The 56,522-nt window shown below is 71.9% G+C and carries 47 protein-coding genes and 6 pseudogenes (1 of these 53 running past the window's edge); 22 read left to right on the top strand and 31 right to left on the bottom strand.

The window, feature by feature from the left end:
• The 4 genes from HDC93_RS26530 to HDC93_RS26515 all read left to right on the top strand — a co-directional run.
• Positions 1–1,117, top strand: the 3' portion of a protein-coding gene (locus HDC93_RS26530; RefSeq protein ID WP_185013327.1) for a hemolysin family protein. It extends 188 nt beyond the left edge of the window; the window shows 1,117 of its 1,305 coding nt (coding positions 189–1,305); the start codon falls outside the window, past its left edge; the stop codon is at positions 1,115–1,117.
• Entirely contained in the window at positions 1,114–1,473 is a 360-nt protein-coding gene (locus HDC93_RS26525) for an MmcQ/YjbR family DNA-binding protein (protein WP_185013326.1), read from the top strand. Before HDC93_RS26530 ends, HDC93_RS26525 begins: the two co-directional genes overlap by 4 nt.
• 36 nt (positions 1,474–1,509) lie before the next feature.
• Positions 1,510–1,863 carry a cytidine deaminase gene (locus tag HDC93_RS26520; RefSeq protein WP_030836448.1) on the top strand — a complete coding sequence of 118 codons (354 nt, stop codon included), beginning with the start codon at positions 1,510–1,512 and terminating at the stop codon, positions 1,861–1,863.
• Between the two features lie 171 nt (positions 1,864–2,034).
• Positions 2,035–2,511 carry a hypothetical protein gene (locus tag HDC93_RS26515; protein WP_185013325.1) on the top strand — a complete coding sequence of 159 codons (477 nt, stop codon included), beginning with the start codon at positions 2,035–2,037 and terminating at the stop codon, positions 2,509–2,511.
• A 24-nt stretch (positions 2,512–2,535) separates the two neighbouring features.
• Here the strand turns inward: HDC93_RS26515 and HDC93_RS26510 are convergent, their stop codons facing one another.
• Complete coding sequence (locus HDC93_RS26510; protein ID WP_185013324.1) at positions 2,536–2,874, bottom strand: P-II family nitrogen regulator; 339 nt, start codon at positions 2,872–2,874, stop codon at positions 2,536–2,538.
• Positions 2,871–3,170: pseudogene (locus tag HDC93_RS26505) on the bottom strand (ammonia channel protein); the annotation flags it as partial. The gene HDC93_RS26510 and the pseudogene HDC93_RS26505, both read right to left, overlap by 4 nt.
• A 281-nt stretch (positions 3,171–3,451) precedes the next feature.
• On the opposite strand from HDC93_RS26505, the gene era reads away from it, so the two are divergent.
• On the top strand, positions 3,452–4,414 hold the full coding sequence (era, locus tag HDC93_RS26500) for a GTPase Era (RefSeq protein ID WP_097216527.1): 963 nt from the start codon (positions 3,452–3,454) through the stop codon (positions 4,412–4,414).
• Between the two features lie 163 nt (positions 4,415–4,577).
• Here the strand turns inward: era and HDC93_RS26495 are convergent, their stop codons facing one another.
• The 3 genes from HDC93_RS26495 to HDC93_RS26485 form a co-directional block, all read right to left on the bottom strand.
• The gene (locus tag HDC93_RS26495) at positions 4,578–5,900 is read right to left on the bottom strand and encodes a GH1 family beta-glucosidase (protein ID WP_185013323.1); all 1,323 of its coding nucleotides are present in this window, start codon (positions 5,898–5,900) and stop codon (positions 4,578–4,580) included.
• A gap of 83 nt (positions 5,901–5,983) precedes the next feature.
• Positions 5,984–6,250 carry a protealysin inhibitor emfourin gene (locus HDC93_RS26490; protein WP_185013322.1) on the bottom strand — a complete coding sequence of 89 codons (267 nt, stop codon included), beginning with the start codon at positions 6,248–6,250 and terminating at the stop codon, positions 5,984–5,986.
• A 20-nt stretch (positions 6,251–6,270) separates the two neighbouring features.
• Positions 6,271–7,332 carry a M4 family metallopeptidase gene (locus HDC93_RS26485; RefSeq protein ID WP_185013321.1) on the bottom strand — a complete coding sequence of 354 codons (1,062 nt, stop codon included), beginning with the start codon at positions 7,330–7,332 and terminating at the stop codon, positions 6,271–6,273.
• Between the two features lie 334 nt (positions 7,333–7,666).
• Between HDC93_RS26485 and leuA the strand changes: the two genes are divergently transcribed.
• The 3 genes and pseudogenes from leuA to HDC93_RS26470 form a co-directional block, all read left to right on the top strand.
• Entirely contained in the window at positions 7,667–9,388 is a 1,722-nt protein-coding gene (leuA, locus tag HDC93_RS26480) for a 2-isopropylmalate synthase (RefSeq protein ID WP_185013320.1), read from the top strand.
• A 211-nt stretch (positions 9,389–9,599) separates the two neighbouring features.
• Positions 9,600–10,295 carry a TerB family tellurite resistance protein gene (locus tag HDC93_RS26475; protein ID WP_185013319.1) on the top strand — a complete coding sequence of 232 codons (696 nt, stop codon included), beginning with the start codon at positions 9,600–9,602 and terminating at the stop codon, positions 10,293–10,295.
• A 228-nt stretch (positions 10,296–10,523) separates the two neighbouring features.
• Positions 10,524–10,700, top strand: a pseudogene (locus HDC93_RS26470) (response regulator transcription factor); the annotation flags it as partial.
• Positions 10,701–10,721: 21 nt separating this feature from the next.
• On the opposite strand, the gene HDC93_RS26465 reads toward HDC93_RS26470, so the two are convergent.
• From HDC93_RS26465 to HDC93_RS26445, 5 genes are read right to left on the bottom strand one after another with little or no spacing between them, the layout of a single operon-like run.
• A complete protein-coding gene (locus tag HDC93_RS26465; RefSeq protein ID WP_185013318.1) occupies positions 10,722–11,654 on the bottom strand; it encodes a dihydrodipicolinate synthase family protein in 933 nt (310 codons plus the stop codon).
• Entirely contained in the window at positions 11,651–12,670 is a 1,020-nt protein-coding gene (locus tag HDC93_RS26460) for an ABC transporter ATP-binding protein (RefSeq protein ID WP_185013317.1), read from the bottom strand. Before HDC93_RS26460 ends, HDC93_RS26465 begins: the two co-directional genes overlap by 4 nt.
• Before the next feature lie 22 nt (positions 12,671–12,692).
• Complete coding sequence (locus HDC93_RS26455; protein ID WP_185013316.1) at positions 12,693–14,663, bottom strand: dipeptide/oligopeptide/nickel ABC transporter permease/ATP-binding protein; 1,971 nt, start codon at positions 14,661–14,663, stop codon at positions 12,693–12,695.
• Positions 14,660–15,622 (bottom strand): ABC transporter permease, encoded by a 963-nt coding sequence (locus HDC93_RS26450; RefSeq protein WP_185013315.1) that lies wholly within the window; start codon positions 15,620–15,622, stop codon positions 14,660–14,662. The genes HDC93_RS26455 and HDC93_RS26450 overlap by 4 nt, the downstream gene beginning before the upstream one ends.
• Positions 15,623–15,626: 4 nt before the next feature.
• Positions 15,627–17,255 (bottom strand): ABC transporter substrate-binding protein, encoded by a 1,629-nt coding sequence (locus tag HDC93_RS26445; protein WP_185013314.1) that lies wholly within the window; start codon positions 17,253–17,255, stop codon positions 15,627–15,629.
• 315 nt (positions 17,256–17,570) lie between these two features.
• On the opposite strand from HDC93_RS26445, the gene HDC93_RS26440 reads away from it, so the two are divergent.
• From HDC93_RS26440 to HDC93_RS26420, 5 genes are all read left to right on the top strand, one after another.
• Positions 17,571–18,008: a protein-tyrosine phosphatase family protein gene (locus HDC93_RS26440; protein ID WP_185013313.1), complete on the top strand. Its 438-nt coding sequence runs from the start codon at positions 17,571–17,573 to the stop codon at positions 18,006–18,008.
• A 752-nt stretch (positions 18,009–18,760) separates the two neighbouring features.
• Entirely contained in the window at positions 18,761–18,976 is a 216-nt protein-coding gene (locus HDC93_RS26435; RefSeq protein ID WP_185013312.1) for a hypothetical protein, read from the top strand.
• Positions 18,977–19,002: 26 nt separating this feature from the next.
• Complete coding sequence (gene recO / locus HDC93_RS26430; RefSeq protein ID WP_185013311.1) at positions 19,003–19,749, top strand: DNA repair protein RecO; 747 nt, start codon at positions 19,003–19,005, stop codon at positions 19,747–19,749.
• Positions 19,750–19,806: 57 nt separating this feature from the next.
• Complete coding sequence (locus HDC93_RS26425; protein ID WP_185013310.1) at positions 19,807–20,640, top strand: isoprenyl transferase; 834 nt, start codon at positions 19,807–19,809, stop codon at positions 20,638–20,640.
• Between the two features lie 134 nt (positions 20,641–20,774).
• Positions 20,775–21,497: an MFS transporter gene (locus HDC93_RS26420; RefSeq protein ID WP_185013309.1), complete on the top strand. Its 723-nt coding sequence runs from the start codon at positions 20,775–20,777 to the stop codon at positions 21,495–21,497.
• A 103-nt stretch (positions 21,498–21,600) separates the two neighbouring features.
• Here HDC93_RS26420 and HDC93_RS26415 read toward each other — a convergent pair whose 3' ends face one another.
• From HDC93_RS26415 to HDC93_RS26400, 4 genes are read right to left on the bottom strand one after another with little or no spacing between them, the layout of a single operon-like run.
• Positions 21,601–22,020: a Fur family transcriptional regulator gene (locus HDC93_RS26415; RefSeq protein WP_030836532.1), complete on the bottom strand. Its 420-nt coding sequence runs from the start codon at positions 22,018–22,020 to the stop codon at positions 21,601–21,603.
• A 58-nt stretch (positions 22,021–22,078) separates the two neighbouring features.
• The gene (locus HDC93_RS26410; protein ID WP_185013308.1) at positions 22,079–22,981 is read right to left on the bottom strand and encodes a metal ABC transporter permease; all 903 of its coding nucleotides are present in this window, start codon (positions 22,979–22,981) and stop codon (positions 22,079–22,081) included.
• Positions 22,981–23,748: a metal ABC transporter ATP-binding protein gene (locus HDC93_RS26405; RefSeq protein WP_185013307.1), complete on the bottom strand. Its 768-nt coding sequence runs from the start codon at positions 23,746–23,748 to the stop codon at positions 22,981–22,983. Before HDC93_RS26405 ends, HDC93_RS26410 begins: the two co-directional genes overlap by 1 nt.
• Positions 23,749–23,768: 20 nt before the next feature.
• The gene (locus tag HDC93_RS26400; protein WP_185013306.1) at positions 23,769–24,731 is read right to left on the bottom strand and encodes a metal ABC transporter substrate-binding protein; all 963 of its coding nucleotides are present in this window, start codon (positions 24,729–24,731) and stop codon (positions 23,769–23,771) included.
• 226 nt (positions 24,732–24,957) lie between these two features.
• Here HDC93_RS26400 and HDC93_RS26395 point away from each other — a divergent pair, with 226 nt between their 5' ends.
• Positions 24,958–26,340 carry a glycine--tRNA ligase gene (locus tag HDC93_RS26395; protein WP_185013305.1) on the top strand — a complete coding sequence of 461 codons (1,383 nt, stop codon included), beginning with the start codon at positions 24,958–24,960 and terminating at the stop codon, positions 26,338–26,340.
• Between the two features lie 160 nt (positions 26,341–26,500).
• Here the strand turns inward: HDC93_RS26395 and HDC93_RS26390 are convergent, their stop codons facing one another.
• Positions 26,501–26,716 (bottom strand): hypothetical protein, encoded by a 216-nt coding sequence (locus HDC93_RS26390; RefSeq protein WP_185013304.1) that lies wholly within the window; start codon positions 26,714–26,716, stop codon positions 26,501–26,503.
• 44 nt (positions 26,717–26,760) lie between these two features.
• Between HDC93_RS26390 and HDC93_RS26385 the strand changes: the two are divergent.
• Positions 26,761–27,213: pseudogene (locus HDC93_RS26385) on the top strand (LysE family translocator); the annotation flags it as partial.
• A 75-nt stretch (positions 27,214–27,288) separates the two neighbouring features.
• Here the strand turns inward: HDC93_RS26385 and HDC93_RS26380 are convergent.
• The 3 genes and pseudogenes from HDC93_RS26380 to HDC93_RS26370 form a co-directional block, all read right to left on the bottom strand.
• Positions 27,289–27,495, bottom strand: coding sequence for a hypothetical protein (locus HDC93_RS26380; protein ID WP_185013303.1), 207 nt, complete (start codon positions 27,493–27,495; stop codon positions 27,289–27,291).
• Positions 27,496–27,610: 115 nt separating this feature from the next.
• Positions 27,611–28,237 (bottom strand): annotated as a pseudogene (locus HDC93_RS26375) (MFS transporter); the annotation flags it as partial.
• Between the two features lie 482 nt (positions 28,238–28,719).
• A complete protein-coding gene (locus tag HDC93_RS26370) occupies positions 28,720–30,168 on the bottom strand; it encodes an MFS transporter (RefSeq protein WP_185013302.1) in 1,449 nt (482 codons plus the stop codon).
• A 78-nt stretch (positions 30,169–30,246) separates the two neighbouring features.
• Between HDC93_RS26370 and dusB the strand changes: the two genes are divergently transcribed.
• On the top strand, positions 30,247–31,380 hold the full coding sequence (gene dusB / locus HDC93_RS26365; RefSeq protein WP_185013301.1) for a tRNA dihydrouridine synthase DusB: 1,134 nt from the start codon (positions 30,247–30,249) through the stop codon (positions 31,378–31,380).
• Here dusB and HDC93_RS26360 read toward each other — a convergent pair whose 3' ends face one another.
• The 3 genes from HDC93_RS26360 to HDC93_RS26350 all read right to left on the bottom strand — a co-directional run bounded on the left by HDC93_RS26360 (position 31,381) and on the right by HDC93_RS26350 (position 36,709).
• Positions 31,381–33,210, bottom strand: coding sequence for a sulfatase-like hydrolase/transferase (locus HDC93_RS26360; protein ID WP_185013300.1), 1,830 nt, complete (start codon positions 33,208–33,210; stop codon positions 31,381–31,383).
• 152 nt (positions 33,211–33,362) lie between these two features.
• Positions 33,363–35,300 carry a glycogen debranching N-terminal domain-containing protein gene (locus tag HDC93_RS26355; protein ID WP_185013299.1) on the bottom strand — a complete coding sequence of 646 codons (1,938 nt, stop codon included), beginning with the start codon at positions 35,298–35,300 and terminating at the stop codon, positions 33,363–33,365.
• Positions 35,297–36,709: an MGH1-like glycoside hydrolase domain-containing protein gene (locus HDC93_RS26350; RefSeq protein WP_185013298.1), complete on the bottom strand. Its 1,413-nt coding sequence runs from the start codon at positions 36,707–36,709 to the stop codon at positions 35,297–35,299. The genes HDC93_RS26355 and HDC93_RS26350 overlap by 4 nt, the downstream gene beginning before the upstream one ends.
• 122 nt (positions 36,710–36,831) lie before the next feature.
• Between HDC93_RS26350 and HDC93_RS26345 the strand changes: the two genes are divergently transcribed.
• Together HDC93_RS26345 and ppdK are read left to right on the top strand one after the other, a co-directional pair.
• Positions 36,832–38,058, top strand: coding sequence for an ROK family protein (locus HDC93_RS26345; RefSeq protein WP_185013297.1), 1,227 nt, complete (start codon positions 36,832–36,834; stop codon positions 38,056–38,058).
• Between the two features lie 406 nt (positions 38,059–38,464).
• Positions 38,465–41,212, top strand: a complete 2,748-nt coding sequence (ppdK, locus tag HDC93_RS26340; RefSeq protein ID WP_398765535.1) for a pyruvate, phosphate dikinase — start codon at positions 38,465–38,467, stop codon at positions 41,210–41,212.
• Between the two features lie 154 nt (positions 41,213–41,366).
• Here ppdK and HDC93_RS26335 read toward each other — a convergent pair whose 3' ends face one another.
• The 5 genes from HDC93_RS26335 to HDC93_RS26315 all read right to left on the bottom strand — a co-directional run bounded on the left by HDC93_RS26335 (position 41,367) and on the right by HDC93_RS26315 (position 46,290).
• Positions 41,367–41,879: an NUDIX hydrolase gene (locus HDC93_RS26335; protein WP_221517188.1), complete on the bottom strand. Its 513-nt coding sequence runs from the start codon at positions 41,877–41,879 to the stop codon at positions 41,367–41,369.
• Positions 41,880–41,978: 99 nt separating this feature from the next.
• The gene (locus HDC93_RS26330) at positions 41,979–42,473 is read right to left on the bottom strand and encodes an excalibur calcium-binding domain-containing protein (protein ID WP_185013295.1); all 495 of its coding nucleotides are present in this window, start codon (positions 42,471–42,473) and stop codon (positions 41,979–41,981) included.
• A 109-nt stretch (positions 42,474–42,582) separates the two neighbouring features.
• The gene (locus HDC93_RS26325; protein WP_185013294.1) at positions 42,583–43,740 is read right to left on the bottom strand and encodes an alkaline phosphatase PhoX; all 1,158 of its coding nucleotides are present in this window, start codon (positions 43,738–43,740) and stop codon (positions 42,583–42,585) included.
• Positions 43,741–43,933: 193 nt separating this feature from the next.
• A complete protein-coding gene (locus HDC93_RS26320) occupies positions 43,934–45,421 on the bottom strand; it encodes a HAMP domain-containing sensor histidine kinase (RefSeq protein ID WP_185013293.1) in 1,488 nt (495 codons plus the stop codon).
• The gene (locus HDC93_RS26315; protein ID WP_185013292.1) at positions 45,418–46,290 is read right to left on the bottom strand and encodes a response regulator transcription factor; all 873 of its coding nucleotides are present in this window, start codon (positions 46,288–46,290) and stop codon (positions 45,418–45,420) included. The genes HDC93_RS26320 and HDC93_RS26315 overlap by 4 nt, the downstream gene beginning before the upstream one ends.
• Before the next feature lie 217 nt (positions 46,291–46,507).
• On the opposite strand from HDC93_RS26315, the gene HDC93_RS26310 reads away from it, so the two are divergent.
• Both HDC93_RS26310 and HDC93_RS26305 read left to right on the top strand, forming a co-directional pair.
• Positions 46,508–47,113 carry a carbonic anhydrase gene (locus tag HDC93_RS26310; protein WP_185013291.1) on the top strand — a complete coding sequence of 202 codons (606 nt, stop codon included), beginning with the start codon at positions 46,508–46,510 and terminating at the stop codon, positions 47,111–47,113.
• A gap of 500 nt (positions 47,114–47,613) precedes the next feature.
• Positions 47,614–49,473, top strand: coding sequence for a SulP family inorganic anion transporter (locus tag HDC93_RS26305; protein WP_260419776.1), 1,860 nt, complete (start codon positions 47,614–47,616; stop codon positions 49,471–49,473).
• 223 nt (positions 49,474–49,696) lie between these two features.
• On the opposite strand, the gene nirD is transcribed toward HDC93_RS26305, so the two are convergent.
• Genes nirD through HDC93_RS26290 form a run of 3 tightly spaced genes read right to left on the bottom strand, consistent with a single transcriptional unit; the run spans position 49,697 to position 53,879 of the window.
• The gene (gene nirD / locus HDC93_RS26300; protein ID WP_185013290.1) at positions 49,697–50,047 is read right to left on the bottom strand and encodes a nitrite reductase small subunit NirD; all 351 of its coding nucleotides are present in this window, start codon (positions 50,045–50,047) and stop codon (positions 49,697–49,699) included.
• A complete protein-coding gene (nirB, locus tag HDC93_RS26295; protein ID WP_185013289.1) occupies positions 50,044–52,662 on the bottom strand; it encodes a nitrite reductase large subunit NirB in 2,619 nt (872 codons plus the stop codon). The genes nirD and nirB overlap by 4 nt, the downstream gene beginning before the upstream one ends.
• Positions 52,662–53,879, bottom strand: a complete 1,218-nt coding sequence (locus tag HDC93_RS26290) for an NAD(P)/FAD-dependent oxidoreductase (protein WP_185013288.1) — start codon at positions 53,877–53,879, stop codon at positions 52,662–52,664. Before HDC93_RS26290 ends, nirB begins: the two co-directional genes overlap by 1 nt.
• A 577-nt stretch (positions 53,880–54,456) precedes the next feature.
• On the opposite strand from HDC93_RS26290, the pseudogene HDC93_RS38750 reads away from it, so the two are divergent.
• Positions 54,457–54,645: pseudogene (locus tag HDC93_RS38750) on the top strand (sulfite exporter TauE/SafE family protein); the annotation flags it as partial.
• Positions 54,646–54,662: 17 nt separating this feature from the next.
• Positions 54,663–54,876, top strand: a pseudogene (locus HDC93_RS38745) (winged helix-turn-helix transcriptional regulator); the annotation flags it as partial.
• Here HDC93_RS38745 and HDC93_RS26280 read toward each other — a convergent pair.
• Positions 54,814–55,419, bottom strand: coding sequence for a class F sortase (locus HDC93_RS26280; RefSeq protein ID WP_185013387.1), 606 nt, complete (start codon positions 55,417–55,419; stop codon positions 54,814–54,816). The pseudogene HDC93_RS38745 and the gene HDC93_RS26280 sit on opposite strands and share 63 nt — an antisense overlap.
• 166 nt (positions 55,420–55,585) lie before the next feature.
• Positions 55,586–56,107 (bottom strand): hypothetical protein, encoded by a 522-nt coding sequence (locus HDC93_RS26275; protein WP_185013287.1) that lies wholly within the window; start codon positions 56,105–56,107, stop codon positions 55,586–55,588.
• Positions 56,108–56,522 lie beyond the last annotated feature (415 nt).

Raw genomic sequence — 56,522 nt, 5'->3', positions numbered from 1 at the left:
CCTGGTCCGCGTCGCCTGCGAGATGGCCGCCGCCGCGCTGATCACCTACGGCTGCCTGAAGGCCTTCGACGGCACCACCGAGGCCCTCCTGGTCGCCATCGCGGTCATGGTCCTGGTGTCCTACGTCGCCGTCGGGGTCTCCCCGCGCACCATCGGCCGCCAGCACCCGCTGAACACGGCGACGGTCTCGGCGTACGTCCTGGTGCCGCTGGCCCGGATCATGGGCCCGATCCCGTCGCTGCTGATCCTCATCGGCAACGCGCTCACCCCCGGCAAGGGCTTCCGCCGCGGCCCGTTCGCCTCCGAGGCGGAGCTGCGCGCCCTCGTCGACCTCGCCGAGAAGGAGTCCCTCATCGAGGACGAGGAGCGCCGCATGGTGCACTCCGTCTTCGAACTGGGCGACACCCTCGTCCGCGAGGTCATGGTCCCGCGCACGGACCTGGTCGTCATCGAACGCTTCAAGACCATCCGCCAGGCCCTCACCCTCGCCCTGCGCTCCGGCTTCTCGCGCATCCCCGTGACCGGGGAGAGCGAGGACGACATCGTCGGCATCGTGTATCTGAAGGACCTGGTCCGCAAGACGCACATCAGCCGCGACGCCGAGTCCGAGCAGGTCTCCACGGCCATGCGCCCGGCGTTCTTCGTGCCCGACACCAAGAACGCCGGCGACCTGCTGCGCGAGATGCAGAAGGAGCGCAACCACGTCGCCGTCGCCGTCGACGAGTACGGCGGCACCGCCGGCATCGTCACCATCGAGGACATCCTCGAGGAGATCGTCGGCGAGATCACCGACGAGTACGACCGCGAACTGCCGCCGGTCGAGGAGCTCGGCGACGACCGCTTCCGCGTCACGGCCCGCCTCGACATCAGCGACCTGGGCGAGCTGTACGGTTTGGAGGAGTTCGACGACGAGGACGTCGAGACGGTCGGCGGCCTGCTGGCCAAGGCACTCGGGCGCGTCCCCATCGCCGGAGCCTCGTCCGTCGTGGACCTCCCCGACGGCCGGGAACTGCGGCTGACCGCGGAGGCCGCGGCCGGCCGCCGGAACAAGATCGTGACCGTGCTGGCGGAGCCGGTGGGCCCGGCGGACCCGCCCGAGGAGGAGAAGCCGGAGTGACCCCGCAGGAGTTGCGCGCGTTCTGCCTGTCGTTCAACGCGGCGGTGGAGGACTTCCCGTTCAGCCCGGAGATCTCGGTCTTCAAGGTGCGGGGCAAGCTGTTCGCCCTGTCGCACCTCGACGCGCGCCCCCTCAAGGTCAACCTCAAGTGCGACCCGGACGAGGCGGTCCGCCTCCGCGGCGAGTACGAGGGCCTCATCGTCCCCGGCTGGCACATGAGCAAGCGCCACTGGAACACCGTCACGGTCGACGGCGAGCTCCCGGACCAACTGGTCCGCGAGCTCATCGAGGACTCGTACGACCTGGTCGTCGCGGGCCTGCCCCGAGCGGACCGCCTCCGCCTCGACCGGCCCTGAGACGGGGCCGGGGCGGCCGCTACGTATGCTCGGACCATGACCGACAGCAGCGCGCTCGACCCCGAGGACCGCAAGATCGTCACCCTGGCCCGTTCCGCGCGGGCCCGCAACGGCGTGCCCGAGGGCGCGGCCGTACGGGACGAGACCGGACGCACCTATGTGGCGGGCACCGTGGCCCTGGACTCCCTGAAGCTCAGTGCCCTGCAGACGGCGGTGGCGATGGCCGTGGCCTCGGGCGCGACGTCCCTGGAGGCGGCGGCGGTCGTGACGGAGGCGGAGACCGCGTCCGACGCGGACCGGGCGGCCGTTCGGGACCTCGGCGGTGCGGGGACGCCGGTTCTGGTGGCGGGGCCCGACGGAACGGTCCGGACCACCGTCACCGCCGGCTGAACTTCGCTGTAACCGGCGGTAATTAGGCCAGTTTTCAACCTTGCCGCCGCCTGCCCCACACGCATCAATGGAACCGTCCATTCCGACGGACCGTCAGATTCGACTCTCGGCGGTGTGCCCGCATCCACGCGCCGAGCGGTCCGCCCCCCACGGAAACGGAGCCGGAATCCCATGAGATGCAAGCGAATCGGAACAGGTGCGGCACTGGCGGCCGGGGCCCTCGCGGTCACCGGACTCGCCTTCGCCCCCGCGGCCTTCGCCGTCACCCCCCAGACGGCGACGATCAGCGCGGACTGCGGCACCTTCGGCAGCGGCGAGGCCACCCTCACGGCCACGCAGGACGGCACCGCCGCCACGCTCACCGTCAAGTCCTCCGCGATCACGGCGCCCATCGCGCTGGGAGAGGACTCGATCTCCTCCACCCTCACCCTGGTGAAGGCCGGCGGCGGCACCGTCGACTTCGCCGGCACGGAGAACCCGGCGATGGCCGCCGGCGCCCCCGTCGAGGTCGGCCCGCTCAGCGGCACCGTGGCCTCCGGCGACAGCCTGGAGGCCTTCGGCGGCTCGCTGAAGATGACCGTCTTCGGCATCACCATCACCTGCACGGCGACCGGGCCGCAGTCGCCGGGCCCGTTCGTGTTCGACTGAGCCGGCAGCGGCGCGGCCCCGGTGTCAGAGCGCGTCGGGGCCGCGCTCGCCCGTCCGCACCCGCACGACCGTCTCGACGGGCAGCGCCCACACCTTGCCGTCGCCGATCTTGCCGGTGTGCGCGGCCTTCACGACCGCGTCGATGACGTCCCCGGCCACCGCTTCCTCGACGACGACCTCGACACGAACCTTGGGCACCAGGTCGACCTGGTACTCGGCGCCGCGGTACACCTCGGTGTGACCGCGCTGCCGGCCGTAGCCGCTGGCCTCGCTCACGGTCAGGCCGTGCACGCCGAGTTCCCGCAGGGCGTTCTTGACCTCGTCGAGGCGGTACGGCTTGACGATCGCGGTGATGAGCTTCATGCCTGGGGGGTGACCTTCTGGGCGGGGGAGACGACGGAGGAGGAGACCGGGGCGCCGTGGCCCAGGACCCCGTGATCGTAGGCCGTCTCGGCGTGCACCGTAAGGTCCAGGCCGGTCTGCTCCTGCTCCTGCTCCTGCTCCTGCTCCTCGGTGGCGCGCAGGCCCATGGTGGCGTCGATCAGCCTGCCGATCCCGTAGGTCACGCCGAACGCGTACACCCCCACCACGGCCACGGCCAGCAGCTGCTTGCCGAGCTGGGCGAGGCCGCCGCCGTAGCGGAGGCCCTCGGCGCCGCCCCTCCTCACCAGAGCGATGAGCAGGGGCATCGGACCGTCCAGGCCGGATCCGGCATCCGCGGGCGTGAGGGACCCCGCCCGCGCGTTCCCGGACCACGGACCCGGTCCGTGCGCGCCGTAGGCGAAGCGAAAGCGGGAGACCAGGACGCCCAACACCGTCCGGGGTGGCCGGCTGAGCATGAGCCCTGGCAGCAGGGCCCACTCTCGCTCAGCCTCCAGGAACGGTTTCGGGAAGCTCACGGCGGACGTCCGGTACGGGGCGGCTCCGGGGATCAGGGAGAATGGGCGGCATGAGCGTTCGTACCCAGTCATCCGAAGAGCCGGCCGGAGCTGTCCACAGGGCCGGTTTCGCCTGCTTCGTGGGCCGTCCCAACGCGGGCAAGTCCACCCTCACGAATGCTCTGGTCGGCCAGAAGGTGGCGATCACGGCGAATCAGCCGCAGACGACGCGGCACACCGTGCGGGGCATCGTGCACCGCCCGGACGCCCAGCTGATCCTGGTCGACACCCCGGGGCTGCACAAGCCGCGCACGCTGCTGGGCGAGCGGCTCAACGACGTCGTGCGCACGACGTGGGCCGAGGTCGACGTGATCGGCTTCTGTCTGCCGGCGAACGAGAAGCTCGGCCCCGGTGACCGTTTCATCGCGAAGGAACTGGCGTCCATCAAGAAGACGCCGAAGATCGCGATCGTCACCAAGACCGACCTCGTGGACAGCAAGACGCTCGCCGAGCAGCTGATCGCCATCGACCAGCTCGGCAAGGAGCTGGGCTTCGAGTGGGCCGAGATCGTGCCGGTGTCGGCGGTCGGCGACCAGCAGGTGGGTCTGCTGGCCGACCTGATCGTGCCCCTGCTGCCCGAGGGCCCGGCGCTCTACCCCGAGGGCGACCTGACCGACGAGCCCGAGCAGGTCATGATCGCGGAGCTGATCCGCGAGGCCGCGCTGGAGGGCGTCCGCGACGAGCTGCCGCACTCCATCGCCGTCGTCGTCGAGGAGATGCTCCCCCGCGAGGACCGCCCCGCCGACAAGCCCCTCCTCGACATCCACGCCTTCGTCTACATCGAGCGCCCCAGCCAGAAGGGCATCATCATCGGCCCCAAGGGCAAGCGCCTGAAGGAGGTCGGCATCAAGTCCCGCAAGCAGATCGAGGCGCTGCTCGGGACTCCCGTCTTCCTCGATCTGCATGTGAAGGTCGCGAAGGACTGGCAGCGGGATCCACGGCAGTTGCGCAAGCTGGGGTTCTGAGGTTTCCGGATAGTCGGACCGGTGTACGGAAGTCGTCTGTTGGTGTGGCCGGGCCTGCTCCGGACACCCGGACACGCGCGCCGTGTTGCCCGGCGGCTTCCCGAACGCCACCGGGGCGACGCCCCGACGGACGCCGAGGTCAGCCTGTGGATCGGGGTGGGCATCAAGCCGTAGGCGTCTGCGCCTTCAGCAGCTCCCGGTACCAGCGGTAGGACGCCTTGGGGGTGCGCTCCTGGGTGTCGAAGTCGACGTGGACCAGGCCGAAGCGGCGTGCGTAGCCCTGCGCCCACTCGAAGTTGTCGAGCAGGGACCACACGAAGTAGCCGCGCACGTCGACGCCCGCCTCCACCGCCCGGTGCAGGGCCCGGACGTGGCCGTCCAGGTAGGCGATGCGGTCCTGGTCGTCGACGCCCGGGTAGGAGCAGCCGTTCTCGGTGATGACGACGGGCGGGAGCCGGTCGCCGTAGCGGTCGCGGAAGGTGGTGAGGAGCTCGGTGAGCCCCTCGGGGACGACGGGCCAGCCGAAGTCCGTGACCGGGCGGCCCTCGATCTCGCGGACGGAGAAGGGAAGTTCGGCGGGCATGGTGATCCCGCCGAACTCGATCTCCGCGCCCTGCGGGGCTCCCACCCGGGTCGGGGCGTAGTAGTTGATCCCGTACCAGTCGAGCGGCTCGGCGATCACCTTCAGGTCCGCCTCGACGTCCCCCGGCATCAGTGCGCCGATGCCGTCCGGGTAGCGGCCCAGCAGCAGCGGGTCCGCGAACAGGCGGTTCAGCAGCAGGTCGTAGAAGTCCGCCGCCTCCACGTCCGCGGTCTGCGTGGACGCCGCCCAGGTCGGGCCGTGCGAGTTGGCGATGCCGATGTCCGACGCGCCCGAGGCGCGCAGGGCCCGGACGGCCAGGCCGTGGGCGAGCAGCTGGTGGTGGGCGGCCGGCAGCGCGTCGAACAGCAGTCGCTTCCCCGGCGCGTGCGTGCCCAGGGCGTGGCCCAGCAGGGTGTGCTCGGCGGGCTCGTTCAGGGTGATCCACTTGGTCACCCGGTCGCCGAGGCGGTCGGCGACCAGTGACACGTGCTCGGCGAAGCGCTCGGCCGTGTCCCGCTCCAGCCAGTCCAGGTCCGCCGGCAGGTCCCAGTGGAACAGGGTCGGCACCGGGCGGACCCCCGCCGCGCACAGGTCGTCGACCAGCCGGTCGTAGAAGTCCAGGCCCTTCTCGGAGCGTGCCCGCGGCCAGGAGACGGAGAAGCGGTAGGCGTTCACGCCCAGGCCGGCCAGGAGTGCCACGTCCTCGCGGTGGCGGTGGACGTGGTCGCAGGCCACCGCCGCCGTCGAGCCGTCCTTCACCCGTCCCGGCCCGGCCGTGAAGGCGTCCCAGACGGACGGCTCGCGCTCGTCCGCGGCGCCCTCGATCTGGTGCGCCGAGGTGGAGACGCCCCAGAGGAAGCCGGCCGGGAAGCGGGGGATCGGATTGCCTGCGTCAGTCGCCATGCGCTGGATCATCCGTACCGGCGGCAACGGAAGTCAACGGCCGGGCGGAAAGGAGCTGTTGCCCGGCCGGTGACGTGGATCCGTCACGCCCCTTCCTTCAGCACCCGCGAGATCAGCTTCCGCTGCTCGTCCGTCAGCCGGGGGTCCGCGCAGTACACGGTCTTCCCGTCCACGGTGAGCTGGTAGCTGAACCCGTCCGGGACGCCGACCGGCGGTGTGCTCCGGCCGGCGGCCAGGGCCTGCCCGGCCAGCGTGTGCCACTCGGAGGCATCGGGCCGGCCCGAGGTGTCCACCTCGGCATACCGCTCGATGCCCGCGAATCCGCCCGTGCGCCGCACCTGAATACGCATGGCCCCTGTCTAGTACGGAACTACAGGGTCCGCACCCCGACCTGCTCCCAGGCCTTCGACACGGCGTCCAGTTCCTCCCCGTCGCCGAAGCGCTCCCGGGCGGCCTTCACGGTGAGCGTGGCGAAGTCGACGAACATCGCCTGCTGCTTCAGCTCGCCGCCGGTCAGGACGTCGTACCAGACCTGTCCGGCCCGCTCCCAGGCGTGGCCGCCGAGGGCCGTGGCGGCGAGGTAGAAGGCGTGGTTCGGGATGCCCGAGTTGATGTGGACACCGCCGTTGTCGCGGCCGGTGCGCACGAAGTCGTCCATCGTCGCCGGCTGCGGGTCCTTGCCGAGGACGTCGTCGTCGTACGCCGTGCCCGGCTCCTTCATGGAGCGCAGTGCCGTGCCGGTCACGCGCGGGGCGAGCAGGCCCGCGCCGATCAGCCAGTCGGCCTCGGCGGCGGTCTGGCCGAGCGTGTACTGCTTGATCAGGGCGCCGAAGACGTCCGACAGGGACTCGTTGAGCGCGCCGGGCTGGCCGAAGTAGGTGAGGTTGGCCGTGTACTGCGTGACGCCGTGGGCGAGTTCGTGGCCGATGACGTCGATCGGGATGGTGAAGTCCAGGAAGATCTCGCCGTCCCCGTCGCCGAAGACCATCTGCTCGCCGTTCCAGAACGCGTTGTTGTAGTCGCGGTCGTAGTGCACCGTCGCGTTCAGCGGGAGGCCGTTGCCGTCGATCGAGTCGCGCTGGTAGGCCTGGAGGAACAGCTCGAAGGTCGCGCCGAGGCCGGCGTAGGCGCGGTTGACGGTGGCGTCCTTGCCGGGCTTGTCGCCCTCGCCGCGGACCTTGTGGCCGGGCAGGTCGGTGCCGTGCCGGGCGTCGTGGACGGTGCGCTGCGGCTTGCCGTCGGCGACCGCGGCGACGGCGGTCGCGCCGATGACCGTGGTGAGGCGGCGCTGGGTGCGCTCGAAGGCGTCGCGCTGCAGGGTGCGGCGGGCGGGACCGGCGAGCGAGGAGTCCTCGGCCTGGGCGAGCTTGTCGAGGACATGAGGCGGAACGATGGTGCAGAAGACGGGCTCGAAGCCTCCGTGAGTCGTCATGCCCGGCACCCTTGCACTGCGTGACGAAACTGTCACTAGTCGCCACCGTGATTGGTGAAATACCGGGACAACGCCCCTCACGCTCCGTGGTGAGTGCTATGGCGAAGTGGTATAGCGCACTTTTTGTCCCGTATGCGCACCGGGTCCCGCATACTGATACGACCCCACGCGCCGGGAGAGGCTCGGCTAGCATGCTGCGCATCATGCGTTTCGGGCTGCTTCTCCTTAGCTGCCGCGGCGAGGGCCTGTAGTCGAGGCCGACTCCCTCCCCGCGGAGCTTGGTGCTGCGTCGTCGGCCGTCCTTCCGGACACCCTCTGAGGAGCCCTGAGCATCATGGCGAACCGCCAGCAGCCCAGTTCCATGCCGATCCACAAGTACGGCCGCTACGAGCAGGTCGACATCCCGGACCGCACCTGGCCGGAGCAGCGCATCACCACCGCCCCCCGCTGGCTGTCCACCGACCTGCGTGACGGCAACCAGGCCCTGATCGACCCCATGTCGCCCGCCCGCAAGCGCGCCATGTTCGACCTGCTGGTGAAGATGGGCTACAAGGAGATCGAGGTCGGCTTCCCGGCCTCCGGCCAGACCGACTTCGACTTCGTGCGCTCCATCATCGAGGAGCCCGGGGCCATCCCCGACGACGTCACCATCTCCGTTCTGACCCAGGCCCGCGAGGACCTGATCGAGCGCACGGTGGAGTCCCTGAAGGGCGCCAGGCGGGCCACGGTCCACCTGTACAACGCCACGGCCCCGGTCTTCCGCCGGGTCGTCTTCCGCGGCTCCAAGGACGACATCAAGCAGATCGCCGTCGACGGCACGCGGCTGGTCATCGAGTACGCCGAGAAGCTGCTGGGCCCCGAGACCGAGTTCGGCTACCAGTACAGCCCCGAGATCTTCACCGACACCGAGCTGGACTTCGCGCTGGAGGTCTGCGAGGCGGTCATGGACGTCTGGCAGCCCGGCCCGGGCCGCGAGATCATCCTGAACCTGCCGGCCACCGTGGAGCGCTCCACGCCCTCCACGCACGCCGACCGCTTCGAGTGGATGGGCCGCAACCTCTCCCGCCGCGAGCACGTCTGCCTGTCGATCCACCCCCACAACGACCGCGGCACCGCCGTCGCCGCCGCCGAGCTGGCCCTGATGGCCGGTGCCGACCGCGTCGAGGGCTGTCTGTTCGGGCAGGGTGAGCGCACCGGCAACGTCGACCTGGTCACCCTGGGCATGAACCTGTTCTCCCAGGGCGTCGACCCGCAGATCGACTTCTCCGACATCGACGAGATCCGTCGCACGTGGGAGTACTGCAACCAGATGGAGGTCCACCCGCGCCACCCGTACGTGGGCGACCTGGTCTACACGTCCTTCTCCGGCTCCCACCAGGACGCCATCAAGAAGGGCTTCGACGCCTTGGAGGCCGACGCGGCCGCCAAGGGCGTCACCGTCGACGACATCGAGTGGGCCGTCCCCTACCTGCCGATCGACCCCAAGGACGTCGGCCGCTCCTACGAGGCGGTCATCCGGGTCAACTCGCAGTCCGGCAAGGGCGGTATCGCCTACGTCCTGAAGAACGACCACAGCCTGGACCTGCCGCGCCGTATGCAGGTCGAGTTCTCCAAGGTCATCCAGGCCAAGACCGACGCCGAGGGCGGCGAGGTCACGCCGAAGGACATCTGGGCGGTCTTCCAGGACGAGTACCTGCCGAACCCCGAGAACCCGTGGGGCCGCATCCAGGTCCGCACCGGCCAGTCGACGACCGACACCGACGGCGTGGACACCCTGACGGTGGAGGCCACGGTCGACGGGCAGGACACGGTCCTGACCGGTACGGGCAACGGTCCGATCTCGGCCTTCTTCGACGCCCTGCAGTCCGTCGGCATCGACGTACGGCTGCTGGACTACCAGGAGCACACGATGAGCGAGGGCGCCTCCGCGCAGGCCGCCTCGTACATCGAATGCGCCATCGACGACAAGGTCCTGTGGGGCATCGGGATCGACGCCAACACGACGCGGGCCTCGCTGAAGGCGGTCGTCTCGGCCGTCAACCGCGCGGCTCGCTGACCAGCCGTACGGGTTCGCGGCCGCAGGCCGCTCACCGGTGCCACAGGGGCTCCGTCCGCCGATGTACGGCGGGTGGAGCCCCGTCGTATACCGGCCATTTGCTGTGGGGGTCACGGAAAGGTCTCCTCCGGGGTGCTGACTCCTCGTCTCTGATGTGGCTAACATCACGCAAGCGCGGCGACGTTGCCGTGCGGCGTGACGGAGGTGCGACGTGCTGCCAGGACGGGGACGAAACGGCCATGCCGCCAGGCTTTCTCGCGTCCTGGGCACCCGGACCGTGTGGACGGCCGCCGGTGACGGGGAGTTCTTCTGCCCCGGCTGCGGCGGCGACCGCAACTACCAGCGGCTGACCGGACAACGCCGCTTCACCCTGCTCGGCCTGCCCGTGCTGCCGCGCGGCGAGACCGGTCCGGTCGTGGAGTGCGCCGCCTGCCGCCGCCACTTCGGCACGGACGTCCTCGACCATCCGACCACCACCCGCTTCTCCGCGATGCTCCGCGACGCCGTGCACACGGTCGCCCTCGCGGTGCTCGCCGCGGGCGGCGCCGGGTCCCGTTCGGCCCTGGAGGCCGCCGTGCTCGCCGTGCGCGCGGCCGGCTACGACGACTGCACCGAGGAGCAGCTGGCCGCCCTCGTCGAGGCGCTGGAGGCCGACACCGGCCGGATCGCCGGCGAACCCTGCGGCGCGGGGCTGGCCATAGAGCTGCACGAGGCCCTGGACCCCCTCGCCCCGCACCTCGCCACCGTCGGCCGCGAATCGATCCTGCTGCAGGGCGCCCGCATCGCCCTGGCGGACGGGCCGTACACCCCGGCCGAGCGGGATGTGCTGGCGACGGTGGGCGCGGCGCTCACGATCTGCTCCGACGACGTGACCCGCCTGCTGGCGGCGGCGCGCACCCCCTCGTAGACCCCGCTTCCGCGTTACTCCCCGGGGAGTAACGCGCGGCCCGGACCGTCCCCCGCAGTACCCCTCGACTCGACCTCACGCCCGACGAACCGGCGCCCGACCGGCGGCAGTCTGGAGACCGATCCAGACACCCGACTGGAGGGAGCCGGACCCATGGGGGCCGTAAGGACGCGTACCGGGCGCAAGCGGGCCGTGCCCTGGGTGGTGGTCGGGCTGTGGCTCGCCGCGCTCGCGCTGGTCGGCCGCGGCCTCAACAACACGCAGATCGCCGACGCGTTGGGCCTGAGCCCGCTCACCGCGAAGACCCATGTCAGCCGCATCATGGGCAAGCTGGCGGCCCGGGACCGGGCGCAACTGGTCATCGTCGCCTACGAGTCGGGGATGGTGACCCCGGGGACCGTCTGACGGGCGGGCACGGCCCGGCCGCTAGAGCAGACCGGCCGCCGCGAGGTACGTACCGACCTGCTCCACCTCGTCCGGCGACAGCGGGATCTGCGGCTCCGCCGTCGCCGGGGAGTCGATCACGCCACGCAGGTGCAGCGCGGTCTTGAAGGCGCCGATCGCCGAGGAGTTCGGGCCCATCCGGGCCGGGTCGCCGACGGTCACCATGCCGAACAGGGCGCACAGCCGCTCCTGTTCGGCCCGGGCCCCCTCCCGGTCCCCGGCACGGCACAGACCGTCCAGGCGGACGTAGCCGTGCGGGTCGACGTTGCCCAGGCCCGGCACCGTGCCGTCCGCGCCGATCGCGAGGGCCGCGTCGACGATCAGCTCGGAGCCGGTCAGCACACTGAAGCCCGTGATGCCCCGGAGCTCCCGCGCACCGGTCACGACCTGGCGGAAGGCGGCCAGATCGCCGCTGGAGTCCTTGAGCCCCGCCACCACGCCGTCGGCGGCCAGCTCCAGCACCACGTCGGCCGGCAGCTTCGTGTGGACGGCGACGGGAATGTCGTAGGCGATCACCGGGACCGGACTCGCGGCGGTGACCGCGCGGTAGTGGCGGTCGATCTCCGCGGGGTGGGTGCGGGCGTAGAACGGGGCGGTGACCACGACCGCGTCCGCGCCCGCCGCCGTCACCGCCGCGACATGCTCCAGGACCCGGGGCGTCGTCATGTCGATCGCCCCGGCCAGCACGGGGAGCTGTCCGCCCACATGGGCCGTGACCGACTCGACGACCAGCCTGCGCTGCCGGTCCGGCAGATACGCGGCCTCCGAGGTCGAGCCGAGCACGAACAGGCCGTGCACCCCGCCGGCCACCAGATGGTCGACGAGCCTGGTCAGCGAAGGGACGTCCACCTCGCCGTCCGATGTCAGGGGCGTGCAGACGGGCGGGATGACACCGGTCAGCGGGGCGAGAGTCATGGGGCCTCCATCGGGTCGCGTCGAAGGACGAGGTCGCGGGTCGACTCGTCCTCCCGGACAGGATGGTGGCAGCGGAAGCGGTGCGCGGGCGCCGACGCGGCGGAGAAGCCCGGCATCTCCTGAGCGCACACCCCGTCCGCCTTCCAGCAGCGGGTGCGGAACGGGCAGCCGCTCGGCGGGCGGGTCGCCGACGGCAGCGGACCGGCCAGCGGGATCGGGTCGACCGGGTCGAGCAGGCCCGGCGTGGCGGAGAACAGGGCGCGGGTGTACGGGTGCCGGGACCGGCCGGTGACCAGGGCCGCCGGGGACTCCTCCACGATCCGGCCCAGGTACATGGTGATCACACGGTCGCTCATCCGCCGTACCGTCTGGATGTCGTGCGAGACGAACACGAGGGCCAGACCCAGGCGTTCCTTCAGGTCCAGCAGCAGATTGAGGATCTGGGCGCGGACCGACACGTCCAGGGCGCTCGTCGGCTCGTCGGCCACGACCAGGTCCGGGTCCAGCGCCAGCGCCCGGGCGATCGCGACGCGCTGGCGCTGCCCGCCCGACAACTGCGCAGGCAGGGCCCCGGCGAGGGCCCGGGGGAGGCCGACGAGGGACATCAACTCGCGGACTCTCTCGTCCCGTCCGCTCCTCGTGCCCCGGTCGTGCACGTCCAGCGGGTCCCGCAGGATCTGCCGGACGGTCAGGCGGCGGTTCAGGGCCGTCGACGGGTCCTGGAAGATCATGCCGATGCTGCCGCCGACGGCCCGGCGGCGTTCGGCGGCCGGCATCGCCCACAGGTCCCGGCCCAGGAACGCCACCGTCCCCCGCGTCGGTGGCTGCACCCCGACCAGGACCTTCGCCAGCGTCGACTTCCCGCAGCCGGACTCGCCCACCACGCCGACGGTCTCGCCGGGTGCGATCGCCAGGTCGGCACCGGTCAGGGCGTACACGCGGTCCCGGGTGAAGAGGCCGCCGCTGCGGGCCTTGTGGACGACGTGGGTGCCGGACAGCTCCACCAGGGCGTTCATGTCACGGCCTCCGTCAAGGCGTTCATGTCACGACCTCCGAGGTGACCAGGTCGATCGCGGGGTGGTGGCAGGCCGCCGTGTGCGTCGGCGTGCCCAGCGGGCCGGGGGGTGTCGTGCGGCAGGTATCGGTGGCGAGCGGGCAGCGGTCGGCGAAGCGGCAGCCCGCCGGGAAGTCCGCCGGGGACGGCACGACACCCTTGATCTGCGTCATCCGCTCGGCCGCCGACTCCAGCGACAGCACACTGCCGAGCAGCCCGCGGGTGTAGTGGTGCGCCGGGGCCCCGACCAGGTCGGCGGTCACGCCCGTCTCCACGATCTGCCCGCCGTACATCACCACGACCCGGTCGGTGACGTCCGCGACCAGCGCCAGGTCGTGCGAGACGAGGATCAGCGCGAAGCCCAGCTCCGCGCGCAGCCGCAGCAGCAGCTCCATGACCTGCGCCTGCACGGTCACGTCGAGGGCGGTGGTCGGCTCGTCGGCGACGATCAGTTTCGGGTCGCGGGACAGGGCCATGGCGATCAGGACGCGCTGGCGCTGTCCGCCGGAGAGTTCGTGCGGATAGCTGCGCAGGGTGCGGTCGGGGTCGAGGCCGACCAGGGTGAGGAGTTCGGCGGGGGTGCGGTGGCCGCCTCGGCGTACGACCTGCTTGAGCTGGGCGCGGATCGTCATCGCGGGGTTGAGGGACGACAGCGCGTCCTGGTAGATCATCGCCATCTCGTGGCCGAGCAGCTTGCGGCGCACGCGCGTCGGCTCGGCGAGCAGGTCCCGCTGGTGGAAGCGGACCTGGCCGCCGATCCGCGCCCCCTTCGGCTGGAGTCCCATGATCGCCAGTGCGGTGAGCGACTTGCCGCAGCCCGACTCGCCGACCAGGCCCAGGACTTCACCGGGGAGCACCTCGAAGCTGACGCCGTCGACGATGTCCACCCCGCCGTGCCGGCCCTCGAAACCGACGGCGAGGTTCTCGACCGTGAGGACCGGTTGCCGCCCCTGGGGCAGGGGACGGGCCCGCGCTCGCAGCCGTTGCGCTGCTGCCGCGAGGCCCGGCAGCGGCAGCACCTCGCCGCTGCCCGGCTCCGGGGCCTGAAGCGGGTCGTCGTTCTCGCGTACGTCCACCTCCCGCGCCGACGGAACCGCCCACGCGTCGGACACGCCCTCGGACAGGATGTTCAGCGAGAGCACCGTCACCAGCATCAGCAGCCCGGGGAACAGGGTCGCCCACCAGCCGCCGGTCAGCACCATGTTCTTGCCGTCCGCGATGACACTGCCCCAGGACGGGTCGGGTGGCCGTACGCCCGCCCCGATGAACGACAGCGACGCCTCGAACACGACCGCCTCGGCGACCTGGACCGTGCAGAACACCAGCACCGGCGCCGCGCAGTTGACCGCCACGTGCCGCAGCACGATGTGCGGGGTCCGCGCGCCGATCACCCGTTCCGCCGTCACGTAGTCCTCGCCGTACTGGTCGAGGACGTTCGCCCGGACCACCCGCGCCACCGGCGGCGTGAACAGGAACGCGATCGCGCAGATCAGCACCGTGATGCCGCCGCCGAACACCGCCACCAGCACGGCGGCCAGCGCGATGCCCGGGAACGCCATCACCACGTCCAGACAGCGCATCAGCGTCTCGTCGACCGCCTTGCGCGAGGTCGCCGCGACCGCCCCCAGCAGCGCACCGGCCACCAGGGCCAGCCCCGTCGCGCCGAGCCCGATCGCGAGCGACCAGCGCGCCCCGTACATCAGCCGGCTGAGGATGTCCCGGCCGAGGCTGTCCTGGCCCATCCAGTGCCCGGCCGACGGATGCCCGGTGCCGTCGGCCGGCGGCTGCTGGTCGAGCGGGTCGTGCGGGGCGAGGAGCGGCGCGAGCAACGCCATCAGGACCACGACCGCCAGGAAGCACACGGCGACCTTCGACAGCGGCGGCAGCCTGCGCCAGCCGCGCAGCCGGATGCCGGGACGGGACAGCTCCGCGGTGAGACTCTTGCGGGTCGTCATGTGGTCGCATCCCTCAGTCGCGGGTTGACCAGCAGATAGAGGACGTCGATGACGAGGTTCACGACGACGAACCCGGCCGCCGTCGTCAGCACGACACCCTGGACGACGGCCGGATCGCCGTTCTTCACGGCGTCGATCATCAGCTTGCCCATGCCGGGCAGCGAGAAGATCGTCTCGATGACGACCGCGCCGCCCAGCAGATAGCCCACGCGCAGCCCGAGCACGGTGAGCGGGTTGATGAGCGCGTTGCGCAGCACGTTCCGCCCGACGACCACCCGCGGCGGCAGGCCGCTCCCGATCGCCGTGCGCACATAGTCCTTGTCCAGCTCCTCCACCACGGCCGTGCGCACGATCCGGGTCAGCTGCGCCGCCACCGGCAGCGACAGCGCCAGGGCCGGCAGGGTCATGGTCCTCAGCCAGCCGGTGAAGGAGTCGGCCGGGTTGATGTAGCCGCCGGTAGGGAACCAGCCCAGGTCGACCGCCAGGTACTGGATCATCAGCAGGGCCAGCCAGAAGCCGGGCGCGGCGACCCCGGTCAGCGACACGACCCGGATGATCTGGTCGGGCGGCCGGTCCCGGTAGATCGCCGCGGTCACCCCGCCCACGAGGGACAGCACGACCGCGATGCCCAGACCGAGGAACGTCAGCTGGAGGGTGAGCGGCAGCGCGGTGGTGACCTGGTCGATCACCGGTGCCCGGGTCAGCGCGCTGGTGCCCAGGTCGCCGTGGAGCAGGGCGGAGACGAAGTCCGCGTAGCGCACCGGCAGCGGATCCAGCAGGCCGTGCTCCTCGCGGAAGTCGTGCAGTTGTCGCGGCGTCGGGTTGGCGCCCTGGAAGAACGCGGACGCCGGGTCGACGTCCGAGAACCGCATCACCAGGAACACGAACAGCACGATCCCGAGCATCAGCGGCACGAGCAGGGCGACACGGCGGAGCAGGATCCGCAGGACGGCCGTCACGGCGCTAGGCCCACTTGGCCTGGAGCAGGTTGATGCCCGGGTAGGGCTGTGCCCTTATCCCGCTGAGCCGCGCCGGGTTCCAGGCGGTCATCAGCTCGTTGTGGACGACCGGGTAGAGCACGGCCTGTTCGGCGACGACGTCGATGTAGTCCTGGACGATCGCCTTCTTCTTCTCCGGGTCCGGCTCCCGGGTGGCCCGGTCCATGTCCTTGAAGAGCTGCTTGGCGACGGGGTCGGAGGCCCAGCGGGTGTACTGCATCCAGAGGTTCTCGGGCCCGTAGTTGTAGTGCATGATCAGGTCGGCGTCGAGGCCGAACTGGTTGGGGTTCGAGGCGGCGGCGACGACCTGGTAGTCCTGCTTCTGGTCCATCTTGGTGAACACGGCCGTGGTCTCCTGCGGGGACAGGGTCGTGCGCACCCCGATCGCGTCCCAGGACGCCTTGACGGTCGGCAGGCAGTCGACGATCCAGCTGACGTTCACGGCCAGGATCTCGATGCTCAGCCCCTTGACCCCGGCCTCCTTCAGCAGCGCCTTCGCCTTGTCCGGGTCGTGGTCGTAGACCGTCTTCGCCCGGCGGTAGGACGGGTTGGCCTCGTCGAGGAAGGAACTGGACGGCTTGCCGTGGCCCTTGAGCGCGACCTCCACCATCTTCTCGGTGTCGATGGCGTAGTGCAGGGCCTGGCGCACCCGCACGTCGTCGAACGGCTTGTGCCTGGTGTTGAACATCAGGAACAGGTTGTTCATCCCGGCTCCGCCGGCCACCGTCATCCCGCCGCTCTCCAGCCGGCCGATGTTGGCGTACGGGATGTTGTCCGCGATCTGCGCGCCGGCACTGGAACCCGAGATCTTCGCGACGCGCGGGGCCGCGTCCACGATGGTCAGCCAGTTCATCTTCCGGAAGGCGGGCTTGCGGGGGCCGTTGTAACCGTCGAACGCCTCGAAGGTCGTGTTCGACTTCGGGTGATGCGCGGTCTGCCGGTACGGCCCCGAGCCGATCGCCTTGCCCTTGATGGCGTCGTCCCAGGCGCCCGGCCGGGAGAACACGTGCTCCGGCATGATCTTCGCGAGCGTCAGCCGCGAAAGCCCGTCCGGGAACGGGAACTTCAGCACCAGCTCCACGTGCCGCGCGTCGATCTTCCGGACCTCCTTCAGCCAGCTCGCGAAGAAGCCCTTGGCGAGGGTCTGGGTGTCCGGGTCGAGGATCCGCCGGAAGACGAAGACCACGTCGTCGGCGGTGACCGGCTTGCCGTCGTGGAACGTCGCGCCCGCCCGCAGAGCGAACGTCCACGACGTGCTGTTTGGGTCCTTCGGCACCTCGGTCGCCAGGGCCGCGTACGGCTCACGGGAGATCGGATCCGTGTCCAGCAGGCCCTCGTAGATGTGGTTGTTGGCAGCCATGCAGAACGCGGACGCCGTCTGGGTGGGGTCCCAGCTGCCGTCGTTGCCGTAGCCGATCACCGCGGTGAGGGTCCGGTCCCGGCCACTGCCCGAACCGGTGTCGTTGGTGGACTCCGGCCCGGACGAACAGGCCGACAGCGACGCGGAGACGGCGGCGGCCGCGCCCAGGGCGCCGGTGTACTTCAGGAACGACCGGCGGTGCAGCGCCGGCACGTCGGGGGTCTCGTCGCGCACGGGTCCTCCAGCGAGGTCCGGGGGGAAGGGACGGGCCAGGAGATACGACGTCCTACGTCCTGCGGTCAGCGCGACCATAGGAGGGGGCTCGGGGGCGGTCAAGGGCTCGCACACGGATGGCGTATCTGCCACAGGTCGGACCTATGGTGCTGTGTGCGTGTCGAGTTGACGCGTTATCAGGGCAGGGCCGGGGCCGGGTACCGCCAGCGGGCGATGGCGGTGCACTTCCGGGGGATCGAGGCGGGGGCGGGGCAGGAGTCCCGGGGGGTGGGCTGATACCGCCCCCGGCAAGCGGACACGGAGCATGATGAGGGCGTGAGCGAGCTGTGGAGCGAGAGGGACACGGGCGTCCTGAGGCTGCCCTCCGGCCTGCTGGTCCGGGGCCGGGGCCTGCGCCACCCCCTGGACCCCACCGCGCCCCTTCCCTCCTGCGGCGTCTACCTGCTCGGCCGGCAGCCGCCCGAGGTGCCATGGGAGTCGGACTGGATCCGCTGGCCCGACTTCCGCCTCCCGTCGGACCCGGCGGCCGCCCGCGCGCAGCTGGCCGCCGTACGGGAGCGGGCCGCGGGGGAGCGGGTGGAGATCGCCTGCGGCGGAGGGCGCGGCCGCACGGGCACGGCACTGGCCTGCCTGGCGGTGCTGGACGGGGTGCCGGGGAAGGAGGCGGTGGCGTACGTCCGCCGGCACTACGACCGGCACGCCGTGGAAACGCCCTGGCAGCGGCGGTACGTCCGCCGGTTCGGGGAGGGATGAGCCTCTCCTTCGGCCCGGCGCCTCATCCCTTCTGTACTGGTCACGCTTCCGCAGACGCAGTCAGGCCCGTGCCCGCCGCTCCCCCTGCAAAAGCCGAGGCCACAGTCCCCAGAAGCGGTTGCAGTACTGGGGCGCGCTGCGGACGGACGCCGATCGGGCCGCTGTCGCTCCGCCCCTACGGTCGACCCCCTCCAGGTCCGGGGCGCATCACCACAGCCCGCAGTTCCGCTGTCGCCTCGACATCCGCCGGCCGCGCGGGGCGGATGTCCCATTCCGGTTCCGGGTGACCCTCTGACGTTCCCACGGCCGGATTGTTTCAAGGGCTGGTGGTGCCCTGTCGTCCGCGGTCTCCCATGCGCCCGGCGCGTGCCGCATTTCGTCAATCGGCTGCCCGCCCAACCGCTCGAAAATACCCCCGGTTTGAGACGCCCCGTGCCGAACCCCTCTGTGCCGCCGCGCAGGTGTAGGACACGGCCCCCTCCGAAGTGTAGTCGCTGAGCGTTACCGCAGAGATGCGAAGAGTGAAACCGCGTAAAGAAGGGGAGCACGGTGGAGGCACGACACTCGGCGCTCTGCGCCGGAGAAGCGGAGGACGCGGTGAAAGAATTGCGGGCAGAACTCGCCAAGGCCGGAATTATTCTGCCCTCACTGGGACTTGACCCGGTGAGTCTTGTGCGGGAAGCGCCCTGCCCGCTCGTCGCATCGGCCCGGCGTACCCCGGAGACCGCCCGGCGGCTCGCGGCGGTGCGGCGATGAAGCCTCCCGTCGGCGCCTACGTCGTGGACACCCGCAGCGGACGCATCGGCATCGTCATGGGGCATGAGGGGCCCTACACGCAGTTGCGGCCGTACGGGGGCGGCCGGGAGTGGGACGCCGACCCCGGGGCCGTGAGGCACGCCACCCCGGCCGAGCGGCTGCGCGCGGCCACCGCGTACGCCAACGCCCGCAGCAGGGGTGAGGTCCCCTGACGTGACGGCCCTGCCAGAATGGCTCCATGAGCCTGTTCCGCGACGACGGCATCGTGCTGCGCACCCAGAAGCTGGGTGAGGCGGACCGGATCATCACGCTGCTCACGCGCGGTCACGGACGGGTACGCGCGGTGGCCCGGGGCGTGCGCCGGACGAAGTCGAAGTTCGGCGCGCGTCTCGAGCCGTTCTCCCATGTCGACGTGCAGTTCTTCGCCAAGGGCAGTGAGCTCGTCGGGCGGGGGCTGCCGCTGTGCACCCAGAGCGAGACCATCGCGCCGTACGGCGGCGGGATCGTCACCGACTACGCCCGGTACACGGCCGGGACCGTCATGCTGGAGACCGCCGAGCGGTTCACCGACCACGAGGGGGAGCCGGCCGTGCAGCAGTACCTGCTGCTGGTCGGCGGGCTGCGGACCCTCGCCCGGGGCGAGCACGCACCGCACCTCGTGCTCGACGCGTTCCTGCTCCGCTCCCTCGCCGTCAACGGGTACGCCCCGAGCTTCACCGACTGCGCGAAGTGCGGGATGCCCGGGCCCAACCGGTTCTTCTCGGTCGCCTCGGGCGGATCCGTCTGCGTGGACTGCCGCGCACCCGGTAGCGTCGTACCCTCGCCCCAGGCCCTGGAACTCCTCGGCGCCCTGCTTACGGGAGACTGGGAGACCGCGGACGCGTGCGAGGCGCGCTACGTCCGGGAGGGCAGCGGGCTGGTGTCCGCGTATCTGCACTGGCACATGGAGCGCGGGCTGCGCTCCCTGCGCTACGTCGAGAAGTAGCGCGGCGGCGGAGCAGAGCAGCACAGAAGCAAGCGAGCACGAGGAGACGAGAAACACATGGCCGTACGCGGGATCCTGGGGCGCCAGCGCCGGGAGTACAGGACGCCGGAGCCGCACCCGTCCGGCGCGCGGCCCCCGAAGATCCCCGGGGAGTTCGTACCGCAGCATGTGGCGATCGTCATGGACGGCAACGGCCGTTGGGCCAAGGACCGGGGGCTGCCGCGCACCGAGGGGCACAAGGTCGGCGCCGAGCGCGTGCTGGACGTGCTCCAGGGGGCCGTCGAGATGGGCGTGGGCGCCATCTCCCTGTACGCCTTCTCCACCGAGAACTGGAAGCGGTCGCCCGACGAGGTGCGCTTCCTGATGAACTTCAACCGGGACTTCATCCGCAAGACCCGCGACCAGCTCGACGAGCTGGGCATCCGCGTGCGCTGGGTCGGCCGTATGCCCAAGCTGTGGCGCTCGGTCGCCAAGGAGCTCCAGATCGCCCAGGAGCAGACCAAGGACAACGACCGGCTGACCCTGTACTTCTGCATGAACTACGGGGGCCGGGCCGAGATCGCCGACGCGGCCAAGGCCATGGCGGAGGACGTGAAGAGCGGAAAGCTCGACCCCTCCAAGGTCAGCGAGAAGACCTTCGCGAAGTACTTGTACTACCCGGACATGCCGGACGTGGACCTGTTCCTGCGGCCCAGCGGCGAGCAGCGCACCTCCAACTACCTGATCTGGCAGAGCGCCTACGCCGAGATGGTCTTCCAGGACGTGCTGTGGCCGGACTTCGACCGGCGTGACCTGTGGCGGGCCTGCCTGGAGTTCGCCTCACGCGACCGGCGCTTCGGCGGAGCCGTCCCGAACGAGGAGCTGCTGGCCATGGAGGGCGAGCAGCAGTAACACGCCGACCCCGGGGTCTCCCCTCCGTCGCAGCCGACGCCGAGGCCCGGGAGCGTCCCCCCGTCACAGCCGCCACTGCGGCCCGGCAGGCCCCTCCCGTGGCAGCCGGGCCGCGGTGGCGATGTCCTGGGGGCATGGGTTCGACCGCCGTCGGCGCACCCCGGCGGACCACGGGACAGGCCGGGGTCTTCACCGCGGCCTCGCTGGCCCTGCTCTGCATCCAGCTGGACTTCTTCGCGCTCAACCTGGCCATCCCCGGGATCGCGAACGAGCTGGACACAACCGTCTCCGCGGCCCAGTGGACGCTGTCCGCGTACATGCTCGCCGTAGGCTGCCTGTTCATCGTCGGCGGGCGGCTGGGTGATCTCCTCGGCCGGCGTCCGGTCCTGCTGGCCGGGACCGGGCTGCCCCGGCCGTTATGGTGGCCTGCTCGGGGCCCATTCGGCGCCCGGCTGTCCGGCCGGATGCGCGCCACCAGCGTCATGGCCCTGGCCGGGACCATCGCCGGCACCGGCATGATCGGGCTGAGCTTCGCCTGGTCCTGGTGGGTCTACCTGCCCGTCTTCACCTGGTGCGCGCTCGGGCTGGTCCTCGGCTGGACCTTCACCCGTGTCGCCACCCAGCAGGTCGTCTCGCCCGCCCGCGCCGGAGAGGCATCGGGCGTCGTCCTCACCGCCCTCGTCACGCTCGGCGCCATCGGCCTGGCGGCCGTCGCGGCGGCCATCACCTCACTCACCCCCGAGACCGGCCCGGAACGCGCCTACGGCCTCATCCTGCGCGCCGGCGGCACCGTGATCCTGGCCTCCACCGCCCTGTCCCCGCTGGTCCGCCGACGGCTCAGCGCCCGGGGCGCGTAGGGGGCCAGGAGGCTTCCGGCCTCAGGGGCGCGGGGAACTGCGCGAACAACCCCCACGCACCCGCACCCGGCAACGAACCCGCACCCCCACGGTGATCAACCGCTCAACCGCCGGAGGCCCCCGCACAGTCGGCGCAGGTCCCGAAGATCTCCACCGTATGAGCCACGTTCACATACCCGTGCTCCGCGGCGATCGACTCGGCCCACTTCTCCACCGCCGGCCCCTCGACCTCGACGGCCTTGCCGCACCCGCGGCACACCAGGTGGTGGTGATGATCGTCCGTGGAACAACGCCGGTACACCGACTCACCGTCGGCCGTGCGAAGGACGTCGACCTCACCGGCGTCGGCGAGGGACTGCAGGGTGCGGTAGACCGTGGTGAGCCCGACCGAGTCGCCCTTGTGCTTGAGCATGTCGTGCAGTTCCTGCGCGCTGCGGAACTCGTCGACCTCCTGCAGGGCGGCCGCCACAGCGGCCCGCTGCTTGGTGGCGCGGCCCTTCACGGACGGTCCAGCGGTCGTCACCGTTGCCTCCTCACGTCTGCCTTGCCCGGGCCATTGTGCCAGCCCGGGACGGGGGCGGTCAGACGCCGACTTCGTCGGCCGCCGCCCGGCTGCCCGGGATCGCGCACTCGGCGGGGTCGGCCGTCGTGTCCGAGGCTGCCGCCGCACGGGCGCGGCGCCGGGCCAGCGGGGCCGCGATCGCCGTCAGCACGATGAACGCGCCGATGGTCAGCAGCACGATCGTCGCGCCGGGCGGCACGTCCTGGTAGTACGAGGTGACCGTACCGCCGATCGTCACGCTGACGCCGATGGCGACGGCGATCGCGAACGTGGCGGCGAAGCTGCGGGTGATCTGCTGGGCGGCCGCGACCGGCACCACCATCAGCGCACTGACCAGCAGAAGCCCGACCACCCGCATCGCCACGGTCACCGTGACGGCCGCGGTGACGGCCGTCAGCAGGTTCAGGAAGCGCACCGGCAGGCCCGTCACCCGGGCGAACTCCTCGTCCTGGCTGACGGCGAACAGCTGCCGCCGCAGGCCGAGGGTGACCAGGACGACGAACGCGGCCAGGACGCAGATCGCGGTGACGTCCGACTGGGACACCGTCGACAGGGAGCCGAACAGGTAGGACGTCAGATTGGCGTTGGAGCCCGTCGGCGCGAGGTTGATGAACATCACACCGCCGGCCATGCCCCCGTAGAACAGCATCGCGAGGGCGATGTCGCCGCGGGTCTTGCCGTACCAGCGGATCAGCTCCATGAGGACCGCGCCGAGGACGGAGACGAGGGTCGCCATCCACACCGGGGACCAGGTCAGCAGGAAGCCGAGGCCGACGCCGGTCATCGCGACGTGGCCGATGCCGTCGCCCATCAGGGCCTGACGGCGCTGGACCAGGTAGATCCCCACCGCGGGGGCGGTGATGCCGACCAGGACGGCGGCGAGCAGCGCCCGCTGCATGAAGGCGTAGTCGAGGAAGTCCATCAGCTCAGCAGTCCCGTGCGGATCGGTTCGGCGCCCGCCGGTGCGTGCGGGTGTACGTGGTCGTGGCCGGGCAGGGCGTGCTGGCCGACGGCCTTCGGGGGCGGCCCGTCGTGGACGACGCAGCCGTCGCGCAGGACGACCGCCCGGTCGATGAGGGGCTCCAGGGGGCCCAGTTCGTGCAGCACGAGCAGCACCGTCGTGCCCTGGGAGACCTGCTCGGTGAGGGTGTGCGCGAGGACTTCCTGGCTGGCCAGGTCGACGCCGGCCATCGGCTCGTCCATGATCAGCAGCTCGGGTTCGCAGGCGAGCGCGCGGGCGATCAGGACACGCTGGTGCTGGCCGCCGGAGAGGGCGTCGACGGAGTCCTTGGCCCGGTCGGCCATGCCGACGAGGTCCAGGGCGCGTCGTACGGCCGCGTGGTCGGCCTTGCGCAGGACGCCGAAGCGGGCCCGGGACAGGCGGCCGGAGGAGACCACCTCGGTCACCGTGGCGGGCACGCCGCCGGCGGCCGTGGTGCGCTGCGGGACGTAGCCCACGCGGTGCCAGTCGCGGAACCGCCCGCGGTCCGTGCCGAACAGCTCGATGGCGCCGGCGCCGGTCTGCACCTGGCCGATGATGCTGCGCACCGCCGTGGACTTGCCCGAGCCGTTCGCGCCGAGCAGCGCGACGACCTCGCCGCGGTGCACGGTGAGGTCGATGCCGCGCAGCACGGGGCGCGAGCCCAGGTCCGCGCGGACGCCGCGCAGGGATACGACGGGCTCGGTCATGCCGTCCTCCGATGGGTCGATCACTTGGCTCCCAGGGCCGTCTGCAGGGCCCTGAGGTTGGCTTCCATGACCTGGAAGTAGTCGTCGCCGCGGGACTTGTCCGTGATGCCCTCGATCGGGTCGAGGACGTCGGTCTTCAGGTTCGCGTCGCGGGCCAGGGTCTTCGCGGTCTTGTCGGAGACCAGTGTCTCGTAGAAGACGGTGGTGACGCCGTCGGCCTTCGCCTCCTGCTGGAGCTCCCGGACGCGGGCGCCGCTGGGCTCGCTGTCGGGGTCGACGCCGGAGATGGCCTCCTGGGTGAGGCCGTAGCGCTCGGCGAGGTAGCCGAAGGCGGCGTGGTTGGTGAAGAAGACCTTGGACTTGGTGTTCTTCAGGCCGCTCTCGAAGTCGCCGTCGAGGCCCTTCAGCTTCGTGACCAGGGCTTCGGTGTTCTTCTTGTAGTCGGCCGCGTGGTCCGGGTCGGCCTTCTCGAAGGCCTTGCCGACGCCCTGGGCGATCTCGGCGTACTTCACCGGGTCGAGCCAGACGTGCGGGTCGCGGCCGTGCTCGTCCTCCTCGGAGTGGTCCTCCTCGGAGTGGCCTTCCTCGCCCTCGTGGGTGTGGCCGCCGGTGCCGTGGTCCTCGAGGTGGGTCAGCGTGGCCGCGTCGATCTTGGTCTTGATGCCGGTCTGGCCGACGGCCTCGTCGACGGCCGGCTGGAGGCCCTTGAGGTAGAGCGCCGCGTCGGCCTCCTCCAGCTGCGCGCGCTGCTGGGTGCTGATCTCCAGGTCGTGCGGCTCCTGGCCGGGCTCGGTCAGGCTGGTGACGTTCGCGTGGTCGCCGCCGATCTGCTCGGCGAGGAAGGCCATCGGGTAGAACGACGCGACGACGTCGAACTTGTCCGTGTTGCCCGTGGCCGCGCTGTCGCTGGAGCAGGCGGTCAGGGCGCCCAGGCCGAGAGCGGAGGCCAGGGCGGCGGGTATGAGGCGTCGTCGTACGTTCATGACACTCATTTTCAACAAATATGGAAACCGTTGTCAACAAACGCCCTGACCGGGACCTTGAAGGCGCCGCGGGGGGAGCGATTTGATTGAGAGGGCGCCCCCGCCGGTAACCTGAAGCATTCGCTGGAAGCACCTCGCTTCGCCCGCCCGCCGCCCGACCATCACCCCTCATCGAGGCGCTCCGCGCCGCACCGTCAGTATTCGTCGTCGTAATGAAGAGAGCACCGTGGCCGCCGACAAGATCGACACCATCGTCAGCCTGAGCAAGCGCCGTGGCTTCGTATTCCCCTGTAGTGAGATCTACGGCGGCCAGCGCGCCGCTTGGGACTACGGCCCCCTGGGTGTCGAGCTCAAGGAGAACCTCAAGCGCCAGTGGTGGCGCTACATGGTGACGTCGCGCGAGGACGTCGTGGGTATCGACTCGTCCGTGATCCTGGCCCCCGAGGTCTGGGTCGCCTCCGGCCACGTCGCCACCTTCACGGACCCGCTGACCGAGTGCACCTCCTGCCACAAGCGGTTCCGCGCGGACCACCTGGAGGAGGCCTACGAGGCCAAGCACAAGCGCCTGCCGGAGAACGGCCTGGCCGACGTCAACTGCCCCAACTGCGGCAACAAGGGCCAGTTCACCGAGCCCAAGCAGTTCTCGGGCCTGCTGTCCACCCACCTCGGCCCGACCCAGGACTCCGGCTCCGTCGCCTACCTGCGGCCCGAGACCGCGCAGGGCATCTTCACCAACTTCTCCCAGGTGCAGACCACCTCGCGCCGCAAGCCGCCGTTCGGCATCGCCCAGATGGGCAAGTCCTTCCGCAACGAGATCACGCCCGGCAACTTCATCTTCCGCACCCGCGAGTTCGAGCAGATGGAGATGGAGTTCTTCGTCAAGCCGGGCGAGGACGAGAAGTGGCAGGAGTACTGGATGGAGCAGCGCTGGAACTGGTACACCGGCCTGGGCCTGCGCGAGGAGAACATGCGGTGGTACGAGCACCCGAAGGAGAAGCTCTCCCACTACTCCAAGCGCACCGCCGACATCGAGTACCGCTTCCAGTTCGGCGGCAGTGAGTGGGGCGAGCTCGAGGGTGTGGCCAACCGCACCGACTACGACCTCGGCGCCCACTCCAAGGCCTCCGGCCAGGACCTCACCTACTTCGACCAGGAGGCCGGCGAGCGCTGGACTCCGTACGTCATCGAGCCCGCCGCCGGTGTCGGCCGCGCGATGCTGGCGTTCCTGCTGGACGCCTACATCGAGGACGAGGCCCCCAACGCCAAGGGCAAGTTGGAGAAGCGCACCGTGCTGCGCCTCGACCACCGTCTCGCCCCGGTGAAGGTCGCGGTGCTGCCGCTGTCCCGCAACCCGGAGCTGTCCCCGAAGGCCAAGGGCCTCGCCCAGGCGCTCCGGCAGAACTGGAACATCGAGTTCGACGACGCCGGCGCCATCGGCCGCCGCTACCGCCGCCAGGACGAGATCGGCACGCCGTTCTGCGTGACCGTCGACTTCGACACGCTCGAGGACAACGCGGTGACCGTCCGCGAGCGCGACACGATGAAGCAGGAGCGCGTCTCCCTCGACCAGATCGAGGGCTACCTGGCCTCCCGCCTGATCGGCTGCTGACCGCCGTTCGCCGCGCCACGGTGCCGGGTTCCTCCTCGGAGGGGCCCGGCACCGCCGCGTTTCACAGGTCGAGGTCGGCGTAGACCGCCGCGTTTCACCGGTCGAGGTCGGCGTAGACCGCTGCGTTTCACCGGTCGAGGTCGGCGTAGACCGCTGCGTTTCACCGGTCGAGGTCGGCGTAGACCGCCGCGTGGTCCGAGGCGCGGTTCCAGCCGAGGCCGTCACGGACCAGTTCCACCCAGCCCGTCCACCCCGACCGGCCCTTGGCCACGAGCTCGAAGGTGACGTTGTCGCCGCTGCCCTTCGTCTTGAAGAGCGTGCCCTGGCCGCGCGTCTCGTTGACGAAGAACGGCCTGTCCCGGCGCGAGTCGTGCACGCGGTGCTTCTTGAGGAGCGCGGCGAGGCGCGGGTCCTGGTGCCGGCGTCGCCGCGCTGCTGCACGCGAGCGCGACCGCCTTCCAGGTGCTGAAGTACGCGGGCGTCGCCTGCCTGCTGTGCATGGCGTGGGCGACGGTGCGGGACAAGGAGGCGCTCGTGGTGGAGGAGCGGGAGGCGGCGCCGGAGGTGTCGGCGCGCCGGGTGATCGTGCGCGGCGTGCTGATCAACATCCTCAACCCGAAGCTGACGATCTTCTTCTTCGCGTACCTGCCGCAGTTCGTGAGCCCCGGGGAGCCGCACGCGGTGGTGCGTATGGCGGGGCTCGGAGGGGTCTTCCTGCCGGCGACCTTCGTGGTGTTCGCCGCGTACGATGTGTTGGCCGCGTCGGTGCGCCGGCACGTCGTGGGCCGCCCGCGGGTGACGGCCTGGCGGCGGCGGGGCTTCGCGGGCTCGTTCGTGGCCCTGGGCGCGAAGCTGGCGGTCACGGCGCGGTAGCCGCAGTACCTCCCGGGGGCGACGGCGACGCAATGCCCCCCCCGGGGGCGACGGCGGCCCGAGCCGCGCGTGTCCTCACGCCGCCGTCGGGTCCACCGTGGCCTGGTGGGCCTCTGCCAGGTGTTCCTCCGCCTTCAGCCAGGGCAGGAACTGGGCGCCTCTGTGCCAGCCGCAGGTGTCACATCTGATCGTGCGCTGGACGCCCGTCCGGTGCACCCGCACCACATGCTCCCGGCCGTGCATGTCCCACCGGCTGACCTTGCTCGTGTCGATCTGCGTCATGGCCCCTCACGCGTCGAGAAATCCGGCGTTCCGGTCTGCTCGCAGCAAGGAGTGTGCAGCAAGACCGACATCAACAGGGTTTCCCCGGAGATGAGTTATCAGGCCGTGAGCGACCTCAGGCGACGGTGCGGGGCAGCCGCAGGCTCAGCAGGCCGGTCAGCAGGACGCCGCCGAGCTGCACCAGCAGGGGCGTGACCAGGGCGTCCCGCACGCCCATCCCGGGGACCAGGGACAGCAACAGCGTGCCCAGGGTCGCCACGCCGAGGGCCAGCGCCGACTGCTGGTGGTGATCGTCACGCCGCTGCCGACACCGGCCCGGGCGGGCGGCACCCCGGAGAAGACCACCCGGTAGGCGACGGGGAGTTGCAGCGCCTGGCCCGCACCGGCGGCCGCCGCGCCCGGAGCAACTCGACGAAGCGAGGTGTGGTCAGAACCGCCAGGCGGCCAGTGCCATCAGGGCCAGCCCCACGCCCTGGAGGGCGGCACCGGCCGTCACCACGCGGGTGCCGTACCGGGCGGCCGGGCGCGGGCCCAGCAGCGAGAACACGAAGAACACCACCGCCAGCGGCGCCAGTGCCGGCCCCGCCGCCACCGAACCGAGCCCGGCGCCCTGCTGCAACGCCACCGCGATCACGAACACGAAGCCGCTGAAGCCGATCGAGAACGGCAGCGCCGGCAGCAGCCCGCGCTGCAGCGAGGTGAGCGCGAACAGGCTCGGCGGCACCAGCGGCCGGCCACCCGATCCCCGCACCGTCCCGCGCCGTACTGGTGCCGACCCACTGGTCCCCCTGGGCCCACGCCCGGACGGTCACGGCCCGGTCGCCGAAAGGGGCGAGGAGGGCCGAGCCCCTGGACTCGTCGGCCGTCGGGTCGGTGAAGCCGTCGAGAACGAGCGTGCGCGGAGCGCCGTACCTGCTGTCGAGCAGATCGGTTGCCGACCCACTGGTCCCCCTGGGCCCACGCCCGGACGGTCACGGCCCGGTCGCCGAAAGGGGCGAGGAGGGCTGCGCCCCTGGAGTCGTCGGCCGTCGGGTCGGTGAAGCCGTCGAGAACGAGCGTGCGCGGAGCGCCGTACCTGCCGTCGAGCAGATCGGTCAGGTCCTGCCGGTCGAGGTCATCCGGCAGACAGAGGTGGCCGTTCTCCGGTTCGAGCCGGTCCAGCTGGTCGTTGACGGTCGCTTGCGTGAGCTCCAGGGCGGACAGTGAAGCGCACGGCACCGACCATCAGTGGTCCGCGGCCACCACCACGTCCCGCACCTCCGCCGACTCCAGGCGCCGCGCGGCCCGTTCGGCCGTGCCCCGGGCCCACCGCCCGTTCGTCACCGCTCCCAGCGCCAGCACCGCGAACCCGCACACGGCGAGGATCCACCACCCGGGCCGGGCCGCGGACACGAACACCTCCGGGTACGAGGAGGAGCCGACGCCCGAGGCGAGGACCGCGCCCACCACGGCCACGCCCAGCGTCTGCCCGAGCTGCCGGCTCGTGGAGGCGACCGCGGCGGCGACGCCCGCCTGGGCGCGCGGCATCCCGGACACCGCCGTGTTGGTGATGGGCGCGTTGACGAAACCGAAGCCGATGCCGAACAGGACGTAACCGGCGAAGAGTGTGACGTTGGAGGTCTCGGCCTCGAACGCGGCGAACAGGACACCGCTCGCCGTCATCGCGAAGCCCGCGATCAGCAGCGGCAGGCGTGGGCCGCGCGAGCCCACGAGGCGGCCCGAGAGCGGCGCGCACAGGAACGTCGGGACCGCCATCGGCAGCATCCACAGGCCCGCCTCCAGGGCGGTCAGTCCGCGGACGTTCTGCAGGTACAGCGTCGACAGGAACAGGAAGCCGCCGAGCGCGGCGAACGCGCTGATCGCGATGACCGTCGCGCCGCTGAACGGCGCCGAGCGGAAGAAGCGCAGGTCGATCAGAGGTTCCTTGCGGCGCGGCTCGTAGAGGAGCAACCCCACGAGGGCGGCGAGGGCGACGACGGCCAGCGGCGCGATCGACCCGAACGGGGTGCTCGGCGCCTCGATGATCGCGTACGTGAGCGAGCCGAACAGCGCGATCACCAGCACCTGCCCGACGGGGTCGGGGCGGCGGGCGCGCGGCGCGCGGGACTCGGGCACGAAGCGCAGGGTGAGCAGCAGGGCCGCGAGGCCCACCGGCAGGTTGATCCAGAAGATGGAGCGCCAGCCGACGGAGTCGACCAGGAGCCCGCCGACCAGCGGGCCGGCGGCCATCGACAGGCCGACGACCGCGCCCCAGGCGCCGATGGCCCGGGCCCGCTCGCGCGGGTCGGTGAAGGTGTTGGTGATGATCGACATGGCGACCGGGTTCAGCATCGAGCCGCCCACCGCCTGCACCGTCCGGAACGCGATCAGCGCCTCCAGGTTCGGCGCGAGGGAGCACAGGACCGAGCCGAGGGTGAAGACGACCAGGCCCGCCATGAAGACCCGCTTGCGGCCGATCCGGTCGGCCGTGGAGCCCGCGAGCATCAGCAGGGAGGCGAGGACCAGCGTGTACGCGTCGATCGCCCACTGCAGGCCCGAGGTGCTCGCGTGCAGGTCCTGCTGCATGGACGGCAGGGCCACGTTCAGGACCGTGTTGTCGAGGCTCACGATCAGCAGGCTCATGCAGCAGATCGCGAGCACCAGCTTGCGGCGGCGGGGGCTGAGCTCGGGCATGCGGACCATCGTACGCCGACTTCGATAGTGTTGCTAACTAATGAATTTTGCCATCTCATTGCACGGCACAATGGAGGCATGTCCACGCCCCTCCAGATCGGTCCGCACACCGTCCGGCCCCCCGTCGTCCTGGCCCCCATGGCCGGGATCACCAACGCGCCCTTCCGCACCTTGTGCAGGGAGTTCAGCGGCGGCAAGGGCCTGTTCGTCAGCGAGATGATCACGACCAGGGCGCTGGTCGAGCGCAACGAGAAGACCATGCAGCTCATTCACTTCGACGCGAGTGAGCGCCCCCGCTCCATCCAGCTGTACGGCGTGGACCCCGCGACCGTCGGCAAGGCCGTCCGCATGATCGCGGAGGAGGACCTCGCCGACCACATCGACCTGAACTTCGGCTGCCCCGTGCCCAAGGTCACCCGCAGGGGCGGCGGCTCCGCGCTGCCGTACAAGCGGAACCTGCTGCGGGCCATCCTGCGCGAGGCCGTCAGCGGCGCCGGCGACCTGCCCGTGACGATGAAGATGCGCAAGGGCATCGACGACGACCACATCACCTTCCTCGACGCCGGCCGGATCGCCGTCGAGGAGGGCGTCACCGCCATCGCCCTGCACGGCCGCACCGCCGCCCAGCACTACGGCGGCACCGCCGACTGGGACGCCATCGCCCGGCTGAAGGAGCACGTGCCGGAGATCCCGGTGCTCGGCAACGGCGACATCTGGTCGGCGAAGGACGCCCTGCGGATGGTGCGCGAGACCGGCTGCGACGGGGTGGTCGTGGGCCGCGGCTGCCTGGGGCGGCCCTGGCTCTTCTCCGACCTGGTCGCCGCCTTCGAGGGCCGCGCCGAGGACATCGCCCGCCCCGCTCTGCGCGAGGTCGCCGACGTCATGGTCCGGCACGCCACCCTGCTCGGTGAGTGGATCGGCGACGAGGCCCGGGGCGTGATCGACTTCCGCAAGCACGTCGCCTGGTACCTCAAGGGCTTCGCGGTCGGCTCCGAGATGCGTAAGCGCCTCGCGATCACCTCGTCCCTGGAGGAACTGCGCTCCGGCCTGGACGAGCTGGACCTCGACCAGCCCTGGCCCACCGGCGCCGACGGGCCCCGGGGCCGGACCTCCGGCAACAACCGCGTGGTGCTGCCGGACGGCTGGCTGAAGGACCCCTACGACTGTGCCGGGGTCGGCGAGGACGCCGAGCTCGACACCTCGGGCGGCTGATCAGCCCTTGGAGGGGCGCGGTGTGGAGCCGAACGCCTTGAGGAAGCGGTCGCGGAAGGAGCTCATCTTCCACACGGGCGCGTCCCGGTCCGGCTTCAGCCCCTCCGTCCACTTCCAGTCGGCGACCTTGTCCAGGACCTTCGGGTCCTTCGCGACGATCGACACCGGCACGTCCCGGCCGGCGCCGGTCCCGCTGACCCGGGCGATGGGCTGGTGGTCGCCGAGGAACACCAGGACGGTGTCGTCGGTGCCGTAGCGCTCCAGCCACTGGGTGAGGCTGGTCACCGAGTACTGGATGGACTTGCCGTACTCCTCGCGGGACTTGGTGGTGTCGGTGATGACGTCCGACGCCTTGTTGCCGGCCTTCTGGATCGCGTCGAAGACCGAGCCGTCGCCGAGTTCGTCCCAGCCGACCATCTTCGGGATGGGCGCCCAGGGCTGGTGGCTGGAGGTCAGGATGACGAACGACATCAGCGGCTTGTCCCGCTTCTTGCCGTGCACCTGCCGCTGGAAGGCCTCCAGCGCGTACTGGTCGGGCATGGTCGACCAGCTGAACTTCGGCCCCTCGTAGCCCAGGTCGAAGGCGTCGTAGAGCTTGTCGAGGCCGTACCACTTCTCCTCCGGCCAGCCCTTCTGCACGCCCGGCATGACGCCGACCGTGTCCCAGGCGCCGGTCCTCTGGAAGGCCTTGGTGAGGGTGAGGTGGTCGCCGGCGCTGACCGTGCGGTAGCGCCGCTGGTTGTCGATCCACAGGCCGGACATGGTCGTGGAGTGGCCGAGCCAGCTGCTGCCGCCGTACGTCGCCGAGGTCAGCCAGCCGCTGCGGGCGGCGAACCCGGCCTTGTGCAGGGCGGCGGTGCTCGCGTCCAGGGTGCGGTCGACGCCGGGTGCCATGACCGGGTCCTCGATGGCGCTGCGGCCGTAGCTCTCGATGAACGTGAAGATCACGTCCTTGCCGCGCAGGTCCGGCAGCAGTTCGCCGGGCGGGGTGTTGCCGAAGGCGTCCGCCTTCGACTGCCGCGCGAACGCGGCCTCGTCCCGCAGCGACTCCACCGTCCGCTGCGCGTGCACCCGGAGGGCGCCGGCCCCGCGCTCGGAGGCGATCGGGCCGCCGAACAGGGTCAGGCCCAGTGCGGAGCAGGTGACCCAGACGGTGCCGGCGATCAAAGCGCCCTTGGTCGCCCGCGCCCGGTGGCGGGCCAGCACGGTCGCGAGCCGGGTCGTCGCCGCGACCATGACGGCCGCCACGAGCAGCACGAGCACCACCGCGCCGACGCTGACGGCGGTGGCGACGCCCCCGCCCAGCGTGTCCTCGACGTACGCCTGCGCATCGGGCAGCAGGTCCCAGTCGAGTGCGGCGTTGAAACCCCGGCCGAGGTACTCGTTGAACCCCATGTCGAGCAGGTTCACCATGGTCAGGACGGTGAGACCGAGCCCGTACAGCACCGCCGCCACCAGCCGGGGCCGGCGCGGCAGCGCCAGCACGACGACGGCCCCGATGACCGCCTCGGCCGGGATCCGCGCGAAGCCGGCCGCCTTGAGGGCGGGGAGGGTGTTGGGCAGCAGCAGCGCCCCGAGGACCAGGGCGGCGGCGAGGGCGGTGGTGGCGAGGCGGAGGGCGCGTGCGGTCCGGGGGTGGCGGGTGCGCCAGGCGCGGAGGCGGGTGAGGCAGTGGCCGAGCAGCGTTCGTGAGGGGGCAGGGCCCGGACCGGATGCCGCCGCTGCCTCCCTCTCGTCCTCCCCGCTCTCCCCGCCCGCCTGCTCCTCCTCGGCCTCGGACACGCCGTCGCCCGGCTGCGACGCATCGCTGGAGCGTGTGAAGACAGGCACCCGGAGGTCCTTCCCGTACGGAACAGGTGAGGTGGCGGACCCGGGTGGGGGTGCGGGTCCGCCACTGTTCCCTACGGTGCGCCGGCCAGGTGTGTTCAGCCCGCCGGGCCGGCGCTCGGCAAACACCCGGCAAACGGCGGACCAACCGGCCCTCAGACCACGCCGACCGCCGTGAGAAGCGCCAACGGGGCGGACGCGGAACGGGATTCACGCACGCACGCGTACGGGTACGGCACCGGCTCCGGGTGGGTGTCGCGGCCGTAGCCCGCCAGGACCTCCGGGAGCCGGTGGCCGGTCGCGCCCGCCGCGTCGACCAGGCCGCGGGCGATCGCGCGAGCCTCGTCGTGCAGCCCGTAGCGGGCCAGGCCCAGCGCGATCAGCGCGTTGTCGTGCGGCCATACCGAGCCGCGATGGTAGGAGAGCGGGTGGTACGCCGGCTGCCCGGCGGCCAGGGTGCGCACGCCCCAGCCGGAGAAGAAGTCCGCCTCGAGGAGCCGCCGTCCGACGAGTTCGCCGTACTCCTTGTCCAGCAGCCCCGACCAGAGCAGGTGCCCGGCGTCGGAGGCCAGCGCGTCGACCTGCTTGCCCCGGCCGTCCAGCGCGAGGGCGGGGAAGGACTGCTCCGGCATCCAGAAGTCCCGCTGGAAACGGTCACGCAGGTCACCGGCCGTCTGCTCCAGCAGGTGGGCGTACGTGGTGTCCTGCCACACCGTGCGGGCGAGGCCCGCCGTGCGGCGCAGGGCGTCGTAGGCGTAGCCCTGGGCGCCCGCGGCCGTCACCGGACCGTGCGGGCGGGTGCCTTCGGCGGAACAGATGGCGCCGGGGGAGTCCTTCCAGTTCTGGTTGGCGAGGCCGCCCTGGTCGGCGCGGTAGACGAGGTAGCCGCGCGAGGTGAGGCCGCCGTGGTCGAGCATCCAGGTGACGGCGGCCCGGGCGTGGCGTTCGAGGCGGTGGGCCGGGCCCGTGTCGCCGGTGTGCTCGGTGTACGCGCCGAGCAGGACGAGGAACAGCGGGGTGGCGTCGACCGAGCCGTAGTAGCGGCCGTAGGGGACCTGGCCGAAGTGGGCCAGTTCGCCGTGGCGCACCTCGTGCACGATCTTGCCGGGCTGGGCGATCCCGTCGGGGCCGGCCCCGGTGGCCTGGGTCGCGGCGAGCGCGGCCAGGGTGGCGGCGGCCGGCCGCGGACGGTAGGGCAGGGCGAACAGCGAGGTCAGCAGGGCGTCCCGGCCCAGCAGGGTCAGGAACCAGGGGGCGCCGGCGGCCGGGACGCGCAGCTCCTCGCCGTCCGGGCCGGTCGCCGGGACCTGGAGGGCGGCGAGGTCGGCGAGCCCCCGGGTGCAGGCGGCGGCCAGCTCGGGCCACCCCTCCGGGAAGGCGACACCCTCGACGAACTCGTCCTCTCGGGAGCGCAGTTGCTCCCGGGCGGCGGCGGGGGAGCGGGGCACGCGCAGGGCGCGCCGGTCGCCGTGCGGACGGGCCATGACCCGCAGGGTCAGCTCGGCGGTGCCGTGCGGTTCGAGGTCCAGGGTCCACGACAGACGGCGGGCGCCGGTGCCGGTCTCCTCCACGGCGTCCGGCCGGGGCTCCGCCGTCACGGTCGTGACGGAGCACCACTCGCCGCGCCGGTAGGCGAACTCCACACCGTGGGTGAGCGTGTGGCGGGAGCGGACGGCCCCGGCCTTGGTGTAGGTGCGGTGGTCGGAGCGCAGCTCGAACTGGTCGGTGAAGTCGGCGTCGGCGGTGACCGCGAGATGGACCGTCGTCGGCACCGGCCGGTTGCTGGTGACGCGCAGCGACTCCACGAACGAGGAGTCCCCGACGGCCTGTTCACGGAAGAGCGTGTACGCGGGCGGTTCGTCGCGGCCGCCGCGCGGGACGAGCACACAGCGCGCGGTGTCCCCGTCGGCCACCGGAGTCAGTGTGTCGGGCACCGCCCCGTCGACGGTGAGCTGCCACCGGCTCAGATGCCGGGCGTCCCGTACGAACAGGCCGTCCGGGGCGCTGCCGCCCCGGTAGCCGCTGATGTCGCCGCGATCGCCGACGGCGGCGAACGTCCGGCCGTGCACGAGCAGATGATGCCGGTCCGTCATGCCGGGTCCTCTCCCTTGATCGCCGTGAGGCCGTTCCTGCCCCGTGCGGGCCGGTCGTGCAGCAGGTCGAGCGTGAGCGCGGCGGTCCAGCCGAAGCCGGTGACGCCGCAGGCCTGTGCCGTGTACGGGTCGACGTACTCCGCGAAGCCGGAGGCGCCGGCGGTGTGCAGCATGCCCTTGCGCAGGGCGTCGGCCCGGCCGCGCTCGCCGTGCCGCCGCAGCCCGCGCTCCAGCAGCCAGTTGGTGTTGAACCAGGCCGGGCCGCGCCAGTAGCGGTGCGGGTCGAAGGCCTCGCCGAGCAGGTCGTAGCTCGGGACCAGGCGGGTCGTGCCGCCGAGGCCGAAGTGCGGGCCGCACATCGTGCGGACCAGGGTGGCCGCGAGGTCGCGGGGCAGGTCCGGCAGCAGCAGGGGGACCAGCCCGGAGACACCGCGCTGAGGGATCAGTTCCCCGGCGCGCACGTCCCGGCACAGGAACATCCCCGACGCCGGGTCCCACAGCCGCTCCGCCAGGGCCGCCGTCAGGCGCTCCGCACGGGCCCGCCGCGCCGCGCCGGTCACGCCGAGCTCGTGGGCGATCCGGTCCAGGGCGTACTCGGAGGCGGCGAGCAGCGCGTTGAACGCCGGGTCCTCCACGGCGAAGTCGCCGGGGCCGTCGGCGTATCCGCGGTCCCGGTAGTCGGCCGCCAGCCGCACGTACCGCCCGTAGTCCAGATCCGTCGGCCGGTCCTCGGGGGCGCCGTGGTCGAGGTCGGCCCGGCGGAAGGAGCGGGCCGGGGCGGGGGTGACCCGGGACAACGGGCGGTCCCAGCAGGGACTGTTGTCCATACCCTGTTCCCAGGGGTGCACCACGGAGACCAGCCCGCCCCCGCCGAGGTCACGCCGGTGCAGGAGGTAGTCGTGCCAGGCGGCCAGCCGGGGGTAGGCACGGGTGAGGAAGCCGCGCGCCCTGGACAGGCCCGGGTCGGCGAGGTGCACCAGCCACGCGGCCAGGGCGTGGACCGGTGGCTGCACGATCCCGGAGGTCTGTACGGTGCGCGGGGCTCCGGCGGTGCGCCCGGCGGTCGACGAGCACCAGAAGTCGGGGCTCGGGAAGTACGCGTCGAGCGGGACGGAGGGGTTGAAGACGATGTGCGGGATCCGCCCGTCCGCCCACTGGGCCGCCAGCAGTGTCTCCAGCTCGGTCTGGGCCCGTAACGGTGAGAGGTGCCGCAGGCCGATCGCGATGAACGCCGAGTCCCACGACCACTGGTGCGGGTACAGGCCGCGCGAGGGCACCGTGGACGTCCCCGTCCAGCCGGCCTCCAGCACGGCGGCGGCCCTCATGTGCAGGGGCGGCGCGGTGCCGGGCGGTTCGTATGCAACGGTGCGTCCTGGGGGACGCGGGGGGCGTTGGGCGATGCGGTCCACTCGGGGCTCTCCGAAAAGACGTCCGGCCGGGCCGGTTCGGCTGCGGCTACCGTGGGGTTACGTCTATTTAACACGCAAAACCCACTATGTAAGGCAAGGTTGGGAAACACAAGGGGGTGTGCATGACCGGACAGCCCGGGAGAACCGGACGAGGCGCGGGCCAGGCGAGCGCCGGCGACCTGCTGGAACTGGTGCGCAGCCGACGCGCCGTGACCCGGGGTGCCCTGCAGCAGGTGACCGGACTGTCCCGGGCCACCGTCGGGCAGCGGCTGGACCGGCTCTTTCGCGCGGGCTGGCTGCGCGAGGGCGCCGGGGGGCCGGTCGACTCCCCGCTGGGCGGGCGGCCCTCCATCACCCTGGAGTTCGACGACGAGCACGCGGTGGTCCTGGCCGCCGACCTGGACACCCGGCACGCCCGGGCGGCCGTGCTGTCGCTGAGCGGTGAGATCCTCGCCGAGCACTCGGGCACCCTCGTCATCGAGGACGGACCGGACGCCGTGCTCGGCGAACTCGGCGGCTGGTTCGCCGAGTTGCTGGTCAAGACCGGGCACGGGGCCGAGGCGGTCTGCGGGGTCGGGCTCGCGGTGCCCGGCCCGGTCGACACCGAGACCGGCCGTGTCGTCCAGCCGCCGATCATGCCCGGCTGGGACGGCTACGACATAAGAACCCGGATGGCCCGGGCGCTCACCGAGCACGCGGGCGCCGCCGGGGTGCCGGTGCTGGTGGACAACGACGCCAACCTCATGGCCTACGGCGAACAGCGCACCGGCCACCCGGACTGCTCCGCCTTCGTGCTGGTGAAGGTCTCCACCGGCATCGGCGCCGGGGTCGTGGTGGACGGCGCGCTGTTCCGGGGCATCGACGGCGGCGCCGGCGACATCGGGCACATCCGGGTGCCGGAGGGCGCCGGGGCGCTGTGCCGGTGCGGTTCCTACGGCTGCCTGGCCGCCGTCGCGAGCGGCGGCGCCGTGGCGCGGCGGCTGGCGGAGGCCGGGGTGCCGGCGGCCTCCGGCTCGGACGTACGGGATCTGCTGGCGTCCGGGCACCCGGAGGCGGTCGGACTCGCCCGGGAGGCCGGGCGCCGGGTCGGGGACGTCCTCGCGACGGTCGTGACGCTGCTCAACCCCGGCGTGCTGATGATCGCCGGGGATCTGGCCGGAACTCCCTTCCTGACAGGGGTGCGCGAACTGCTGTACCAGCGGGCGCTGCCCCGCTCCACGGCCCACCTGGAGGTGGTCACCGCGCGGCTGGGCGAGCGGGCCGCGCTGGTGGGAGCCGGTGCCATGGTCGTGGAGCACCTCTACGCGCCCGAGCGGGTCGAGGAGCGGCTGCGCGTGCTCGGGGTGTGACGGCCGTGTTTCGGTTTCGGGACGCGTCCGCATGGTGAAATCCCGGCGGCTGTGGCAGCGTGATTCTCGCCACCCCTGATAAGGGTTGCGCTCAGATGAGCGGATCGTGAGCGGCTGCACTTCTCCAAAGGGTGGCACTGAGTGCCACCCTTTGATCGTTCATCGAGCGAAATCAAATGTGCGGAAACTTCGCTCAGATGAGCGCTCGCGTTGCCTCAGGGAGGCTCTTGCGTTCAAGAAGTGAAAACATGCGGCTGCGATCGCTTGCTCAGCCTTGACTTTCGATCCGCTGGCGGACGAGTGGTTACAGGCGCATGACGCACGAGTGGACGTACCCAGACGCCTTTGATCTGGGTATGTTCCTGCCCGTCAGGGCAGCCACCGCGTCCTCGAGGAGTCGAGACCCGTGTCGGAAAACAAAGATCTTCAGGTAGCTGAGCACGGCACCAGCGTTGAGGGCGTGAAGTTCGTCTATGACTTCACCGAGGGCAACAAGGACCTCAAGGACCTCCTCGGTGGCAAGGGCGCGAACCTCGCGGAGATGACGAACCTGGGCCTTCCGGTCCCTCCCGGCTTCACCATCACCACCGAGGCCTGCAAGGTCTACCTGGACAGCGGCGAGGAGCCGGCGGCACTGCGTGACGAGGTGAGTGCACACCTCGACGCGCTCGAGGCCCGCATGGGCAAGAAGCTCGGCCAGGCCGACGACCCGCTGCTGGTGTCGGTGCGCTCGGGCGCCAAGTTCTCCATGCCCGGCATGATGGACACCGTCCTCAACATCGGCCTCTCCGACAAGTCGGTGCAGGGCCTGGCCAAGCAGGCCGGCGACGACCGGTTCGCGTGGGACTCCTACCGCCGGCTCATCCAGATGTTCGGCAAGACCGTCCTGGGCGTCGACGGCGAGCTGTTCGAGGACGCGCTGGACGCGGCCAAGGCCGCCAAGAAGGTCACGGTCGACACCGAGCTGGAGGCCGCCGACCTCAAGAAGCTCGTCACCAAGTTCAAGAAGATCGTCAAGACCGAGGCCGGCCGGGACTTCCCGCAGGACCCGCGCGAGCAGATGGACCTCGCCATCCACGCGGTCTTCGACTCCTGGAACACCGACCGGGCCAAGCTCTACCGCCGCCAGGAGCGCATCCCCGGCGACCTCGGCACCGCGGTCAACGTCTGCTCCATGGTCTTCGGCAACCTGGGACCCGACTCCGGCACCGGCGTCGCCTTCACCCGCGACCCCGCCTCCGGCCACCAGGGCGTCTACGGCGACTACCTCCAGAACGCGCAGGGCGAGGACGTCGTCGCGGGCATCCGCAACACCGTGCCGCTCGCCGAGCTGGAGCAGATCGACAAGAAGTCGTACGACCAGCTGATGCAGATCATGGAGACGCTGGAGAACCACTACAAGGACCTCTGCGACATCGAGTTCACCATCGAGCGCGGTGTGCTGTGGATGCTCCAGACCCGCGTCGGCAAGCGCACCGCGGGCGCGGCCTTCCGCATCGCGACCCAGCTGGTGGACCAGGGCCTGATCGACGAGGCCGAGGCGCTCACCCGCGTCAACGGCGCCCAGCTCGCGCAGCTGATGTTCCCGCGCTTCGACGAGGACGCGAAGGTCTCCCAGGTCGGCCGGGGCATCGCCGCCTCCCCGGGCGCGGCCGTCGGCAAGGCCGTCTTCGACTCCTACACGGCCGTGAAGTGGTCGCGGTCCGGCGAGAAGGTCATCCTCATCCGCCGCGAGACCAACCCCGACGACCTGGACGGCATGATCGCCGCCGAGGGCATCCTGACCTCCCGCGGCGGCAAGACCTCCCACGCGGCCGTCGTCGCGCGCGGCATGGGCAAGACCTGTGTCTGCGGCGCCGAGGAGCTGGAGGTCGACACCAAGCGCCGCCGGATGACCGTGCCGGGCGGGCACGTCGTCGAGGAGGGCGACGTCGTCTCCATCGACGGCTCCTCCGGCAAGGTCTACCTCGGTGAGGTACCCGTCGTGCCGTCGCCGGTCGTGGAGTACTTCGAGGGCCGGATGCACCCGGGCGCCGACGACGCCGACGAGCTCGTCGAGGCCGTCCACCGGATGATGGCCTTCGCCGACCGCAAGCGCCGCCTGCGGGTGCGCGCCAACGCCGACAACGCCGAGGACGCGCTGCGCGCCCGCCGCTTCGGCGCCCAGGGCATCGGCCTGTGCCGCACCGAGCACATGTTCCTCGGCGACCGGCGCGAGCTGGTGGAGCGGCTGATCCTGGCCGACACGGACACCGAGCGCGAGGAGTCCCTCAAGCAGCTGCTCCCGCTGCAGAAGCAGGACTTCGTCCAGCTCTTCGAGTCGATGGACGGCCTTCCGGTCACCGTCCGCCTCCTGGACCCGCCGCTGCACGAGTTCCTCCCGGACATCACCGAGCTGTCCGTCCGCGTGGCCCTCGCCGAGTCCCGCCAGGAGCCGCACGAGAACGAACTGCGCCTGCTCCAGGCGGTCCACCGCCTGCACGAGCAGAACCCGATGCTGGGTCTGCGCGGTGTGCGTCTCGGCCTGGTCATCCCCGGCCTGTTCACCATGCAGGTCCGCGCGATCGCCGAGGCCGCGGCCGAGCGCAGGGCCGCCAAGGGAGACCCGCGTGCCGAGATCATGATCCCGCTCGTGGGCACGGTCCAGGAGCTGGAGATCGTGCGCGAGGAGGCCGACGCGGTCATCGCCGAGGTCGAGGCGGCCTCGGGCACGCAGCTGAAGCTGTCCATCGGCACGATGATCGAGCTGCCGCGCGCCGCGCTGACCGCCGGTCAGATCGCCGAGGCGGCGCAGTTCTTCTCCTTCGGCACGAACGACCTGACCCAGACGGTGTGGGGCTTCAGCCGGGACGACGTGGAGGCGAGCTTCTTCACGGCGTACCTGGAGAAGGGCATCTTCGGTGTCTCCCCGTTCGAGACGATCGACAAGGACGGCGTGGGCTCCCTCGTGAAGCTGGCCGCCAAGGCCGGCCGCGAGACCCGCCCCGACCTCAAGCTCGGCGTATGCGGCGAGCACGGCGGTGATCCCGAGTCGGTCCACTTCTTCCACGAGGTCGGACTCGACTACGTCTCCTGCTCCCCGTTCCGCATCCCGGTGGCCCGCCTGGAGGCGGGCCGGGCGGCGGTCCAGTCCCAGGGCAGCGACCACCGCTGACCCGGGGGGAGAGAACCCGGAGCCGTCGGCGGTCCCCGACCCTCACCGATCGCGGCGGCTCCGGCGCACGAGGAGAGCGGGGCGGCACCTGTGCGGAGGGGCCGCCCCGCTCTCGCGCGTTCGTTCCCGTGTTCCGTTCAGGTTCCGGCGACGGTCACCGCGGCAGGCCGTCGCGCAGGCACACGACCGTGCCGGTGCGGGCCGCGCTCAGCAGGGCGGCGAGCGTGGGCAGTCCGGTCGCCAGCGGGGTGGACTCCAGGTCGGCGAGGGCGAACAGGCCGTGCTGGTCGTGCTCCGAGCTGCGCAGGACGGGCTGCCCGGCCGGGAGCCGGCCGCCGTGGAAGTAGAAGTCGATCACCGGCCCGGTGCCCAGCACATCCGCCCGATGGTCGTACCCGATGAACGGCAGATCCCCTTCGAGGGCGATACCGGTCTCCTCGTGCAGCTCCCGCCGGGCGGCGCCGGCTGGGTCCTCGCCGTGGTCGAGCATGCCGCCCGGCAGCCCCCAGAGGCCCGCGGCGGGCCGGCCCCCGGCGTAGCGCAGCAGCAGGAGCCGGTCCTCGGTGTCGAGCAGCAGGACGCAGGACGCGACGACGGTCTGCGGCAGCGTCTTGACCCACTCGGCGCGGGGCAGCACACCCGGCGCGTTCGGGACGGGCACGGTCATGTCCACGGTGGTGTTCCTTCCGTCGGCCGGGCAGCCCGGAACGAGCTGCCCCGAACGGTGGAACGGCCGGGCCCGCCGATGGTCACCGGCACGTCGGGCTCAGGTGTCGCAGGCGACCCCGTCGTTGTCCCGGTCCAGGTGGGAGGCGTATCCGGGCTCACCCCGGTGGATGGGGGCGGCCCCGGCGGCCCGGACCTCGCCGCAGTTGCCGTAGTACACGTCCGCGCCGCCCCCTGAGCCGCCGTCGTCCAACCCGCCGTCCGCCGCCGGCTGTGCGGTGAGGGTGGTGGTGACCGTGACGGTCTTCGTGGCGGTGACGGCGGGAGCGGGCTCCGGCTCCTTCGCGGGCGGCGTCGCGGTGGCGGTGGCCGTCGTGGTGACCGTGACGGTCGGCCGGGGCTCGGCGGACGCGGGCTTCGCGTCGTCCGTGGTCTTACCGCCGCTCGCGCCGATGCCGATGCCGATGAACAGGGCGAGCCCGAGGGCGGGCAACACGTAGCGCTTCCGGGCCCAGCGGGGTGCCGGTCCGCCGGGCTGCGGCAGCGGCGGGGCCGGGTACGGGCTGTTGTGAGGGCCGGTGTACGGATTGGTCATGGTCATCCCCCCAGGGCTGGTACGTGAGGGGATGACCGTAGGACCGGGCAGCCCGGCGTGAGGGGGGAGTGGCCAATCTGTGATGGTTACGTGAAGCCCGACTCGTCGGCTACGAGCGGAACGGGCCCGTCACCTCATACGTGATGCCGGCCGAGGACGAGCCGCTGGTGCCGCGCTGGCTCGAGAAGTAGAGGCGGGTGCCGTCCGGGGAGAAGGCCGGGCCCGTGATCTCCGAGGCCGACTGGCCGTCGATGCGCAGGAACGAGGCGACGACGTCGTCCGGGGTGATCACGCAGATCTCCATGTTCCCGCCGTCCTCGGCGACGAACAGGTCGCCGGAGGAGGTGCCGGTGATGTTGTCGACGCCGGTGAGCGGGGCCGTGCCGTTGACGAGGGAGTCGTCGTAGGCCAGCTCGTAGGTGTTGTCGAGGAGGTTGAGCTGCCAGACGCGGTTGTCGCCCTTGGTGGTGAACCAGACCGTGTCGTTCGCGTAGTGGCAGCCCTCGCCGCCGTTGAAGGACTTCGAGCCGGATACCTGGGAGCGGGTGGCGGTGGGGGAGCCGTCCGGGTCGGGGATGTCGGCCCAGGTGAAGGAGCCGCTGGTGGCGCCGCCCGCGACCATCACCTGGAGTGTGCCGGACGACAGGTTGCCCCAGGTCGTCGGCACGAAGCGGTAGAAGCGGCCGTTCGTCTCGTCCTCGGTCAGGTAGATCACCCTGCGCACCGGGTCGGCCGCCGCCGCCTCGTGCTTGAAGCGGCCCATCGCCGCGCGCTGCACCGCCGCGTTGGCGCCCCACGGGTCGGTCTCGTAGACGTAGCCGAGGGACACCTCCTCGCAGGACAGCCAGGTGTTCCACGGCGTCTTGCCGCCCGCGCAGTTCTGCCGGGTGCCCGAGAGGATGCGGTACGCGCCGGTGATCGCGCCCGTCGACGAGAACTTCACCGCGCTCGCTCCGCCCGAGGGGTTGATCTCGGAGTTGGAGACATAGATCCAGCCCGTGCCGTCGGCGTAACAGGCACCGCCGTCCGGGGCGTTGTGCCAGGTGTACGACGTGGTCCCGACCCGCTGGCCCGACCGGGCGATGACGCGGCTGGTGAAGCCGGCGGGGAGTCTGATGCCGTTGGTGTCCGGGGAACCCGGCGGCCCGTAGGGGCCGGTGCCGGGCTGGGCCGGGGCCGCGTACGCGGCGCCCCGCCACAGGGTTCCGCCCAGAGCGGCCGATGTGCCGCCGAGGACGGCCGCACGCAGGAGGCTACGACGTTCCACTCTCGCTCCAAGAGGTGCCGTATCGCCCCGCCGCCGGTCGACGGCAGGGTGGTGCGTGGGGGGAGGCGGAAAGGACGCTAGGGGCACCGGATTGACGGGGCATGGACAACTCGTGGCCGTGGGGCGGCATGCTGTGTACCGCCTGCTGTGCCCCACCGCCCGATCCGGCCGCGCGGCGACCTTCCGCGCTCGCCTACGCCGGCAACGCCGGGGCCTCCCGTCTCGGCCTCCTCGGGCGGTCGCCGCCCGGCTCGGGGGTGCCCTCGCCCGGCGGTCGCGCGGACGGCAGCCGGATCACCACCTGCAGACCGCCGGTCGCCGCCGCGCGCAGCGCCGCCTCGCCGCCGCTGGCGTGGGCGAGGCGCTGCACCAGGGCGAGACCGAGACCCGTACCCCCCTTGGGGGCGCCCGGGGCGCGCCAGAAGCGGTCGAAGGCCCGGGCCCGCTGCTCCTCCGTCATGCCCGGCCCCTCGTCGGTGACATGCAGGTCGACCCAGCGGGGCCGGCTGTCGCGCAACGCCCGCCGGGGCGGGGCCTGCAGCCGCAGCTCGATCGTGACGGTGCTGCCCGCCGGGGACGCCCGCAGGGCGTTGGACAGCAGGTTGTCCATGATCTGCTCGACGGCCCCCGGCACCGCGAGCACCGGGCCCACGCTCCCCGCGAAGAGCACGAGGGAGACGTCCTCCCGGACGAACAGGGGCTGCCAGGTGCGGTGCCGCTCCGCGCAGACCGCGCCCAGGTCGACGGTGGTGGGGATGGCCGCGTGCTCCTCCATCCGGGCCATGGCCAGCAGGTGCTCGACCATGCGGGCCAGCCGGTCCGTCTCGGTGACGGCGGCGGTGAGGCTGCCCCGGGCCCGGGCGGCGATGTCCGGCTCCAGGTTCTCCAGGCGCAGCCGCAGCGCCGCCAGCGGGGTCTTCAGCTGGTGCGAGGCCTCGCCCGCGAACGCCCGCTGGGACGCCAGCAGATGGGCGAGGCGGGCCGCCGTGTGGTTGAACGCGGCGGCCAGACTGCGTACTTCCGGCGGCCCCTTCGTGATCGTCACCGGAGCGAACCGGCCGCCCTCGGCCAAGTCGTGCGTGGCCTGCTCCAGTTCACGGATGGGGCGGCCCGCCCAGCGGGCGAAGGCGAAACCGACCACGGCGACCGCCGTCAGCACGGCGAACCCGCCCAGCGCGAGCAGCAGCCAGACGTGGTGCACCCGCTCGTGGACCGTCCTCGTCGGCACCGTCAGCCACACCGCACCCACCGGCCGCGCCTCCTGGCCGACCGGGGCGGCCACCGACAGATACTCCACCCCGCCGATCGTGGAGGTCCTAACGTCCACCGTCGACGTGCCGCGCAGCGCGGCCGCGATGCCCGGCCGGGCGGCCAGGCTGCCGGAGATCCCGGCATCCAGCCGGTGCGAGGCGGCGAGCAGCGTGCCGGCCGCGTCGACGATCACGACCTTGCCTCCGATGCGCTGCGCACAGTGCGCCACACGCCCGGGCAGGTCCCGCTCGGCCCGCCCCGCCGCGAGGGACAGCGCGGCGTACGCGGACACCGACTCGGCCTCGTCCTTCGCCGCGTTGACGACCCGCTCCCGCTCACCGCGCGAGTACACGAAACCCAGCGGGATCTCCAGGCAGAGCAGCACCAGCGCCGCGAGGCTGAGGTAGCTGAGCAGCAGCCGGCGGGTCACGGAGAGGCCACCTGCGCGGTCGGCCCCGTGTGCACCGCCAGCCGGAAACCGACGCCCCGCAGCGTCCTGATCCACGCCGGGTGCCCCAACTTGCGGCGCAGCGCGGCCACATGGACGTCCAGGGTCTTGGTCGGGCCGTCGTAGTGCGGGTCCCAGACCCGGTCGAGGATCTGCTGCCGCGAGTAGACCGCGCCCGGGTCCTCGCTGAGCAGCGCCAGCAGGTCGAACTCCTTGGGCGTGAGCAGGACGGGGGCGTCGCCGACCCAGACCTGGCGGGTACGGCGGTCCACGACGAGAGGGCCCGGGTCGTGCGGCGCTTCGGGGGCGGGGTCGTGCGCGGCGGTCGCGGGGAGTTCGTAGGAGAGGGCGGGGGCCGGTTCGTACGAGGGGGCGGGAGCAGGTTCGTAGGCGGGTGACGGAGTCGGTTCGTAGGCGGGGGCCGGAGCCGGTTCGAACGGCGGTGGCCCGGGGACGCTCCGGGCGCCCAGGGCCTCGGGAAACGCCTGCTGGGAGCGTTGCGTGCGACGGGTCACCGCGCGGACCCGGGCGACCAGTTCCCGCACGCTGAATGGTTTCGCCAGGTAGTCGTCGGCGCCCAGTTCCAGGCCCAGCACGCGGTCGGCCTCCTCGCCGCGTGCGCTGAGGATGACGATGGGCACGTCCGAGACCCGCCGGATGCCGCGGCAGACGTCGATGCCGTCCATGTCCGGCAGCCCCAGGTCGAGCAGGACGACGTCGTTGTACGGGCCTCTCAGCCCGTCCGTGCCGGTGGCGACGTGGTCGACCGCCAGTCCGAAGTTGCCGAGCCCTTCCATGAGCGGCTCGGCGATCGTCTCGTCGTCTTCGATGAGCAGCACTCGTAGGCCCATACGTCCTGTCTCTCCGTGAAGCCGGCATGAATCCGGGCAGGGTGAATTCGCATTCCCCGCCCCGGAGTTCACACGCTACAAGAAGACGCTGCGTCTGGGAATCCGGGCAAAGAATGTTCAATTACTGGCCGGGCTCTGGAGTTTGCTTAACCTTCTGCTGTAGGTCGGCGGTCTACGGTGGGGTGCACAGGATGAACTCCCAGCTCAGGAGGTTGCATTGAAGGATCTGCTGGATCGTGCCCGCACGTTCAGGACGCGCGCAGATTTCGACAGCGTCGCATACCGGAAACTGGCCGAAGGGCAATATCCGGAGGTGCTGTTCATTACCTGCTCGGACTCGCGCGTCATACCCGCGATGATCACAGGTGCACAGCCCGGTGAGATATTCGAGCTACGGAACGCGGGCAATATCGTGCCGTCCTACGGACGGCCCGGGGCCTGCGGAGAGGCGGCCACCATCGAGTACGCGCTGGAGGTGCTCGGGGTTCAGGACATCGTGGTGTGCGGTCACTCACACTGCGGTGCGATGGGGGCGCTGAAGTCCGGCGACGACCTCTCGTCCCTGCCCGGCGTGGACGCCTGGCTCCGCCTCGCCCGCCCGGAGCTGACCTCCGTACTGGAGAGCGCGCCGGACGACCCGTCCCTGCCGGAGGTCTCCCAGGGCAATGTCGTCAACCAGCTGGCGGCACTGCGGAGTTACCCCGTGGTGCGGCAACGCCTCGACTCGGGCCGGCTCCGGCTGCACGGCTGGTACTACGAGGTCGACACCGGCTTCGTCTACGAACTCGGCGATGACGGCGACTTCCGGGTGCACGCCGCGTGAGCGGGGCGCATGCGCGGGGGAGGGGACGGGGCGGGCGGCCGACCTTCCCGGCGGGGGGCGCTGCGGACCGGGGGGCCGCCGACACCGGGGGCTGGGGGACGGCCGACACCGCGGGTTGGGGCACAGCCGACACCACGGGCTGGGGACCGCCGGAGCCCCTGGAGGGGGCCGGGGGATGGGGGACGGCCCGAGGGGAGGGAGGATCCGGGGGTTGGCCGGCGGGTGATCCTGCGGGGGGCGCGGGAGCCGCCTGGGGTCCGGGGGGTGGGACACCGGGAGGTGCGCCGAGTGGTCCGGGGGGCTTCCCCGAGGGCTTTGGCGGGGACTTCACCGGGGCCGGCGGCGTCGGGGGAGGCCTGGCCGGCGGGGCAGGCGGCTGGGGGACGGGCGGGTCGGCAGAAGGGGGGCGCTCGGCCCGCGGAACGGGCGGGAATCCTCCCGGCGGCCCGGTCGCAGGCCGTGCCGGCGGTGGTGCCCTGGGCGGGCTGATCCGCGGAGCGATGAGCGGCGCCAAGGGCCTGGGGGGCAAGGGCCTCGGTGGTGAAGGGCCCGGCGGCAAGGGTCTCGGTGGCAAGGGCCTCCGTGGCGAAGGGCCCGGCGGCAAGGGTCTCGGTGGTGATGGGCCCGGTGGCAAGGGTCTCGGTGGTGATGGGCCCGGTGGCAAGGGTCTCGGTGGTGAAGTGCCCGGCGGCAAGGGCCTCGGGGGCAAAGGCGGCGCCAGGGGGGACCTCGCCACCGACATCACCGCCTCCCTCGTCGTCTTCCTCGTCGCCCTGCCGCTGTGCATCGGTGTCGCCGTGGCCTCCGGCGTCCCCGCCGAACTGGGGATCATCTCCGGGGTGATCGGCGGCCTGGTCGTGGGTGCGGTCCGGGGCAGCACGCTCCAGGTCAGCGGCCCGGCCGCCGGTCTCGCCGCGCTGGTCGCGGAGACCGTCGCCGAGGTCGGCGTGGCCATGCTCGGCGTGATCGTGCTGTTCGCCGGCCTCCTCCAGATCATCCTGGGGCTGGTCCGGCTCGGCCGGATGTTCCAGGCCATCTCGGTCGCCGTGGTGCAGGGCATGCTCGCCGGCATCGGTGTGCCGCTGATGTTCAGCCAGGCCTATCCGATGGCCGACGCCAAGGCCCCCGGCACCGCGCTCGAGAACATGGCCGGCATCCCCGGGCTGCTGGCCGGTGTCCTGACGAACCCGCAGGCGATGATCGCCACCCTGCTCGGCGTCGTCACGATCGTGCTCAGCTTCGTGTGGAAGAAGGTGCCCGGGCCGGCCGGGAGGATCCCCGCCGCCCTGGTCGCCGTGGGCATCGGCATGGTCGTCGCCGCGCTGCCCGGCGTGGACGTGAAGACGCTCCAGGTGGGCAACCTGCTCAACTCCGTCCAGGTGCCCGGCGCCTCCCAGTTCGCCGCGCTCGCCGACGGGACGATCATCACCGCGATCCTCACCTTCACGGTCATCGCGTCCGCGGAGAGCCTGTTCACGGCCGCCGCCGTGGACCGGATGCACAGCGGCCCGCGCACCCGCTACAACACCGAGCTGATCGCCCAGGGCGCGGGCAACACCGTCGCGGGCATCCTCGGCGCGCTCCCCATCACCGCGGTGGTGGCGCGCAGTTCGGCGAACGTCCAGGCCGGGGCCAAGACCCGGCTCTCGCGCACCCTGCACGGCCTGTGGCTGCTCCTGTTCGCGCTGCTGCTGCCGCAGGTGCTCGCGCTGATCCCGGTCTCCGTGCTCGCCGGCGTCCTCGTGCACAGCGGCTGGAAGCTCTTCGGGCCCGCCGAGTTCCCCAAGATGTGGCGGCAGGACAGGGGCGAGTTCGCGGTGATGACGCTGACCATGCTGGTCATCGTGGCGACCGCGCTGCTGGAGGGCGTGCTGTTCGGTCTCGCCGCTGGGATCGTGCTGGCCGCGCTGCGCATGTCGCAGACCGTGATCCGCCAGCACGTGGAGCAGGACTCGGCGAAGGTCGTCATGGCGGGCAACGCCACGTTCCTGCGGCTGCCGAAGGTGATCGACGCGCTGGAGGCGGCCGCCGCGTCCGGGAAGCCGCGGATCCGGCTCGACCTGACCGGCGTGACCCACCTGGACCACGCCTGCCGCCAGCAGGTCGAGGAGTTCACCGCCCAGCAGCGGGGACTGGGGCTGCGGGTGGAGCTGCTGATGCCGGGGGAGGCGAAGCAGGCCGGTGCCGCGCCGCCCGCCTTCGAGGGTCCGGCGACGGCGCCGCTGCCCAGGCGTCCGGTCACCGCCACCGAGGAGGCCGCGGCGGAGCCGCCGCCCTGGCCCCCCGCGGACGCCGAGTGGTTCTACCTCGACACCAGGCCCCTGCCGGAGGAGCACGCGCGCTCACCCCTCGTGGGCTGACCCGTCCACAGGGGACATACCGAGGTGGCGTGCACGCCCGAGCAGGCGTGCACGCCACCGCGTTCGTGCCGGGGCCGGATCAGCCGCAGCTGCCCGCTCGCCTCGTAGCCGCGCCGCCAGAAGCTCGAGAGCTGCCTGGAGCGCGGTGTCCGGATCGAACTCCTTGGTCCTGGCCACGCGCCGCAGCCCAGGTCTGTCAAGAACGATCGGTCAAGAAAGGTTGCTACGAGACGCGCACCTTGTACGCCGTCACCCGGACCGTCTCGTCGTCCAGGCACTCGCCCGACGCCAGGTCGAAGCGCTGCTTCAGCAGGGGGGAGGCGACGAAGGGGCGGCCCTGGTGGGTGCCGGTGAGGCCTCGGGAGAGGACCGCCGCGCCGGTGAAGGGGTCGCGGTTGTCGATGGCGAAGAGGTCGCCGGAGCGGTCGCGGAAGATCGCGGCCTGCCGGCCGTCCGGCAGCAGTGCGGCCACTCCGCGGCCCGGCAGCAGCGCCGTCAGGTCGCAGACCGTGAACCAGTCGTCGTCCAGGGCGATTTCGATCTTGAGGTCGGTGGTCTCGAGTGCCAGGGTCATCGCTGGGCGCTTCCTTCCAGTACGTCAGCGGCGGGTCGCATGCCGATGGACAGCAGCGGCAGGTCGGGCTTCATCTGGTCGCGCTCGGGCACGAAGGCGACGACGGGGTCCGGGGTGTCCGGGGCGTTCACGAAGGACACGAACCGGGACAGCTTCTCGGGGTCGTTGACGGTCTCGGCCCACTCGTCGCGGTAGTGCGCGACGTGCGCCCGCATCAGCTGCTCCAGCTCGTCACAGATGCCGAGCGAGTCGTGGACGACGACGTCCCGCACGTGGTCGAGGCCGCCCGGGATCCGCTCCAGCCAGGTCGAGGTGCGCTCCAGGCGGTCGGCGGTGCGGATGTAGAACATCAGGAACCGGTCGATCAGGCGGACCAGTTCGGCGTCCGACAGGTCCTGCGCGAGCAGGTCCGCGTGACGCGGGGTCGCGCCGCCGTTGCCGCCGACGTAGAGGTTCCAGCCGTTGGCCGTGGCGATCACGCCGAAGTCCTTCGACTGGGCCTCGGCGCACTCGCGCTGGCAGCCGGAGACCGCCGACTTCAGCTTGTGCGGCGAGCGCAGGCCCCGGTAGCGCAGCTCCAGGTCGATCGCCATCTTCACGGAGTCCTGGACGCCGTAGCGGCACCAGGTCTGGCCGACGCAGGACTTCACCGTGCGCAGCGACTTGCCGTAGGCGTGGCCGGACTCGAAGCCGGCGTCCACCAGCCGGGCCCAGATCAGCGGCAGTTGCTCGACGCGGGCACCGAACATGTCGATCCGCTGACCGCCGGTGATCTTCGTGTAGAGGCCGAAGTCGCGGGCGATCTCGCCGATCACGATCAGCTTCTCCGGGGCGATCTCGCCGCCGGGGATGCGCGGCACGACCGAGTACGAGCCGTTCTTCTGCAGGTTGGCCAGGAAGTGGTCGTTGGTGTCCTGAAGGGCCGCCTGCTCGCCGTCCAGGACGTAGCCGCTCGCGCCGATCGTCGGGGCGAGGGAGGCGATGATCGAGCCGACGGCCGGCTTGCAGACCTCGCAGCCGTCACCGCCCCGGGCCTCCTCGCGGCCGTGCCGGTCCAGCAGGTCCTGGTAGGAGGTGATGCGCAGGGCGTGGACGATCTCGTAGAGCTCCTCGCGGGTCTGCCCGAAGCAGCCGCACAGGCCCTTGTCGACCTCGACGCCGCTCGCCTCCAGCTCGGCGTTGACGAGCTGGCCGAGGACCTTGACGCAGGAGCCGCAGCCGGTGCCGGCCTTGGTGCACTTCTTCACCTCGGGCACCGTCGTGCACTGGTGGTCGGTGACCGCGCCGCGGATCGTGCCCTTGGAGACGTTGTGGCAGGAGCAGACGATCGCCTCGTCCGGCAGCGCGGACGGGCCGAGCTGCACGGACTCCCCGGCCCCCGCGGGCAGCACCAGCGACTCGGGCGAGACCGGCGGGACCGAGCCGGTGAACGCCTTCAGCGTGCCGTAGGCCTCCGCGTCGCCGACCAGGATGCCGCCGAGCAGCGTGCCGTCCCGGCCGATGACCAGCTTCTTGTACAGGCCCGCGCGGGAGTCGGAGTAGACGACGTCCAGGCAGTCCTCGGCGGTGCCGTGCGCGTCACCGAAGGACGCCACGTCCACGCCGAGCAGCTTCAGCTTGGTGGACAGGTCGGCGCCGGTGAAGGACGCCTCGTCCGAGGCGATCGTGGCCGCGGCCGTCTCGGCCTGCTCGTAGCCCGGGGCCACCAGGCCGTACACCCGGCCGTCGGCGGCCAGCGCGCACTCGCCGATCGCGAAGACGTGCGGGTCGGCGATCGTACGGCACTGCTCGTCGACGGTGATGCCGCCGCGCTCCGCGACCGTCAGGCCGCAGTCGCGGGCCAGCTGGTCGCGGGGGCGCACACCGGCGGAGAACACCACCATGTCGGTGGCGAGTTCGGAACCGTCGGAGAGCTTCATGCCGGTGACGGCGCCCTCGGCGTCGACCAGGATCTCCTGCGTGCCCACGCCGGTGTGGACGCTCAGGCCCATCTCCTCGATGGTGCGCAGCAGCGCGGCACCGCCGCCGTCGTCCACCTGGACGGGCATCAGCCGGGGCGCGAACTCCACGATGTGCGAGGTGAGTCCGAGGCCCTTCAGCGCACCGGCGGCCTCCAGCCCGAGCAGACCGCCGCCGACCACGGCACCCACCTTGGCCTTCGACTTCGCGTACTCCTCGATCGCGAGGAGGTCCTCGATCGTGCGGTAGACGAAACAGCCCTCGGCGTCCTTGCCCGGGACCGGCGGGACGAAGGGGTAGGAGCCGGTGGCGAGCACGAGGGTGTCGTACGAGAAGACCTCACCGGACCGGGCGGTGACCTCGCGGGCCTCGCGGTCGACGGAGACCGCCGGGTCGCCGACGCGCAGCTCGATGCCGTGCGTGGTGATGAACTCCATGTCCGTCATGGAGAGGTCCTCGGGGGTCTTCCCCGAGAAGTACGAGGTGAGGGCGACGCGGTCGTAGGCCGGGCGCGGCTCCTCGCAGAGCACGACCACGCGGTGCGTGGCGGTCAGGCCGCGCTCGGCGAGCGCCTCGAGGAAGCGCTGGCCGACCATGCCGTGTCCGACGAGCACGATCGTGGGGGTGGCCTCCGTGGCCTCCGGGGTGGCGGTCATCAGGAGCCTCCATCGTTGGTGAGCAGGTGGAGCAGCGGGCCGCCGTCGGTGGGGAGCGGCTCTGCTCCCTCCCAGGCGCGGGCGAGCGCGCCGACGGTGCCGAGTTCGCCGACGAGGACCCCGCCGACCAGGCGGTCGTCGCGGACGACGACCTTGCGGTAGGTGCCGCGGGTGGCGTCGGCGAGCTGGACGACGTCGTCGCCCGGGAGGGCCTCGGTCTCGCCGAACGCGGCGAGGTCGAAGGGGCTGTCGTGCCCGTTGAGCGTGAGCCGCGTCAGGGAACGCGTGCCGGTGTACCGGGCGGTGGGGTCACCGGACAGCAACTCGGCCAGTGCATCGGCCTGTTCGAGCGCCGGAGTGGCGAGGCCGTACACCGTGCCGTGGTGCTGGACGCAGTCCCCGAGGGCGTGGATGTGCGGGTCGGAGGTGCGCAGCTCGTCGTCGACGACGATGCCCTTGCCCACCTCCAGGCCGGCCGCCTGGGCCAGACCCACCCTCGGGTGGACCCCGCAGGCCAGGACCACGAGGTCGGCGTCGAGGGCGTATCCGTCGGCCATCTCCACCGAGCGGACCGCACCGCCGACGCAGCGCACGTCCCGGACGCGCAGATGGGTGTGCACCTCGACGCCGAGGTCGGTGAGGTGACGCCGGACCAGCTTCGAGGCGGCCGGGTCGAGCTGGCGCTCCATCAGCCGTTCGGACTGCTGGGCGAGTACGACCTGGGCGCCGCGCAGCGCGAGGGCCCGGGCGGCGGAGACCCCGAGGAGCCCGCCGCCGATCACGACCGCCTTCGCGCCCGGCCGGACCGCCTTGGACAGCCCCAGGCAGTCGTCCATGGTACGGAACGCGTGCACGCCCTCGGGCAGTTGGTGGTTCTCGGTGAACAGGCCGCGCAGGGGCGGCAGCACGGGGTTGGATCCGGTGGCCAGGACGAGCGTGTCGTATGCGATCACCGCGCCGTCCGCGCACCGCACGGTCCGCGCCGCGCGGTCGATTCCCGCGACCCGGCCGCGGGTCAGTGCCGCGGGCGAGGGCAGGGCGATCACCTCGGGGCTGTACCGTCCGGCCAGCACCTCGGCGAGCAGCACCCGGTTGTAGGGCCGGTGTTCCTCCTCGCCGATCAGCAGCGCGGGCGTGCCGAGCTCACCGAGCCGCCGGGCGAGCCGTACGCCCGCGAGGCCGGTGCCGATCACCACCACACGCTCATTCGAGGTCATGTCCTTGAGCGTGCGGTGCCGGTGTTACCCGGCAGCATCACCTCTGTTTCCCGCGGGGAACGCTGCCCTCAGCGGGCGGGGCGCCCGGGTGTGAGGCTTCCTGAAGTGCGAGGACGGCGGGTTGTGAGGGGTTCCGCGGTGCGGTGGGACGGCGGGTTGTGAGGGGTTCCGCGGTGCGGGGACGGCGGGCGGTGCCGGCTCCTGCGACGCGGCGACCGCGGGCGGTGAGGGGTTCCGCGGTGCGGTGGGACGGCGGGTTGTGAGGGGTTCCGCGGTGCGGTGGGACGGCGGGCTGTGCCGGCTCCTGCGACGGCGACCGCGGGCGGTGAGGGGTTCCGCGGTGCGGTGGGACGGCGGGCTGTGCCGGCTCCTGCGACGCGGGGACGGCGGGCGGTGAGGGGTTCCGCGGTGCGGTGGGACGGCGGGCTGTGCCGGCTCCTGCGACGCGGGGACGGCGGGCGGTGCCGGCTCCCGCGACGCGGCGACCGCGGGCTGTGACGGATCCCGCAGCGGGGCGACGGCGGGTTGTGAGGGGCGTCGCAGAGGCGGCGTACCGGCCTCGCACAGGGTCGCGATCATGCCCGACATATCGCTGACCATGCTCGTCCTGCTCTGCGTCGCGGCCCTCGCCGCCGGCTGGATCGACGCCGTGGTCGGCGGGGGCGGCCTGCTGCTGCCCGTGCTGCCGGCGAACACACCCGCCGCGCACGCGCTCGGCACCGACAAGGCCGTCGCCATCGTCGGCACCACCGGCGCGGCCGTGACGTAGGCCCGCAAGGCTCCCGTGAGATGGAGGCCGATGGCCTGGTGCACCGGGAGTTCCACGACGAGGTGCCGCCGCGGGTGGAGTACTCGCTGACGCCCCCGGGGCGTGTCACTGAACGAGGCACTTGAGCCGCTGGGGGCCTGGGGGCGGACCCATGTCCCGGGCGTGTCAGCGGCTGCCGGTCAGGTGCGCGAAGACGACGACGTTCCCCTGGTACCCGGTGCCGCGTGAGTACCCGCCGCCGCAGGTGATGACCCGCAGTTCGGGGCGGCGGGCGGCGCCGTAGACCTTCTCGTCGGGGAAGTCCTTCGCGGCGTACACCTCGACGGCGTCCACGGTGAACACCGCGACGCCGCCGTCCCGCCGGTCCACCTCGATGGTGCTGCCCCGGGCCAGGGCGCCGAGGTCGTAGAAGACGGCGGGGCCGTCGGCGTTGTCGACGTGGCCGGCGACGATCGCCGTGCCCGGCTCGCCGGGCGTGGTGCCGGCCTCGTACCAGCCGGCCAGGTTCTCGTCCGCCGCGGGCGGTACGTCGAGGCTGCCGGTCTTCGTCAGGCCGAGCCCGGTCAGCGGGGCGTTCACCCGGATCGCCGGGATGCGGATGCGGTCGGGTGGTGAGGGCGCCAGCGCGGGCACGGCGGGCCGTTCGCCGGCCCGGCCGTCCAGCCCGGCCCGGGCCTGCGCGGCGGAGGGCTGCGGCGGGGCGTGCGTCCCGGCGCCGTCGCGCAGCAGCCACACCCCCGAGCACAGGGCGAACACCGTGACGGCCGCCATGGCCGCGTTCGCGGGATCGCGGAGGCCGCTGCCGAACCTGGGGAGCCTGCGCACACCCACCCCTTTCTGAGCTTCGGCCCCGTACCCCCCTCCGGGCCGCGAGGGGCGTCGGACCCGGAGGGGGAGGGGACATGCGGTACCGGCGACGGACAGCGGAGGGGGTCCGTCAGATCCCGTCGCCTCTCGCCCGGCGATGCAGGAGCCAGGTACCGCCCGCGGCGGCGACGGCGAGGGCCGCCACGCCGGCCGCGGTCTGCACGGGGTCGGGGCCCAGTGCGCCGCCGACCCCCGTCTTCACGCTCCCCCGTGGATGCACCTGCCCGCGCATCGACGTCAGCGTGACCACCAGGTCCCCGGTGGTCCGCCGGCCGCTGCCGCCGCAGGTGGCGGTGATCTCGTACGTCCCCGGCTGCGCGCTCGGCGGGACCCTGAACCGCCCGGTCGCGTGCTGCCCGTGCGCGTCCGGCGCCAGGCTGAGGGAACCGGCCCCGACCGCGCTGGCGTCACCCGTCGCCGAGCCGCCGTCGCCGCAGGCCGCCGTGCGCACCGTGACCTGACCGCCGGGCACGACCGAGGCGGGGGACACCTCCAGGCCACCGGCGGACGCGCCGTACGCGGGGGCGGCGGCGAGAGCCGCGGCGGCGACGGCGAGCGCGATGCCGGTCAGCGGCCGGGCGGTACGTCGCATCGGTGCTCCCCCTTCGAGCGGGTCGGTCGTGCGCCTGCCCTTCCGAGGTAACGGGCAGCGGGACCGCCGCGCTTGCTGAGGGGGCGTCAGAATTGGGGTGAATGGGTGTCAGGGGGAGGTGCACCGGTGGCTTCCCGCGGCCGTATCGGCAGGTCACGGGCGTTCGGCGGGCGGGGTGCGGAAATGCGCGGGGTGCGCGTGTGAACGGGTGACCCGGGTTCACGGGCCGCCGCTTGACCTCAAGGATGGTTGAGGTATGAGGCTGTGCCGCATGAACACAACCACCACCGACCCGTCCGCCCGTCGGCAGGCCGCGACGGACCCGTCCGCCCGTCGGCAGGCCGCGACGGACCCGTCCGCCCGTCGGCAGGCCGCGACGGACCCGTCCGCCCGTCGGCAGGCCGCGACGGACCCG

It is taken from the genome of Streptomyces sp. AK010 (assembly GCF_014207295.1).
Taxonomy (GTDB): domain Bacteria; phylum Actinomycetota; class Actinomycetes; order Streptomycetales; family Streptomycetaceae; genus Streptomyces; species Streptomyces massasporeus.
Note: the sequence above shows the minus strand (reverse complement) of the source record. Positions and strands in the feature narration are given on the sequence as shown.

Coding starts and splice junctions, on each gene's coding strand:
- HDC93_RS26520 (WP_030836448.1), top strand. CDS start 1,510: ATGACCGACAGCAGCGCGCTCGACCCCGAGGACCGCAAGATCGTCACC.
- HDC93_RS26515 (WP_185013325.1), top strand. CDS start 2,035: ATGAGATGCAAGCGAATCGGAACAGGTGCGGCACTGGCGGCCGGGGCC.
- HDC93_RS26510 (WP_185013324.1), bottom strand. CDS start 2,874: ATGAAGCTCATCACCGCGATCGTCAAGCCGTACCGCCTCGACGAGGTC.
- era (WP_097216527.1), top strand. CDS start 3,452: ATGGGCGGCATGAGCGTTCGTACCCAGTCATCCGAAGAGCCGGCCGGA.
- HDC93_RS26495 (WP_185013323.1), bottom strand. CDS start 5,900: ATGGCGACTGACGCAGGCAATCCGATCCCCCGCTTCCCGGCCGGCTTC.
- HDC93_RS26490 (WP_185013322.1), bottom strand. CDS start 6,250: ATGCGTATTCAGGTGCGGCGCACGGGCGGATTCGCGGGCATCGAGCGG.
- HDC93_RS26485 (WP_185013321.1), bottom strand. CDS start 7,332: ATGACGACTCACGGAGGCTTCGAGCCCGTCTTCTGCACCATCGTTCCG.
- leuA (WP_185013320.1), top strand. CDS start 7,667: ATGGCGAACCGCCAGCAGCCCAGTTCCATGCCGATCCACAAGTACGGC.
- HDC93_RS26465 (WP_185013318.1), bottom strand. CDS start 11,654: ATGACTCTCGCCCCGCTGACCGGTGTCATCCCGCCCGTCTGCACGCCC.
- HDC93_RS26460 (WP_185013317.1), bottom strand. CDS start 12,670: ATGAACGCCCTGGTGGAGCTGTCCGGCACCCACGTCGTCCACAAGGCC.
- HDC93_RS26455 (WP_185013316.1), bottom strand. CDS start 14,663: ATGACGACCCGCAAGAGTCTCACCGCGGAGCTGTCCCGTCCCGGCATC.
- HDC93_RS26435 (WP_185013312.1), top strand. CDS start 18,761: ATGAAGCCTCCCGTCGGCGCCTACGTCGTGGACACCCGCAGCGGACGC.
- recO (WP_185013311.1), top strand. CDS start 19,003: ATGAGCCTGTTCCGCGACGACGGCATCGTGCTGCGCACCCAGAAGCTG.
- HDC93_RS26425 (WP_185013310.1), top strand. CDS start 19,807: ATGGCCGTACGCGGGATCCTGGGGCGCCAGCGCCGGGAGTACAGGACG.
- HDC93_RS26420 (WP_185013309.1), top strand. CDS start 20,775: ATGGGTTCGACCGCCGTCGGCGCACCCCGGCGGACCACGGGACAGGCC.
- HDC93_RS26410 (WP_185013308.1), bottom strand. CDS start 22,981: ATGGACTTCCTCGACTACGCCTTCATGCAGCGGGCGCTGCTCGCCGCC.
- HDC93_RS26405 (WP_185013307.1), bottom strand. CDS start 23,748: ATGACCGAGCCCGTCGTATCCCTGCGCGGCGTCCGCGCGGACCTGGGC.
- HDC93_RS26400 (WP_185013306.1), bottom strand. CDS start 24,731: ATGAACGTACGACGACGCCTCATACCCGCCGCCCTGGCCTCCGCTCTC.
- HDC93_RS26380 (WP_185013303.1), bottom strand. CDS start 27,495: ATGACGCAGATCGACACGAGCAAGGTCAGCCGGTGGGACATGCACGGC.
- HDC93_RS26370 (WP_185013302.1), bottom strand. CDS start 30,168: ATGCCCGAGCTCAGCCCCCGCCGCCGCAAGCTGGTGCTCGCGATCTGC.
- dusB (WP_185013301.1), top strand. CDS start 30,247: ATGTCCACGCCCCTCCAGATCGGTCCGCACACCGTCCGGCCCCCCGTC.
- HDC93_RS26355 (WP_185013299.1), bottom strand. CDS start 35,300: ATGACGGACCGGCATCATCTGCTCGTGCACGGCCGGACGTTCGCCGCC.
- HDC93_RS26345 (WP_185013297.1), top strand. CDS start 36,832: ATGACCGGACAGCCCGGGAGAACCGGACGAGGCGCGGGCCAGGCGAGC.
- HDC93_RS26335 (WP_221517188.1), bottom strand. CDS start 41,879: ATGACCGTGCCCGTCCCGAACGCGCCGGGTGTGCTGCCCCGCGCCGAG.
- HDC93_RS26330 (WP_185013295.1), bottom strand. CDS start 42,473: ATGACCAATCCGTACACCGGCCCTCACAACAGCCCGTACCCGGCCCCG.
- HDC93_RS26315 (WP_185013292.1), bottom strand. CDS start 46,290: ATGGGCCTACGAGTGCTGCTCATCGAAGACGACGAGACGATCGCCGAG.
- HDC93_RS26305 (WP_260419776.1), top strand. CDS start 47,614: ATGAGCGGCGCCAAGGGCCTGGGGGGCAAGGGCCTCGGTGGTGAAGGG.
- nirD (WP_185013290.1), bottom strand. CDS start 50,047: ATGACCCTGGCACTCGAGACCACCGACCTCAAGATCGAAATCGCCCTG.
- nirB (WP_185013289.1), bottom strand. CDS start 52,662: ATGACCGCCACCCCGGAGGCCACGGAGGCCACCCCCACGATCGTGCTC.
- HDC93_RS26290 (WP_185013288.1), bottom strand. CDS start 53,879: ATGACCTCGAATGAGCGTGTGGTGGTGATCGGCACCGGCCTCGCGGGC.
- HDC93_RS26280 (WP_185013387.1), bottom strand. CDS start 55,419: ATGGCGGCCGTCACGGTGTTCGCCCTGTGCTCGGGGGTGTGGCTGCTG.
- HDC93_RS26275 (WP_185013287.1), bottom strand. CDS start 56,107: ATGCGACGTACCGCCCGGCCGCTGACCGGCATCGCGCTCGCCGTCGCC.